67 protein-coding genes (2 of these 67 running past the window's edge) are annotated in these 54,695 nt (G+C 59.8%); 33 read left to right on the top strand and 34 right to left on the bottom strand.

Annotated features, from left to right (window positions below):
* Positions 1-567, bottom strand: the 5' end (the start) of a protein-coding gene (locus FHW77_RS23195; protein WP_044458838.1) for an ABC transporter ATP-binding protein/permease. It extends 1,377 nt beyond the left edge of the window; the window shows 567 of its 1,944 coding nt (coding positions 1-567); it begins with the start codon at positions 565-567; the stop codon falls past the left edge of the window.
* 217 nt (positions 568-784) lie between these two features.
* Here FHW77_RS23195 and FHW77_RS23190 point away from each other — a divergent pair, with 217 nt between their 5' ends.
* The 10 genes from FHW77_RS23190 (at position 785) to FHW77_RS23145 (ending at position 12,609) form a co-directional block, all read left to right on the top strand.
* On the top strand, positions 785-1,993 hold the full coding sequence (locus FHW77_RS23190) for an MFS transporter (RefSeq protein ID WP_004444425.1): 1,209 nt from the start codon (positions 785-787) through the stop codon (positions 1,991-1,993).
* A gap of 138 nt (positions 1,994-2,131) precedes the next feature.
* Positions 2,132-2,641, top strand: a complete 510-nt coding sequence (locus tag FHW77_RS23185) for a cytochrome P460 family protein (protein ID WP_182590757.1) — start codon at positions 2,132-2,134, stop codon at positions 2,639-2,641.
* Between the two features lie 181 nt (positions 2,642-2,822).
* Positions 2,823-4,601: a cytochrome c biogenesis protein DipZ gene (locus tag FHW77_RS23180; protein WP_044458840.1), complete on the top strand. Its 1,779-nt coding sequence runs from the start codon at positions 2,823-2,825 to the stop codon at positions 4,599-4,601.
* Between the two features lie 37 nt (positions 4,602-4,638).
* A complete protein-coding gene (locus tag FHW77_RS23175) occupies positions 4,639-5,397 on the top strand; it encodes an alpha/beta fold hydrolase (RefSeq protein ID WP_044458841.1) in 759 nt (252 codons plus the stop codon).
* A gap of 204 nt (positions 5,398-5,601) precedes the next feature.
* Positions 5,602-6,648 carry an alpha/beta fold hydrolase gene (locus tag FHW77_RS23170; RefSeq protein WP_044458842.1) on the top strand — a complete coding sequence of 349 codons (1,047 nt, stop codon included), beginning with the start codon at positions 5,602-5,604 and terminating at the stop codon, positions 6,646-6,648.
* A 94-nt stretch (positions 6,649-6,742) separates the two neighbouring features.
* Positions 6,743-7,483, top strand: coding sequence for a response regulator (locus FHW77_RS23165; protein ID WP_044458843.1), 741 nt, complete (start codon positions 6,743-6,745; stop codon positions 7,481-7,483).
* On the top strand, positions 7,480-8,796 hold the full coding sequence (locus FHW77_RS23160; RefSeq protein WP_182590756.1) for an ATP-binding protein: 1,317 nt from the start codon (positions 7,480-7,482) through the stop codon (positions 8,794-8,796). The genes FHW77_RS23165 and FHW77_RS23160 overlap by 4 nt, the downstream gene beginning before the upstream one ends.
* Before the next feature lie 149 nt (positions 8,797-8,945).
* Positions 8,946-9,362, top strand: coding sequence for an organic hydroperoxide resistance protein (locus FHW77_RS23155; protein WP_044458845.1), 417 nt, complete (start codon positions 8,946-8,948; stop codon positions 9,360-9,362).
* A gap of 309 nt (positions 9,363-9,671) precedes the next feature.
* Positions 9,672-11,105 carry an aldehyde dehydrogenase family protein gene (locus FHW77_RS23150; RefSeq protein WP_064264283.1) on the top strand — a complete coding sequence of 478 codons (1,434 nt, stop codon included), beginning with the start codon at positions 9,672-9,674 and terminating at the stop codon, positions 11,103-11,105.
* Between the two features lie 181 nt (positions 11,106-11,286).
* The gene (locus tag FHW77_RS23145) at positions 11,287-12,609 is read left to right on the top strand and encodes an epoxide hydrolase family protein (RefSeq protein WP_044458991.1); all 1,323 of its coding nucleotides are present in this window, start codon (positions 11,287-11,289) and stop codon (positions 12,607-12,609) included.
* Positions 12,610-12,762: 153 nt separating this feature from the next.
* Here FHW77_RS23145 and FHW77_RS23140 read toward each other — a convergent pair whose 3' ends face one another.
* The 4 genes from FHW77_RS23140 to FHW77_RS23125 all read right to left on the bottom strand — a co-directional run bounded on the left by FHW77_RS23140 (position 12,763) and on the right by FHW77_RS23125 (position 14,868).
* A complete protein-coding gene (locus FHW77_RS23140) occupies positions 12,763-12,966 on the bottom strand; it encodes a hypothetical protein (RefSeq protein WP_182590755.1) in 204 nt (67 codons plus the stop codon).
* Positions 12,967-13,117: 151 nt separating this feature from the next.
* The gene (locus FHW77_RS23135) at positions 13,118-13,288 is read right to left on the bottom strand and encodes a hypothetical protein (RefSeq protein WP_182590754.1); all 171 of its coding nucleotides are present in this window, start codon (positions 13,286-13,288) and stop codon (positions 13,118-13,120) included.
* Positions 13,289-13,353: 65 nt separating this feature from the next.
* Complete coding sequence (locus FHW77_RS23130) at positions 13,354-14,334, bottom strand: alpha/beta fold hydrolase (RefSeq protein WP_044458848.1); 981 nt, start codon at positions 14,332-14,334, stop codon at positions 13,354-13,356.
* Positions 14,335-14,349: 15 nt separating this feature from the next.
* The gene (locus tag FHW77_RS23125) at positions 14,350-14,868 is read right to left on the bottom strand and encodes a Dps family protein (RefSeq protein ID WP_044458849.1); all 519 of its coding nucleotides are present in this window, start codon (positions 14,866-14,868) and stop codon (positions 14,350-14,352) included.
* Positions 14,869-15,281: 413 nt separating this feature from the next.
* On the opposite strand from FHW77_RS23125, the gene FHW77_RS23120 reads away from it, so the two are divergent.
* The 9 genes from FHW77_RS23120 (at position 15,282) to FHW77_RS23080 (ending at position 26,416) form a co-directional block, all read left to right on the top strand.
* Positions 15,282-17,576: an FdhF/YdeP family oxidoreductase gene (locus FHW77_RS23120; RefSeq protein ID WP_044458850.1), complete on the top strand. Its 2,295-nt coding sequence runs from the start codon at positions 15,282-15,284 to the stop codon at positions 17,574-17,576.
* Between the two features lie 199 nt (positions 17,577-17,775).
* Positions 17,776-19,356 carry a PAS domain-containing sensor histidine kinase gene (locus FHW77_RS23115; RefSeq protein WP_044458851.1) on the top strand — a complete coding sequence of 527 codons (1,581 nt, stop codon included), beginning with the start codon at positions 17,776-17,778 and terminating at the stop codon, positions 19,354-19,356.
* Positions 19,349-20,005 (top strand): response regulator transcription factor, encoded by a 657-nt coding sequence (locus tag FHW77_RS23110; RefSeq protein ID WP_044458852.1) that lies wholly within the window; start codon positions 19,349-19,351, stop codon positions 20,003-20,005. The genes FHW77_RS23115 and FHW77_RS23110 overlap by 8 nt, the downstream gene beginning before the upstream one ends.
* 66 nt (positions 20,006-20,071) lie before the next feature.
* Complete coding sequence (locus FHW77_RS23105) at positions 20,072-20,446, top strand: response regulator transcription factor (RefSeq protein WP_004444449.1); 375 nt, start codon at positions 20,072-20,074, stop codon at positions 20,444-20,446.
* 274 nt (positions 20,447-20,720) lie between these two features.
* Positions 20,721-21,185 (top strand): hypothetical protein, encoded by a 465-nt coding sequence (locus FHW77_RS23100; RefSeq protein WP_044458853.1) that lies wholly within the window; start codon positions 20,721-20,723, stop codon positions 21,183-21,185.
* A 1-nt stretch (position 21,186) separates the two neighbouring features.
* A complete protein-coding gene (locus tag FHW77_RS23095; protein ID WP_044458854.1) occupies positions 21,187-22,434 on the top strand; it encodes an oxalate decarboxylase family bicupin in 1,248 nt (415 codons plus the stop codon).
* A 112-nt stretch (positions 22,435-22,546) separates the two neighbouring features.
* Positions 22,547-23,659, top strand: coding sequence for an FAD binding domain-containing protein (locus FHW77_RS23090; RefSeq protein WP_044458855.1), 1,113 nt, complete (start codon positions 22,547-22,549; stop codon positions 23,657-23,659).
* Between the two features lie 95 nt (positions 23,660-23,754).
* Entirely contained in the window at positions 23,755-24,564 is an 810-nt protein-coding gene (locus FHW77_RS23085; RefSeq protein WP_044458856.1) for a cyclase family protein, read from the top strand.
* 82 nt (positions 24,565-24,646) lie between these two features.
* Positions 24,647-26,416 (top strand): tetratricopeptide repeat protein, encoded by a 1,770-nt coding sequence (locus FHW77_RS23080; RefSeq protein ID WP_210277053.1) that lies wholly within the window; start codon positions 24,647-24,649, stop codon positions 26,414-26,416.
* Between the two features lie 47 nt (positions 26,417-26,463).
* Here the strand turns inward: FHW77_RS23080 and gst are convergent, their stop codons facing one another.
* From gst to FHW77_RS23035, 9 genes are all read right to left on the bottom strand, one after another.
* Complete coding sequence (gst, locus tag FHW77_RS23075) at positions 26,464-27,162, bottom strand: glutathione transferase, Atu5508 family (protein WP_022563940.1); 699 nt, start codon at positions 27,160-27,162, stop codon at positions 26,464-26,466.
* 65 nt (positions 27,163-27,227) lie between these two features.
* Positions 27,228-27,521, bottom strand: coding sequence for a hypothetical protein (locus tag FHW77_RS23070; protein ID WP_044458857.1), 294 nt, complete (start codon positions 27,519-27,521; stop codon positions 27,228-27,230).
* Between the two features lie 173 nt (positions 27,522-27,694).
* Positions 27,695-29,485 (bottom strand): ABC transporter ATP-binding protein, encoded by a 1,791-nt coding sequence (locus tag FHW77_RS23065; RefSeq protein ID WP_044458858.1) that lies wholly within the window; start codon positions 29,483-29,485, stop codon positions 27,695-27,697.
* Positions 29,486-29,936: 451 nt separating this feature from the next.
* Complete coding sequence (locus FHW77_RS23060; RefSeq protein ID WP_044458859.1) at positions 29,937-30,926, bottom strand: Bug family tripartite tricarboxylate transporter substrate binding protein; 990 nt, start codon at positions 30,924-30,926, stop codon at positions 29,937-29,939.
* A 100-nt stretch (positions 30,927-31,026) separates the two neighbouring features.
* Positions 31,027-31,719: a superoxide dismutase gene (locus FHW77_RS23055; protein ID WP_044458860.1), complete on the bottom strand. Its 693-nt coding sequence runs from the start codon at positions 31,717-31,719 to the stop codon at positions 31,027-31,029.
* 165 nt (positions 31,720-31,884) lie between these two features.
* Positions 31,885-32,211: a GCG_CRPN prefix-to-repeats domain-containing protein gene (locus FHW77_RS23050; protein ID WP_022563936.1), complete on the bottom strand. Its 327-nt coding sequence runs from the start codon at positions 32,209-32,211 to the stop codon at positions 31,885-31,887.
* A 127-nt stretch (positions 32,212-32,338) separates the two neighbouring features.
* Positions 32,339-32,629, bottom strand: coding sequence for a DUF3175 domain-containing protein (locus FHW77_RS23045; RefSeq protein WP_044458862.1), 291 nt, complete (start codon positions 32,627-32,629; stop codon positions 32,339-32,341).
* A gap of 21 nt (positions 32,630-32,650) precedes the next feature.
* On the bottom strand, positions 32,651-32,839 hold the full coding sequence (locus tag FHW77_RS23040) for a hypothetical protein (protein ID WP_034497806.1): 189 nt from the start codon (positions 32,837-32,839) through the stop codon (positions 32,651-32,653).
* 14 nt (positions 32,840-32,853) lie between these two features.
* Entirely contained in the window at positions 32,854-33,057 is a 204-nt protein-coding gene (locus FHW77_RS23035; protein ID WP_044458993.1) for a hypothetical protein, read from the bottom strand.
* A gap of 142 nt (positions 33,058-33,199) precedes the next feature.
* Between FHW77_RS23035 and FHW77_RS23030 the strand changes: the two genes are divergently transcribed.
* Positions 33,200-33,388 (top strand): hypothetical protein, encoded by a 189-nt coding sequence (locus tag FHW77_RS23030; protein WP_004444474.1) that lies wholly within the window; start codon positions 33,200-33,202, stop codon positions 33,386-33,388.
* Positions 33,389-33,435: 47 nt separating this feature from the next.
* Positions 33,436-33,675 (top strand): DUF6894 family protein, encoded by a 240-nt coding sequence (locus tag FHW77_RS23025; RefSeq protein WP_044458863.1) that lies wholly within the window; start codon positions 33,436-33,438, stop codon positions 33,673-33,675.
* On the opposite strand, the gene FHW77_RS23020 is transcribed toward FHW77_RS23025, so the two are convergent.
* Positions 33,631-34,404: a Crp/Fnr family transcriptional regulator gene (locus tag FHW77_RS23020; RefSeq protein ID WP_044458864.1), complete on the bottom strand. Its 774-nt coding sequence runs from the start codon at positions 34,402-34,404 to the stop codon at positions 33,631-33,633. The genes FHW77_RS23025 and FHW77_RS23020 overlap by 45 nt on opposite strands.
* Positions 34,405-34,576: 172 nt before the next feature.
* Positions 34,577-35,089: a zinc-binding dehydrogenase gene (locus FHW77_RS23015; protein ID WP_353618995.1), complete on the bottom strand. Its 513-nt coding sequence runs from the start codon at positions 35,087-35,089 to the stop codon at positions 34,577-34,579.
* Between FHW77_RS23015 and FHW77_RS26985 the strand changes: the two genes are divergently transcribed.
* From FHW77_RS26985 to FHW77_RS23000, 3 genes are all read left to right on the top strand, one after another.
* Positions 34,973-35,698: a class I SAM-dependent methyltransferase gene (locus tag FHW77_RS26985; protein WP_313076327.1), complete on the top strand. Its 726-nt coding sequence runs from the start codon at positions 34,973-34,975 to the stop codon at positions 35,696-35,698. The genes FHW77_RS23015 and FHW77_RS26985 overlap by 117 nt on opposite strands.
* Before the next feature lie 4 nt (positions 35,699-35,702).
* Complete coding sequence (locus FHW77_RS23005) at positions 35,703-36,359, top strand: UdgX family uracil-DNA binding protein (RefSeq protein ID WP_044458865.1); 657 nt, start codon at positions 35,703-35,705, stop codon at positions 36,357-36,359.
* Positions 36,360-36,441: 82 nt separating this feature from the next.
* Entirely contained in the window at positions 36,442-36,789 is a 348-nt protein-coding gene (locus FHW77_RS23000) for a hypothetical protein (protein WP_052808795.1), read from the top strand.
* Positions 36,790-36,860: 71 nt separating this feature from the next.
* Here the strand turns inward: FHW77_RS23000 and FHW77_RS22995 are convergent, their stop codons facing one another.
* The 4 genes from FHW77_RS22995 to FHW77_RS22980 all read right to left on the bottom strand — a co-directional run bounded on the left by FHW77_RS22995 (position 36,861) and on the right by FHW77_RS22980 (position 38,257).
* The gene (locus FHW77_RS22995) at positions 36,861-37,007 is read right to left on the bottom strand and encodes a hypothetical protein (RefSeq protein ID WP_004444478.1); all 147 of its coding nucleotides are present in this window, start codon (positions 37,005-37,007) and stop codon (positions 36,861-36,863) included.
* A gap of 24 nt (positions 37,008-37,031) precedes the next feature.
* Entirely contained in the window at positions 37,032-37,256 is a 225-nt protein-coding gene (locus FHW77_RS22990; RefSeq protein WP_044458866.1) for a hypothetical protein, read from the bottom strand.
* 28 nt (positions 37,257-37,284) lie between these two features.
* On the bottom strand, positions 37,285-37,665 hold the full coding sequence (locus tag FHW77_RS22985; protein WP_152625425.1) for a DUF982 domain-containing protein: 381 nt from the start codon (positions 37,663-37,665) through the stop codon (positions 37,285-37,287).
* Between the two features lie 91 nt (positions 37,666-37,756).
* Complete coding sequence (locus FHW77_RS22980; protein ID WP_004444481.1) at positions 37,757-38,257, bottom strand: YciE/YciF ferroxidase family protein; 501 nt, start codon at positions 38,255-38,257, stop codon at positions 37,757-37,759.
* Between the two features lie 243 nt (positions 38,258-38,500).
* On the opposite strand from FHW77_RS22980, the gene FHW77_RS22975 reads away from it, so the two are divergent.
* The 6 genes from FHW77_RS22975 (at position 38,501) to glgA (ending at position 42,693) form a co-directional block, all read left to right on the top strand.
* Positions 38,501-38,860 carry a hypothetical protein gene (locus tag FHW77_RS22975; RefSeq protein WP_044458867.1) on the top strand — a complete coding sequence of 120 codons (360 nt, stop codon included), beginning with the start codon at positions 38,501-38,503 and terminating at the stop codon, positions 38,858-38,860.
* A gap of 14 nt (positions 38,861-38,874) precedes the next feature.
* On the top strand, positions 38,875-39,636 hold the full coding sequence (locus tag FHW77_RS22970; RefSeq protein WP_044458868.1) for a Crp/Fnr family transcriptional regulator: 762 nt from the start codon (positions 38,875-38,877) through the stop codon (positions 39,634-39,636).
* A gap of 66 nt (positions 39,637-39,702) precedes the next feature.
* Positions 39,703-39,987 carry a hypothetical protein gene (locus tag FHW77_RS22965; protein WP_244467007.1) on the top strand — a complete coding sequence of 95 codons (285 nt, stop codon included), beginning with the start codon at positions 39,703-39,705 and terminating at the stop codon, positions 39,985-39,987.
* Positions 39,988-40,097: 110 nt separating this feature from the next.
* Positions 40,098-40,712: a cysteine hydrolase family protein gene (locus FHW77_RS22960; protein ID WP_044458869.1), complete on the top strand. Its 615-nt coding sequence runs from the start codon at positions 40,098-40,100 to the stop codon at positions 40,710-40,712.
* A 121-nt stretch (positions 40,713-40,833) separates the two neighbouring features.
* Complete coding sequence (locus FHW77_RS22955; protein WP_044458870.1) at positions 40,834-41,016, top strand: hypothetical protein; 183 nt, start codon at positions 40,834-40,836, stop codon at positions 41,014-41,016.
* Between the two features lie 162 nt (positions 41,017-41,178).
* The gene (gene glgA / locus FHW77_RS22950; RefSeq protein ID WP_044458871.1) at positions 41,179-42,693 is read left to right on the top strand and encodes a glycogen synthase GlgA; all 1,515 of its coding nucleotides are present in this window, start codon (positions 41,179-41,181) and stop codon (positions 42,691-42,693) included.
* A gap of 22 nt (positions 42,694-42,715) precedes the next feature.
* On the opposite strand, the gene FHW77_RS22945 is transcribed toward glgA, so the two are convergent.
* Entirely contained in the window at positions 42,716-42,928 is a 213-nt protein-coding gene (locus tag FHW77_RS22945; RefSeq protein WP_044458872.1) for a hypothetical protein, read from the bottom strand.
* A gap of 197 nt (positions 42,929-43,125) precedes the next feature.
* Between FHW77_RS22945 and treZ the strand changes: the two genes are divergently transcribed.
* On the top strand, positions 43,126-44,916 hold the full coding sequence (treZ, locus tag FHW77_RS22940) for a malto-oligosyltrehalose trehalohydrolase (protein WP_182590753.1): 1,791 nt from the start codon (positions 43,126-43,128) through the stop codon (positions 44,914-44,916).
* A gap of 2 nt (positions 44,917-44,918) precedes the next feature.
* Here the strand turns inward: treZ and FHW77_RS22935 are convergent, their stop codons facing one another.
* The 4 genes from FHW77_RS22935 to FHW77_RS22920 form a co-directional block, all read right to left on the bottom strand.
* Positions 44,919-45,443 carry a sigma-70 family RNA polymerase sigma factor gene (locus tag FHW77_RS22935; RefSeq protein WP_004444493.1) on the bottom strand — a complete coding sequence of 175 codons (525 nt, stop codon included), beginning with the start codon at positions 45,441-45,443 and terminating at the stop codon, positions 44,919-44,921.
* Positions 45,444-45,539: 96 nt separating this feature from the next.
* Positions 45,540-46,235: a class I SAM-dependent methyltransferase gene (locus tag FHW77_RS22930; RefSeq protein WP_022563911.1), complete on the bottom strand. Its 696-nt coding sequence runs from the start codon at positions 46,233-46,235 to the stop codon at positions 45,540-45,542.
* Positions 46,236-46,246: 11 nt separating this feature from the next.
* A complete protein-coding gene (locus tag FHW77_RS22925) occupies positions 46,247-46,504 on the bottom strand; it encodes a hypothetical protein (protein ID WP_048902941.1) in 258 nt (85 codons plus the stop codon).
* Positions 46,473-46,664, bottom strand: a complete 192-nt coding sequence (locus FHW77_RS22920) for a hypothetical protein (protein ID WP_004444502.1) — start codon at positions 46,662-46,664, stop codon at positions 46,473-46,475. Before FHW77_RS22920 ends, FHW77_RS22925 begins: the two co-directional genes overlap by 32 nt.
* 150 nt (positions 46,665-46,814) lie before the next feature.
* On the opposite strand from FHW77_RS22920, the gene FHW77_RS22915 reads away from it, so the two are divergent.
* Positions 46,815-47,045, top strand: coding sequence for a hypothetical protein (locus tag FHW77_RS22915; protein ID WP_004444504.1), 231 nt, complete (start codon positions 46,815-46,817; stop codon positions 47,043-47,045).
* Positions 47,046-47,085: 40 nt separating this feature from the next.
* On the opposite strand, the gene FHW77_RS22910 is transcribed toward FHW77_RS22915, so the two are convergent.
* A complete protein-coding gene (locus FHW77_RS22910) occupies positions 47,086-47,283 on the bottom strand; it encodes a hypothetical protein (RefSeq protein WP_022563908.1) in 198 nt (65 codons plus the stop codon).
* Positions 47,284-47,553: 270 nt separating this feature from the next.
* On the opposite strand from FHW77_RS22910, the gene FHW77_RS22905 reads away from it, so the two are divergent.
* Complete coding sequence (locus FHW77_RS22905) at positions 47,554-48,420, top strand: cytochrome c (protein WP_182590762.1); 867 nt, start codon at positions 47,554-47,556, stop codon at positions 48,418-48,420.
* Between the two features lie 4 nt (positions 48,421-48,424).
* On the opposite strand, the gene FHW77_RS22900 is transcribed toward FHW77_RS22905, so the two are convergent.
* The 8 genes in view from FHW77_RS22900 to FHW77_RS22865 are tightly spaced (at most 18 nt apart) and all read right to left on the bottom strand, a layout consistent with a single transcriptional unit that may run on beyond the window.
* Entirely contained in the window at positions 48,425-48,832 is a 408-nt protein-coding gene (locus tag FHW77_RS22900) for a c-type cytochrome (RefSeq protein WP_182590752.1), read from the bottom strand.
* Complete coding sequence (locus tag FHW77_RS22895; protein ID WP_182590751.1) at positions 48,813-49,700, bottom strand: cytochrome c oxidase assembly protein; 888 nt, start codon at positions 49,698-49,700, stop codon at positions 48,813-48,815. The genes FHW77_RS22900 and FHW77_RS22895 overlap by 20 nt, the downstream gene beginning before the upstream one ends.
* On the bottom strand, positions 49,688-49,999 hold the full coding sequence (locus FHW77_RS22890; RefSeq protein WP_182590750.1) for a hypothetical protein: 312 nt from the start codon (positions 49,997-49,999) through the stop codon (positions 49,688-49,690). The genes FHW77_RS22895 and FHW77_RS22890 overlap by 13 nt, the downstream gene beginning before the upstream one ends.
* Positions 49,996-50,598, bottom strand: coding sequence for a cytochrome c oxidase subunit 3 (locus FHW77_RS22885; protein WP_044458879.1), 603 nt, complete (start codon positions 50,596-50,598; stop codon positions 49,996-49,998). The genes FHW77_RS22890 and FHW77_RS22885 overlap by 4 nt, the downstream gene beginning before the upstream one ends.
* Positions 50,595-52,505 (bottom strand): cytochrome c oxidase subunit I, encoded by a 1,911-nt coding sequence (gene ctaD / locus FHW77_RS22880; RefSeq protein WP_182590749.1) that lies wholly within the window; start codon positions 52,503-52,505, stop codon positions 50,595-50,597. The genes FHW77_RS22885 and ctaD overlap by 4 nt, the downstream gene beginning before the upstream one ends.
* Positions 52,505-53,494 carry a cytochrome c oxidase subunit II gene (gene coxB / locus FHW77_RS22875; protein WP_182590748.1) on the bottom strand — a complete coding sequence of 330 codons (990 nt, stop codon included), beginning with the start codon at positions 53,492-53,494 and terminating at the stop codon, positions 52,505-52,507. The genes ctaD and coxB overlap by 1 nt, the downstream gene beginning before the upstream one ends.
* Positions 53,491-54,093 (bottom strand): c-type cytochrome, encoded by a 603-nt coding sequence (locus FHW77_RS22870; RefSeq protein WP_182590747.1) that lies wholly within the window; start codon positions 54,091-54,093, stop codon positions 53,491-53,493. Before FHW77_RS22870 ends, coxB begins: the two co-directional genes overlap by 4 nt.
* A gap of 18 nt (positions 54,094-54,111) precedes the next feature.
* Positions 54,112-54,695, bottom strand: partial view of an FdhF/YdeP family oxidoreductase gene (locus FHW77_RS22865; RefSeq protein WP_064264228.1) — the 3' portion only. The gene runs 1,819 nt beyond the window's last position; the window shows 584 of its 2,403 coding nt (coding positions 1,820-2,403); its start codon lies off the right edge, out of view; it ends in the stop codon at positions 54,112-54,114.

The following is a 54,695-nucleotide window of genomic DNA, read 5'->3' as shown; positions in this document are numbered from 1 at the left end:
GATCCGCATGTCCTCCGACAGCCTCGCCTCCGGATTTTGATGGTCGCCGTCAATCAGGTTAAGCTGGTAATAGCGGCCATTTGCAATCCACCGGGAGACCAGCACCTTCGTCAACCAGGACCGCCAGCGCCGCTGGATCCGCATCCTGACATAGACCTGCGACGTTACAATCAGGACGCTGCCCAGAACCAGCGGCGGGAATATGGAAGCGAGAAAATAGACCGTGGACGCGTCCCGTTTTTCAATCGCGTCGAAGATGCCACGATTCCAGACGTTGACACCGTATTGGAAAGCGACATTGATACCGATCATCACCAGCAGGCCGATGGAGAACGGCCATGCCAGCCCGTCGCCGCGGCGGCTCCAGAAGCCGCGCGCGCTGATCCAGAAGCGTTTCAGTAGATATTTTTTGCGGGCCTGTTCGGCTTCCTCGGGCGTCAGGCCCTCAGCAGGTTCGATTTCCTCCGGCGGCAGCGGCTCATCGGCTGCATTCTCGACATGTGCTTTCCCTGCACCATTCTTGCCGGTGCCATCGGCTCGTTTCGAATTTGCGTCAGCATCGGTCATGGACGGCTAAACGGATGGCGGTTTGAAAGGTTGCCCGCCCGCAAAGATTTCCCGCGGGCAGAAACGCGCACGCCCCCCGGACACATCCATGCGTCCGCGCACGCGCCGGCGTTGTGCGCCGCACAAATTTGGACAAATAGGCATGAAATTCGGACTTTTAGATACATATCATCCAGCAAAATTCCTTTAAAACTCTCCCAACTCAAGGAGAGATACCATGACCGACACCACATCAGAGTTTGACGGGACAACAATGTCCTTCGACATCGAGGAGCAACCCGCGTGGACAGCCGCCACATGGTTCGCGGTTCTTTCGATGGCGGCCACCAGCTTTGCGCTGGTATCGGCCGAGTTCCTGCCGGCGGGACTGTTGACGCCGATGGCGCGTGACCTCGGCATCACCGAAGGGACCGCCGGACAGGTCGTCACGGCCACGGCATCCGTCGGCGCAGTGACGGCGCTGTTGAGCAACGTCCTCATCGGCAGGCTGAACCGCAAGACCGTGCTAGTCGGTCTGAGTGCACTGGCGATCGGCTCAAACCTTCTTGCTTCCTTTGCAACCGATTTCTGGCTTCTGTTGCTGGGCCGGGCCGGGCTCGGGATTGCTCTCAGCGGGTTCTGGGCGCTTTCGGTTGCCGTCGTGGCAAGGCTTGTCGGCGCAAATGCGACCGGGCGCGGCATGGCCATCGTTACCCTCGGCGTTTCGCTCGCCACAATCGCCGCGCCTTCGATGGGAGCCCTCATCAGCGACTGGCTGGGATGGCGCACGGCAATGTCGATGACGGCGGGGCTCGCCGTCATTGCCATGCTGCTGCAGATCCTCAGCCTGCCGTCGCTGCCGGCAAGCACCAGCAACAGCCTTTCCGATGTTTTCCGGCTGACGCGGCGGCGCAGCGTTCAGCTGGCCATGCTCGCGATCCTCCTGCTCATGACGGGACATTTCGCCGGATCGGTTTACGTCCGTCCCTTCCTCGAGCAGGTGACGCTCCTCGGTACAACGCCGATTGCTCTCGCACTGCTTGGATTTGGCGTCGCCTCGGTGATTGGCAACGTCGCGGGTGGCCGGATGGCTGATGCCAGTATCCGTCTCGCACTCATCGTCACCGCCGCGCTGATGGCATTTGCAACGATTTCCCTGGTTCTTTGGGGCGTCCATACCGGTGCCGCATTTGCTCTCGTCGCCCTTTGGGGCCTCGCCTTCGGCATGGCGCCTGTCGTGCTGCCGACCAACCTTTCCCGGGGCGCGCCGGATGCGCTGGAGGCGGCAGGCAGCCTGATGGTCGTTTCTTTCCAGGTGGCCATCAGCATCGGTGCCGTGTTCGGCGGCTATATCGTCGATTCCTACGGCGCCACCGCGCCGCTGGCTCTGACCGCGATCCTCGCGACATCCACCGTCGCGCTCGCGCTGCTGCAGCGCGCCGATTGATATGTGTGTGCCGGCGCTTCCCTCGCCGGCACAATCGCTGCTACGATCTGATACATAAATCCCGGTTTCAGGAAACACGCCGGATACCTGCCGCGCAGATCCTCGTCTGATCGTTTTTGGGATCAGGCAGGATTTGTCATGAAGAACCATATTTTCTTTGCCGTCGCTCTTGCAGTTGCGGCAGCAGGTTTCGGAGCCGCTTATTCAAGCCTTGCTGACAGCCCGCCGGAAAACGCCTCACCCCTCTATGGCGTTACGCTTCCCGAGGGATATCGAGACTGGCGCTTCATCGCTCCCGCACAGGAAGCGCCGCCGCTCGATGAGCTTCGTGCCGTTCTGGCAAACGACATCACCGTGAACGCTTACAAGAGCGGAACCCTGCCCTTTCCTGATGGCTCGATACTGGTGAAGCTTGCCTACAAGCGGCAGCAATCCGCGGAATTTCCACCAGCCACGGTGCCGGGCGCGGCAACCACCGTGCAGGTGATGGTCAAGGACTCCAGGAAATATCCTGACAGCCATGGCTGGGGCTTCGGGCGGTTCGTCAACGGCAAACCGGTCGATACCGCACAGCACGAGACTTGCCTTTCGTGTCATGTCGGCAACGTCAAGGACCACGATTTCGTTTTCACACGATATGCGCCCTGACGAGCAAAGGGCCACGCCGCCGTTGCCATTCATGGTCGACGGTCCGTCCGCTCGCCTACACTCCCATACAAAATCACCCACACACCGACACATCAGAGATACGCGACGCCGGGAAGGTGTTGCCATTACCGGCTCACCTTCGCCGCCCGGTGCCCCTAATCCCAGCTGAAAGGAAAAGATAATGACGCTTCTGGTCGTTGCCTATCTCGGGGGCGTGCTGACAATTCTCAGCCCCTGCATCCTGCCTATTCTTCCCTTCGTCTTCGCGCGGGCCGGCCAACCGTTCCTGCGCAGCACGCTGCCGCTGCTCGCCGGAATGGCGATCACCTTTGCCGCCGTTGCGACGCTCGCTGCCATCGGCGGCAGCTGGGCGATCAACGCCAACGAATATGGCCGGCTCGCCGCCCTCTCAATGCTCTCCCTTTTCGGAATTGGGCTGATGTCACCGAAGTTCGCCTCTGTCCTGTCCCGTCCGGTCGTTGAATTCGGCAACCGACTTGCCAATGCCGCCGGCAAGCCCGATGCCGCCCCGACGGTCACTGGCTCCCTGCTGCTCGGCATCGCCACCGGGCTCCTGTGGGCGCCCTGCGCCGGCCCAATCCTTGGGATCGTGCTGACCGGTGCGGCCCTGAAGGGCGCCAATCTGGAAACCAGCCTGCTGCTTTCCGCCTATGCCGCCGGTGCTGCGACATCGCTTGCCGTCGCCGTCCTCATTGGAGGCAGGGTGTTCGCGGCGATGAAGCGTTCCCTCGGTTTCAGCGAGCGTATTCGCCAGGCAACCGGAGCAGCGGTGCTGGCAGGCGTTGCCGCCATCGCACTTGGACTGGACACCGGTTTTCTATCGCAGATTTCCTATGCAAGCACGACATCGTTCGAACAGCATGTTCTTGATCGTCTCGACGCCGCCCGAGGGCCCGAACAGAAGGTCGAAGTAGCGGAGAAAACCGCAGCCACAGCGCCGGACGGTGACGCTGCCGCCATGCGCCCGGCACTGCCGGTTGAAGGCCCCGCGCCGTCCCTCGATGGTGCTGTCGAATGGCTGAACTCCCCGCCGCTCGCCCGTGAAGACTTGCGCGGTAAGGTCGTGCTCATCGACTTCTGGACCTATTCCTGCATCAACTGCATCCGCACCCTTCCTTATGTGCGTGCCTGGGCGGAGAAGTACAGGGATCAGGGTCTCGTCGTCATTGGCGTGCACGCGCCTGAATTTGCCTTCGAAAAGAAGATCGACAATGTCAGACAGGCCGTCGCCGGCTTCAAGATCGAGTATCCGGTAGCAATCGACAATGATTACAGGATCTGGCGCGCCTTCGATAACAGCTACTGGCCAGCGCATTACCTGATCGATGCCAAAGGCCAGATCCGTTACCACCATTTCGGTGAGGGAGACTACAGGGAGACCGAAGAGGCGATACAGGATCTGCTGCGCGAGGCGGGCAGCACCAGCGCATCCGCCACTGAGACTGTGACGCCTGAGACAAAGGGGGCTGAAGCCGGCGCGGACATGAGCCACATGCTCTCCGGCGAAACCTATGTAGGCTACCGTCAGGCGCGAAGCTTTGCATCGAACGAGACAATGCGTGCAGACGCGCCCCGAGACTATTCGGTCACGGCGCCTGCCCTCAATGAATGGGGGCTCTCCGGCGAATGGACGGTTGGCGCGGAAGCGGCCACCCTTGATGCGGCCAAAGGCGGTATCACCTACCGCTTCAGCGCGCGTGACCTGCATCTGGTGCTGGGTCCGGTTGACTCCGGAAAGCCGGTCCGTTTCCAGGTGACCGTGGATGGTCATCCGCCGGGTCCTGATCATGGGGCCGATACGGATGCCAATGGCAATGGCGTCGTCACATCAACCCGCCTTTACCAGCTCGTTCGCCAGTCCGGCACCGTGACAGCAAAAACCTTCACCATCCGCTTCCTCGACCCCGGTGTGCAGGCCTACGCCTTCACCTTCGGTTGACCCGTTTTTTATCCGGCCACATGAAAGGAATAACACGATGCATCATCGTCTCATGCCAAGATTCGCGCTCGCCTTTGCAACCGCGCTGATTGCGTTTGCCGCACAGGCAGCGGAGGTAAAAAATATCGTCATCGTCCACGGGGCGCTTGCAGATGGTTCTGCCTGGCGCAAGGCAACGGACATCCTCGCAAGCCGTGGTTTCAACGTCACCATCGTCCAGGAACCCATCACCTCGCTTGCCGATGATGTGGCAGCAACAAACCGCGTGCTCGATCTCCAGCAGGGCCCCAGCCTGCTGGTCGGACACAGCTACAGCGGCATGGTGATTTCGGAAGCAGGCAATCGACCCGATGTGGCGGGGCTCGTGTATGTCGCCGCCTTCCAGCCGGAAAAGGGAGAGAGCCTTCTTGACCTCGCCACAGCAAAACCACCCGCCGGAAGCGGCATAATGCAGACGAAGGATGGCGCTTTCCTCTATCTGGATCCGGCGGTCTTTGCGCAGGATTTCGCCGCCGACCTGCCCCGCAATGAGGCTGCCTTCATGGCCAAAAGCCAGGTCTTCGCCGCCAAGGTAGCCTTCGCAGCCAAGGCGGGCGAACCAGCCTGGAAAACAAAGAAAAGCTGGTCGATCATCGCGACGCAGGACAGGTCGATCAACCCCGATCTCGAGCGTGACATGGCAAAGCGCGCCGGCAGCGCGGTGACCGAGATCGCCGGGAGCCACGCAGTCTTCGCATCCAAGCCCGAAGAGGTCGCAGACGTCATCACAGAGGCTGCCCGGCGGTCCGCGAAATAAACACGGATCTGGTGGAACGCCACCACAGCCGCTCCTGACATCGGGAGCGGCTGATCTGCATTCAGAGGGCAAGCTGAATGTAACAGTCTGTATATAGAAGGCTCGCTGCTACAAAACCATTCACATCAGGTTCGCCCGGGACACATCGGGGATACACGTACAGCGTTAACTGCCTGTCATCCAAAAAGGACAGGAGAGACGACAATGAATTCCGAGATCAATTTCCAGCGCCGCCGGTTCTTCGGCATTGCCGCAATGACTGTTGCCGCCGTAGAGTTCGGCGCGGCGGGCCTGGCCCAGGCCAAAGGCAAGGCGCCTTCAGCTACCCCGTCAGCACCAACAGGCGGAAAAACGTCCTTTGGGCCCCTGAAGCAGGTCAAAGCGGGTGTACTCGATGTCGGTTACGCCGAAGCCGGGCCCGAGGACGGTCCGGTCGCTCTGCTGCTGCACGGATGGCCTTATGACATCTACAGCTATGTTGACGTTGCGCCCATCCTCGCTTCGGCAGGATATCGCGTGCTTATTCCCTATCTGCGCGGATACGGCACCACACGTTTTCTTTCTGATGAAACGGCACGAAACGGGCAGCAGGCAGCACTCGCGGTCGACATGATCGCCTTTCTCGATGCCCTTGGCGTGAGACAGGCCGTCGTGGCGGGCTATGACTGGGGCGCTCGCACGGCCGATATCATGGCGGCACTCTGGCCCGAGCGCTGCACCGGCCTCGTGTCGGTCAGCGGCTATCTGATCGGCAGTCAGGAAATCAACAAAAAGCCACTTCCGCCCAGGGCGGAACTTTCCTGGTGGTATCAGTTCTACTTCGCGACGGAACGCGGCCGTGCGGGTTACGCCGCGAATACCCGCGACTTCGTTCGCCTGATCTGGCAAACGGCCTCCCCGACCTGGAAATTCACCGACGAAACCTTCAATCGTTCCGCTTCCGCGTTTGACAATCCCGACCACGTGGCGATCACCATCCATAATTACCGCTGGCGGCTGGCACTTGCCGAAGGCGAAGCCAAATATGACGACTACGAGCGCCGGCTTGCGAAACTTCCCCTCATCACGATCCCGACGATCACGCTGGAAGGTGACGCCAATGGCGCACCGCATCCGGACCCCTCCACTTACGCATCAAGGTTTTCGGGCAAGTACCAGCATCGCAATATCAGCGGCGGCATAGGGCACAACCTGCCGCAGGAAGCGCCCGAGGCATTCGCCAAGGCCGTTCTCGACGTCGCAAAGCTTTAGGCTTGCCGAAGCCCGCGAACCGTTGTCTTACTGCTGTTGGCAGCGGGCAATGCAGTAGCGGGCCACTGAAACGTCCCGACGATGAAGGCATCCAATGGAACATATCGATCACATTCTCGTCGTGGACGACGACAGGGAAATCCGGGAGCTGGTTTCCAGCTACCTGAAGAAGAACGGCTTGCGAACAACGGTGGCTGCCGACGGACGGCAGATGAGAAGTTTTCTGGACGGCAATACCGTCGATCTGATCGTGCTCGACGTGATGATGCCGGGCGATGACGGTCTCGTTCTCTGCCGTGAGTTGCGGGCCGGAAAGCACAAGGCCACGCCGGTTCTGATGCTGACTGCCCGCGATGACGAGATGGACCGGATCATCGGGCTCGAAATGGGCGCCGACGACTATCTTTCGAAGCCCTTCGCCGCCCGGGAGCTTCTCGCACGGATCAAGGCAATCCTGCGCCGCACCCGAATGTTGCCGCCCAATCTGCAAATCAGCGAAGCGGGGCAGCTCCTGACCTTTGGCGACTGGCGTCTTGACACGGTGGGCCGCCATCTGCTGGACAGGGACGGTACGACCGTGGCACTGAGCGGCGCTGAATACCGGCTTCTCAGGGTGTTCATCGATCATCCCCAGCGCGTCCTCAACCGCGACCAGTTGCTGAACCTCACACAGGGGCGCGATGCCGAGATCTTCGACAGATCGATCGATCTTCTCGTAAGCCGCGTGCGTCATCGGCTGGGAGATGATGCACGGGAACCCACCTACATTAAGACGGTGCGTGCGGAAGGTTATGTCTTTTCCGTTCCGGTGGAGATTTCGGAGCCAAGGGCATGACAGGCCGGCATCTGCTTGCCGGCTGGTGGCCACGCTCGTTGCGGTCCAGACTCTTTCTCATCCTGCTTGCCGGGCTTGCCATTGCCTACGGGTTGTCGTTCAGCATCCTCTTTGCCGAACGGTATATGTCTGCCAAGGCAGTCATGCTCGGGACACTGGAGCAGGACCTTGCGGTATCCATCGCCATCATAGACCGCCTGCCTGCGGAGGAGCGGGCGGGATGGGTGAACCGCCTCGGCCGCAGCAACTACCAGCTCATCCTCGGTCCGGGCCTTCCCGGCGTCGCCGATATGTCCGGGCGCGGGGCAGAAATCGCGCAGAGGATCGAAGAGGCCGCCGGCCACCGGTTTCCGGTCAGGGTGGAATCCATTCCCGGCGACGGCAAGAGGCTTCAGGCTCATCTGACGCTGTCGGACGGCTCGCCCCTGACAATCGACGTAACACCACGGGGTGTCATGCCCATCGCCGAATGGCTGCCCTACGTCTTCGCCGCACAAATGGCGCTTCTCCTCCTCTGCACCTGGTTTGCCGTGCGGCAGACGACCAGACCCCTCAGCGCGCTGGCAGCCGCGGCGGAAGCTCTCGATCCGGGGGAGAAGGGGTTGCCGATGAGTGAGAGCGGCCCGAGCGAAGTTGCCCACGCGGCTCGTGCATTCAACGCCATGCGCGATCGCGTCGCACAATATCTTGAAGAACGCGTGCAAATCCTCGCGGCGATTTCACACGACCTGCAGACGCCCATCACTCGAATGCGGCTGCGGGCCGATATGGCTGATGCTACGCCGGAAAAGGAAAAGCTGGTCAGTGACCTGCGTGAAATCGAACGTCTGGTGCAGGACGGGATCGCTTATGCGCGCAGCGCCCACGGCAACGGCGAGAAGTCCTCTCGCATCGATCTGGCATCCTTCATCGACAGCATCGCCTACGACTATCAGGATACCGGAAAGGCGGTCACGGTTTCAGGCATTGTGCACGGCACGGCGTCGACAAAACCGCACGCATTGCGACGGATACTCACGAATTTCATAGATAACGCCCTCAAATTTGCCGGCAGTGCCGAAATAAAAGTCGATCGGCGTGCTGAAGGGGCCGTTGTCATTACGGTGCTCGACAAAGGACCGGGGATTCCCGACGAGATGCTGCACAACGCCATGCAGCCATTCTTCCGGATTGAAACATCGAGAAATCGCGACACGGGCGGAACGGGCCTCGGGCTTGCGATTGCGCAGCAGCTTGCCGGAACGATCGGCGGCTCGGTGCGCCTCTATAACAGGCAGGGTGGCGGGCTGGCGGCCGAGGTCGCTTTTCCCTGAGAGGGAAACGGGTCGACGATAACCAGTGACAAAGCGCCGATACTTTTCGATACAGTTTCGCAGTTTCCGGAAACATGCCGGATACGCTGATCCATCAGAAAGCTCCTATCACGAAACGCCGCAGCAGTGGCGAATGAAAGGAGCCTCCCATGACCAAGATCGAGACTGTTCTTTATACCGGCAAGACCCACACGACCGGCGGGCGTGACGGATCGGCACAAAGCGATGATGGCGCGCTGGGCATCAAGCTCTCGCCTCCGGGCAGCGGAAAGCCGGGCACGAATCCCGAACAGCTTTTTGCGGCCGGCTGGTCGGCATGTTTTATCGGCGCCATGACAAAGGCGGCGGGGAAACGCCAGCTCCGGCTTCCCGCCGACACCGCCGTCGATGCGGAAGTCGATCTCGGCACGACTGGTGGCGAGTTCTTCCTGCAGGCACGCCTGTCGGTAAGCCTGCCCGGGATCGATCGTACCGTAGCGCAGGCCATCATCGAGGATGCGCACCAGATCTGCCCCTATTCGAAGGCAACCAGGGGGAACATCGATGTTACGCTCAAGCTCGCTTAAGCCGATTGTCTCCACCCGTGCGCTTGTCATCGCCATCGTGTTTGCGGCGATATTCGCAGCACCGTGCGTATATGATGCATCATCAGACGAGCCCTCGTCGCTCGCGGGACTTCTGAGCGCGGTCTCATCGATGTGACCACAAGGGAACGGCTCGGCGCCCGCCGCAGCCGTTTTCGCGTTTCCACTTCTTCCTGCCATCCCTCTGATCAACTCAATGAAGCCTGCTTGGCCCCATGCGGCGCGCCTCCAGCGCGTTCCGCGGCGACCAGACGAGCCGGATTTCCAACCATCTTAAACGAGGCCAGATCAATGCGATCAATTGAACACATCTATGTCGACGGTAAATTTGTGGTGCCAGACGGCAATGAACGGCTGGACCTTTTCAATCCGGCAACGGAAGAAAAAATCGGCGATGTCCGGCTTGGCAATGCCGATGATGCAAGGGCCGCAGTGGCAGCCGCGAAACGGGCTTTTCCCGCCATGGCAACATCCACCAAGGCGCAGCGTATCGATATGCTGCGCAGCCTGCGCGACGCGATCGAAGAGCGACCGGATGAGCTCACGCAGGTCATGACCGAAGAATACGGCGCGCCCGCTTATTTCACGGCTTTCTCCGTTCAAAACGCAGCGTCGATTTTTGATGTTATGGCTGAGACCGTGGCGAACTACGACTTTGACCGGGTCGTGGGCAAAAGCACGGTCAGGATGCTGCCGCGCGGCGTTCTCGCCGCCATAACGCCCTGGAACAGCAATTTCGGTTTTATCGCCACCAAGCTTGCGCATGCAATCGGTTCAGGCTCATCGCTCGTCATCAAACCGGCTGAACAGAGTGCGTTTCAGACGGATATTCTGGTGAGAAGGCTGCATCGTGCCGGCCTGCCGGCAGGGGTTTTCAACATTGTCAACGGCACCGGTCCGGTGGTCGGTGCGGCGCTGACGCAGGATCCCGACGTCGCGACCGTCAGTTTCACCGGTTCCACCCAGGCGGCAAAGATCATTCAGCGTGCGGCGATCGACGGCATGAAAAGAGTGGTTCTGGAGCTGGGCGGCAAGGCACCCACCATTATCCTGCCGGATGCGGACCTCGACAAGGCTATACCTGTCGCCCTGATGTCGGGCTTTGCAAACAGCGGCCAGGCCTGCGTCGCGGGTACCCGCATCCTGGCTCCGAGGTCCCGTCTCCCCGAGATTGCCGAGCGGTTGAGAATGGCGGCTGAAAAATTCAAAGTTGGCGATCCCCGTGATCCGGAGGTTCGGGTAGGCCCTCTCGCCAGCCTTGCCCAGTGGGAGAGGATCCAGACTTACATCCGGCTTGGTGTCGAAGAAGGAGCAACTCTGCTGACAGGCGGAACCGGACGCCCGGCCGGGATAGAAAAAGGATGGTTCGCCCGCCCGACGATCTTCGCAGATGTCACCAACGAAATGCGCATCGCCCGCGAAGAAATCTTTGGTCCCGTCCTGTGTCTTCTCGCCTATGAGGACGAAGATGAGGCCGTCAAAATTGCCAATGATAGCGACTACGGATTGCAAGCCTATGTGCTTGGATCCGACCTCAGACGTGCCGAACGCATCGCCGAGAGGCTGATGGCCGGCCGCGTCGTCATCAACGGCGCACCGCATGATCCCCGCGCGCCCTTCGGCGGTTTCAAGCAATCCGGTATCGGCAGGGAGATCGGTGCCTTCGGTCTCGACGGCATGCTCGAACCGCGAGCCGTTCTCACCCCTAACGCGAAAAGTCTGTAGCGCCGGTCCCGGCGCGCTCTCCGTTCTGCTTCAGGCCGACTTTGTATCCAGAAGTGTCAGCCGTGCGAAATCCGACGTTTGGTGACGCAACAGCAGGTCGAAAGAAATAGCCGAGATACTATCAACATCTACCTGTTCCGGACGCGAAATGGTCGCGGAACACATCGATATGGAGAGCAATATGACCGACGTCCTTCAGCCTGCAAAAGGCGGACACAACACCGCGATTGTCTTTGGGTCTGCAATGGCCGTGTTGATGGCCTTCGCTCCTGCCTTGGCAGTTGAGACGGTCACATCACCCCAATCCGAAACAGCCTCTGCCGACGACAGCATTCGGCCGTTCCAGGTTCATGTCGATCAGTCACAGATTGACGACCTCAAGGCGAGGATCAGGAATGCGCGCTGGCCGGATAAGGAAACCGTTGGCGATATTTCCCAGGGTATCCAGCTGGCGCGGGTTCAGGATCTCGTCCGATACTGGGGCAGCGACTATGACTGGCGAAACGCCGAGAAGGAACTCAACGCCTTGCCGCAGTTCATCACCAGGATCGACGGCGTCGACATCCACTTCATTCATGTCCGCTCACGCCATCCCAACGCCCTGCCTGTCATCCTCACCCACGGCTGGCCGGGTTCAATCTTCGAGTTCACAAAAGTCATTGGCCCGTTGACGGACCCGACCGCTTATGGCGGCAAAGCGGAAGACGCGTTTGACGTCATCATCCCCTCCATCCCCGGCTATGGTTTTTCAGGCCATCCGACCGATCTGGGCTGGGGACCGGACCGTGTTGCGCGGGCCTGGGACACCCTCGTCAAGCGCCTCGGCTACACGCGCTATGTTTCCCAGGGCGGCGATCATGGTTCGGTCATTTCCGATGCCCTTGCCCGGCAGGCGCCAAAGGGTCTGCTCGGCATCCATCTCAATATGCCGGCCACCGTTCCCGGCGCGCTCATGAAAGGCATCAACTCCGGTGATCCAGCCCCTGCGGACCTGTCTGCGCCAGAACGAAATGCCTATGACTCGCTCAAAGAGTTTTTCGGCAGGAACGCTGCCTATGGCGCAATGATGGTCACAAGACCGCAGACGATCGGCTATACCTTCTCGGATTCACCTGTCGGTCTTGCATCTTTCATCTACGAGAAATTCGCGCAATGGAGCGACAGCAATGGCGAGCCCGAAAGCGTGCTCTCTAGGGATGAAATGCTCAACGACATCACTCTCTACTGGTTGACCAACAGCGGCGCGTCCGGCGCGCGCTTCTATTGGGAAAACAACAACAACAACTTCAGCGCGGACGCCCAGAATACCAAGGACATCAAGATCCCCGTCGGCATCACCGTCTTCCCGAAGGAAATCTACCAAGCGCCGGAGAGCTGGAGCAGGCAAGCCTATCCATCGCTGACCTATTATCATCAGGTCGATCATGGTGGACATTTCGCCGCCTGGGAGCAGCCCGGGATTTTCTCGAGCGAGCTTCGTGACGCCTTCAGAAAACTGCGCTGAGACACGCCTTTCTGGAAGCGCGGTTCCCGGACCGCGCTTCACCACGTCCTCGTGTCGCTGTCCGATTTAAAGCTTGGGCGTTTCTGCACCCAAAAAGCCGTCGCTCGACACCAGTCGAGAAACGGCTTTTTCCGTATCTGAGGCCAGGAGATTTCAGGCCGCAACCGCGACACGTTCCGCCATCCACTGATCCAGCGCAGATCGCAGCATTGATCCGGACACGGCGTCCATGGAGGCGATCCTGATCAGGTATTTTGCGGCGTCGACGGCTATCGAGCAGCCGATCGGCAGGCGGTTCTCTGCGCAGAACTCATTCAAAACCGTGCGGATCGACAGAAGCGACACTGCGTTGGTCATCTCGGATCTCCATCATGAATAACGATATTGCGCCATTTTATGGAGAAGCACTGTGTCGAGAGTTTTCCATCGGAACTGAGAACGGTACCTCGATGTAGCCTGTCTGGTTGCTGGTACAATAAGCTACGGTCGTGGACAGCAATCACATCGATCAGTCTTGAAATTTCATTTCGTTGTTCGAATGATCCCAATTCGCATCGACGCGATTTTCCGCCTCGGCCTGCTGCGACAGAGGAAGCTCCAGTTGGATATCCTCCATCTCCGGCAGGCTGGCGATGCCGTCACGAAGGGCAGGGTCTTCATAAGATGGTTTGAACGGCATCGAAATCTCCTTCTCCGCGGAAACCGGCCGCCGCCCGCTTTCGCGGGCAGCGGCACCTTACGCGATCAGCCTTTCACAAAAGCCAGCAGATCGGGATTGATGACGTCTGCATGGGTGGTGAGCATACCATGCGGGTAACCCTTATACACCTTCAGCGTTCCGTTCTTCAGAAGCTTGACAGACAATTCGGCGGAGGCCGCAATCGGCACGACCTGATCGTCATCGCCATGAAGGACGAGCGTGGGCACCGAGATCGCCTTCAGATCTTCCGTCTGATCGGTTTCCGAGAATGCCTTCACGCCATCATAATGGGCCTTGGCGCTGCCCATCATACCCTGACGCCACCAGTTCTGGATAACACCGGGAAAGACTTTGGCATCCGCACGATTGAAGCCGTAAAACGGACCGGTCGGCACGTCGAGGAAGAACTGGGCGCGATTATCGGCGACGCCCTTGCGGAAACTGTCGAAGACTTCGATCGGCAGGCCGCCGGGATTGGACGGCGTCTTCAGCATCAGCGGCGGAACGGCGGACACGAGCACGGCCTTGGCGACGCGGCCCTGCGGTTCGCCGAATTTTGCGACATAGCGCGCAACCTCACCACCCCCTGTCGAGTGCCCGATATGAACCGCATTTCTCAGATCGAGATGTTCGACGACGGCAAAGGCATCGGCGGCGTAATGATCCATATCGTGCCCGTCGCTCACCTGCTGCGACCGGCCGTGGCCGCGGCGGTCATGCGCCACGACGCGATAACCGTTCTCTACGAAGAACAGCATCTGCGCGTCCCAGTCGTCGGATGACAACGGCCAGCCATGATGGAAGACGATCGGCTGGGCATCCTTCGGGCCCCAGTCCTTGAAAAAGATATCGACGCCGTCCTTGGTCTTTACGAATGATTCCGTCATTGGAAATGCTCCTTCGGTGGGAGTTGGGGTGGAGTTTGAAAAAGCAGTCGATGGCATGGCCATCGCCGTGGAAAGTGCCGCGCCTGCCAGCAGAAGGTGCCGTCTGGAAAGCGCGAGCTCGATGAGATTGCCGGCCATTTCCTTGTCCTGCGTTCAGCGCCCACGGCGCGTGGTTTCAAACAGGAACCATGTGCGCCGCTCGGTCTCGTCGATCCAGTTCTCGATGAGACTGGTGGTCGCGTGGTCGTTGAGGTCGGAGGTAAGGCTGTGCGTTTGCCGCAGGATGGCGGTCAGCTGTTTGTTATCCTCGCGCAGTTCGGCAAGCATATCCTCAGGCGTGACGAAGTCGGCGTCATTATCGAGGAGGCGTTGGAGGCGGGCGATATGTCCGATGGAGCGGATGGTGTTACCGCCGATCTTGCGCGCCCTTTCGGCGATGTCGTCGGTCATGGCAAAGATCTGGGCGCCCTGCTCGTCCAGCAGCGTGTGATAGTCACGGAAATGCGGACCGGAAACATGCCAGTGGAAGTTCTTGGTCTTGACGTAGAGCGTAAAGACATCCGCCAGCAGGGCGGTCAACGCCGCGGCAATGTCGCGGCTTGCCTCCGCTCCGAGATCGGTCGGGGTTGCAAGTGGAAGCTTGCGGTTTCTGGAAGCTGTTGTCGTGTCCATGATCGTTCTCCTTTGGCAATTGACCGCCCGTTGTTGAGCGTCCCTGTTGCGGCTGTCTGATCGGCCTCGAGAATAGGGAGAAGAACGGGTGAGGAGAAATCGGCTGCTGGTACAGTCTACCCGATACCTAAGTGTAGTTTCGTCTAGCGCCGGCCCGGGATAACGTTTGCCCGTCGCCCCGCCCCTCGGCGATTGGCTCACAGAAGCCAGAAGCTCCGGCGTCCCCTCCCCGGAGCCGCGGATCTCCCTCCCGATCCGCAAAAGGCCGCCCCCGCCGCAGGAGGCGGCCTTTTTCATTTCTCCCTCTGGTGAGCAGGCAACCTATGCATGAGTATGATGTTTAAGCGTGCGTACGTGGGCTAGCGTCGTGGCGCACGACAATCCCCAGGCTGCAAAATCGAAGGACATCCCACATGACAGAAGAACGCCCGGAAGGTATTGAAAAATATGATCATCCCGCCGGCGGTTGGGATGCGTTGAAAGCCGTCGCGAAAACCCTCGCCCACCAGCAGATCGTCGCCCAGGGCACCATGACGCTGCTCAAGGCAAATCAACCCGAGGGTTTCGACTGTCCCGGCTGCGCCTGGCCCGATCCCAAACACACCTCATCGTTCGAATTTTGCGAAAACGGCGCCAAGGCGATCACATGGGAATCGACTGCCAAACGATCCGGACCTGAATTTTTCGCACAGCACACGGTCTCCGAATTGTGGCAGTGGACCGACCACAAGCTCGAGGATGCCGGAAGGCTGACCCTTCCCCTGCATTACAATCCCGAGAGTGATCGCTATGAGCCGATCGCGTGGGACGATGCGTTTCGCCTGATCGCGCAGGAGCTCAACAAGCTTGGCGACCCAGACATGGCGGAATTTTACACGTCAGGCCGGGCGTCCAACGAGGCTGCTTTTCTCTATCAGCTTTTCGTGCGCGCCTTCGGGACGAATAATTTTCCCGATTGTTCCAACATGTGCCATGAGGCAACCAGCGTCGGCCTTCCGAAATCCATCGGCGTCGGCAAAGGGACAGTGACGCTGGAGGACTTCGATCATGCGGATGCGATCTTCAGCTTCGGCCACAATCCGGGCACCAATCATCCCCGCATGATGACGACGCTGCACAATGCCGCAAAACGCGGCGTGCCGATCGTCGTTTTCAATCCGCTGAAGGAACGGGCTCTGGAGCGTTTCGCCGCGCCGCAGGACCCGATCGAAATGGCGACGCTCTCTTCCACTCCGATCGCCTCCGCCTATTATCAGTTGCGCACCGGCGGCGATCTCGCCGCCCTGAAGGGCATCATGAAGGCGGTGTTTCAAATGGATGCGGAAAGCCTCGATGCAGGCGGAGCCGGCGCACTGGACCGGGCCTTCATCGAGCAACATACCTCAGGCCTCGACGTGCTGCGCAGCGATATCGACGCCACCTCATGGGATACGATCTGCTCGGTCAGCGGGCTGACGAGGGAGGCGCTAGAGAGCGCTGCCCGGGTTTACGTCAACGCCTCCAATGTCATTATCTGTTACGGCATGGGTATAACACAGCACGCCAAGGGTACGAGCAATGTCCAGCAGATTGCCAATCTATTGCTTCTGCGCGGCAATATGGGGCGCCAGGGTGCGGGGATAGCGCCCATTCGCGGCCATTCCAATGTTCAGGGTGATCGCACTGTCGGCATCACCGAAATCCCGAACAAGGCGCTGCTGGATGGAATGGAACGCGCCTTCGGTTTTCGCCCCTCCGCCGAAAAAGGCCACAATGCCATAGAAGCCGTCGAGGCAATCATCGCCGGAAAATCCCGGGCGCTCATCTGCCTTGGCGGAAACCTCGCCGTCGCCATGTCGGATACCGCCGCGACCTTCGAAGGTATGCGCAAACTCGATCTCGCTGTCCACATTGCAACGAAGCTCAATCGCTCGCATCTTCTGACGGCACGGACATCGCTGATTTTGCCCTGTTTCGGGCGAACCGATCTGGATACACAGGCCTCCGGCCCGCAGGCGGTGACCGTCGAGGATTCCATGTCGATGGTGCATGCCTCACGCGGTTTCCTCAAACCGCCAGGCGAACTTGTGCGGTCGGAGCCCGCCATCATCGCCGGCATCGCCAAGGCAACCATTGGAAACCGTCACGGCATTGACTGGGACTGGCTGATTGCCGATTACGATCGCATCCGCGACAAGATCGAAGAGGTCTTCCCTGACTTCAGGGATTTCAATAGCCGGGTCCGCGTGAAAGGCGGCTTCCGCCTTGATGTCGCAGCCTCCTTCCGCCGCTGGAACACGGAGAGCGGCAAGGCCAATTTCCTTGTCGCCACCGGGATCGAGGAAGACCCGCTGATCTCCAATCCGGACGCCCTCGTGCTGACGACCATCCGCAGCCACGACCAGTACAACACAACGATCTACGGCATGGATGACCGTTATCGCGGCGTCTTCGGCCGCAGGGACGTCATCTTCATGAATCGGCAGGACCTCGCCGAACGGGGCCTGAAGGATGGCGACCGCATCGATATTCACGGTATCGCCAAAGACAGTGAGGGGCGCCACCTCGTTCAGGGTTTCACGGCTGTTGAGTACGATATCCCGAAGGGCTCGGCAGCGGGTTATTATCCCGAGATGAATGCGGTGGTGGCGCTAGACCGTTATGATCGCCTTTCGGGAACGCCCTCCTATAAAGGCGTACCGATTACGGTGAGTGCAGCAGCTGTCTGACGAGATAAGGGCCGGTGCGCATTGCAGAAGCCATGGGTGCCTGTGGACGACAGGTCCTGGATGCATATTTTTGCATATGGCCCCGCACCCATTTCCCGCTATCTTTGACGTTAAGATGGCGATGGCAACCAAGACCTATGTATAGGTCAGGTTGTGCTGAAAAAACCGTATTGTCGGCAAAAATCGCATCGGGGGAACAATGTCGATTGCGTCAATGATGTTTCGCGCGAGAGAGCCGGAGGATGGAGCCCACCATCTGTTTTTTGGAGTTGGCGCGCTGGTGCTGGCAGCAGGTGTATTTTACGTCGACACCTATACCGACATAGAAGGCGCGATCGCCGTTCTTTACGTCATCACGGTTCTTCTGGCCGCGCAGGCCGTGAGCTGGTCAGGACTCATCGCGATCTCCTGCACCTGCGCCATTCTATCGCTGCTGTCCTATGCGGCGACCCATGCGCAGGACGCCGACTTCCAGTCTGCCCTTCGATTGGTGGTCGCCCTTGCGGCACTCGCCGTTACCACCATGCTGCTGCTGAAAACCGAAACCGCGCGGCTGGCGATGCTGTCCGTCAACGCGGCGCTCAAAGAAAGCGAGGAGCGCTATCGCTCCATTTTCGACCGCACGCGCGTGGCGCTCTGGGAGCGGGACTATTCGAAGCTTCACGCCCTGTTGATGGGCCTCAAGCAACAGGGCGTCACCGATATGCGCGCCCACGCACGCGCCAATCCGGGTTTTACGCAGCAATGTATCGACCTCATCACGGTCGTTGCGTCGAATGAGGCCGGAAAGGAAATGCTCGGTTACGACTCCTCTCTGCGCGGAACCCTTCAGCGGTCGATCGTTTCGTCTTCCGGAAAATTCGTCGATGTCCTGCAGGCGATCATCGATAACCGGCGTGTTTTTGAAGACAAGGTGGTGGTGCGCACGGAAAGCGGTGAAGACAAGCTGGTGCTTCTTTCCATCAGCTTTCCGGCCGAGGCGGCCGCCTTCAATCGCGTGGTGGTGAGCATGGTGGATATCACCCAGCGCGAAATGGCGCTGAAGGCGCTGGCCGAAGCGCAGGCAGAGCTGACGAAGGCTTCAAAGGCCGCGGCGGTGGGCGCCATGTCAGCATCGCTCTCCCACGAATTGAACCAGCCGCTTGGGGCCATCATCGTCAATGCACAGACATTGCTGCGGTGGCTCGACCGCGATCCGCCGGATCTCGCCGCGGCCCGCCGTTCGGCCGAACGCATGATCCGTGACGGCCAGCGCGCCAGCGACATCATCCAGAACACACGCAGTCAGCTCGCCCATACCAGCGGCAAGACGGAAACCTTCGATCTCGATGAGTTCATTGACGAAACGCTCAGCCTTCTCGAACACGAGCTCGAGCGCAGCGGCACCGCCGTCCACGTGGACAAACAGGCCACTCCGCCAATAACGGCCGTCAGGATCGAATTGCAGCAGGTCCTCATCAACCTTCTCACAAATGCCATTCAGGCGATGGAAGAGGCAGGCAGCACCAATCGCACCATCACGGTGCGGAAAGAACGTGAAGACGGTCACAATATCCATATTGCCGTTCACGACAACGGACCGGGTTTCCCCGCGCAGATGAAGGAAAAGCTGTTTTCACCATTCTACACGACAAAGGAGACAGGGATGGGCATGGGGCTATCGATCTGCCGCACCACTCTGGAAGCGCGCGGCGGCAGGCTGACCGGTGACAATCACCCCCTCGGCGGGGCGGTCTTTACCATTTCCATGCCGATCAGCCAGGAGATGGACCATGCCTGACCCACGCAAGCAGGCGAAGGAGCCACCCCAACCCGTCGTTTTCATCGTCGACGACGACGTGTCGATGCGTGAGGCGCTGACCGATCTGTTTCGCTCCATGAAGTTTGACGCCGAAGCTTTCGACAGCACCACCGCCTTCCTCGAAAAAGCCAATCTGAACCGGCCGGGTTGCCTGCTGCTCGATGTGCGGCTTCCGGGCATCAGCGGCCTCGACTTCCAGATACAGCTGGAACGCATCGGCAACAGGATGCCGATCATTTTCATGACCGGCTTCGGCGATATCCCGATGAGCGTGCGGGCGATGAAAGCAGGCGCCGTGGATTTCCTGACAAAGCCCTTCAAGGAACAGGACATCCTGGACGCCGTCGCGGCAGCAATGGAACGGGATGCATCGCGACGCCGCGAAAGCGCCCAGAACGAGGCCGTCACCTCCCTTTTCGAACAACTGACGCCGAGGGAACGCGAGGTCATGAGCGCCGTCGTTCGCGGTCTGATGAACAAGCAGATCGCCTATGAGCTAGGCATCAGCGAGGTCACGGTAAAACTGCACCGCGGCAATGTGATGCGCAAGATGGAAGCGAGATCGGTCGCCGATCTCGTTCGCAAGGCGGAACTGATCGGCGAGAAGATGCGCCCACCTGTATCTTAGTATGGTATCTTTGAGGGCGGCATGGGCGCATAGAGGAAGAAAGAAAAACAGAAAAGGTCGCTTTCATTGCCCCCCGTTCCCGTCATTGCCGTCGTTGACGACGACCCTGCCATCCGTGAAGCCATGGACGATCTCATCATGTCCTTCGGTTACCAATGCCGCCTGTTTGCTTCTGCCGAACAGTTTCTGGACGCGCAGCAGCAGGCGGACATCGACTGCATCGTTGTGGATGTGAAGATGCCCGGCCTCTCCGGCATCGAATTGCAGAGTGAGTTGAACCGGCGCGGCGAGCATGCGCCGATGATTTTCGTGACCTCCTACGAGGATGACCGCACCCGCAACGCCGCCCTGAGCGGCGGCGCCCTCGCCTTTCTGCGCAAGCCGGTCAATATCGGCAAACTGATGGGATGCCTGGAATCGGTTCTCGGACCGCAGCCCTGACTTTCGGTTGACGCCTGGCGAAGACAGCCTTTCATCACGCTAAGCCTCTTCCTTCGAGCCCTGTTTTTTATGCCCCGGCCCTGTGCCGCCAGGGCACGCATTGCCGTTGACGGAATTCCTCCCGGCGTTTGCCATTCCGCCACGACCTTCCGCCATACCAACTAGACCTCTGTATAGGTGCCCGCAGCGCTGACCCGCCGTAGCCTTGTCCCAGTCAAACGCCTCCCTCCCGGACGGTCCTGACGACACGATCATCCATTTTGAGGAGCAGGGCATGACCTCCATCAGTCAGAAGACAGACGAGCGCAAACCTCGACATCTCAAGCTCGCAACGGTGCTGGCATTGGGCGCGACCGCAGTGCTCGCCGGCAACGCTCTCCTGATCAGGAATACCGAGCCGGCGCTTGCCGCCTCTGAAAACGTTGCATCGGCCAGCGCCTTCCGCATCCTCACGCCGCAGGCGATCGACAGGCTGGCCGGACTTTCGGGTCCTGTTGCTCCAGGGGAGGATGCGGCAACAGGCGTGTCAGCTCCGGCAAATGACGAAACGTCCTGCATCGCCATCCGCGCCGCCCGAAAAACGGACCGGTACGAGGCGCTCGAGCCAAAAGCCTTCTGTCAACTGCAGCACCGTCTCTTCAATGCCGAGCTGATTGATCGCATTGCCGCGCTCCAGCTCGCATCACAACCCGACGATACCGGTACCTCGTCGCAATTCGCCATGAACAAGGAGTTCTGAAATGGAAGCTTTGACCAGACGCGCAGTCCTCGCAATCGGCGCCGTCGGCGGCACCGCGCTTGCCGCCAGCACCGCCGGTGCTGCATCTTTCGGCAATCCTGATCAGCCTGCGGAGGGAGCAATCAACGCCAATGCCGCGGGGCTCAGCGATCCAGGCCCGAAGAACCCTGTTATCAACGACCAGTTCCCCTCCTTCCAGAGCCCGCCCGCGACGGATGTCGGCGACATGCAGCTCTTCTGGGGTTCGTTCAACAATGCCGCCAAGCGTATCCAGAACGGCGGCTGGGCACGTCAGGTGACCAAATCCGATTTCGCGATTTCGGATGCCGTGTCCGGGGTCAACATGCGACTGGGACCTGGCGGCATTCGCGAGATGCACTGGCACCGCGCTGCAGAATGGGCGATCATGACCAATGGACGCTGCCGTATCACCGTGCTCGATACCAAAGGCCGTGCTTATGTCCAGGACGTCGAGGCCGGCGATCTCTGGTATTTTCCGGCCGGTTATCCCCATTCGCTGCAGGGACTTGGTCCCGACGGGTGCGAGTTCGTCATTGTGTTCGACGAAGGCGACCAGTCCGAATACGGCACCCTGCTACTGACGGACTGGCTGGCACATACCTCACCTGAACTGCTGGCGAAGAATTTCGGCGTCGAGCAGGATGTGTTCCGCAATATTCCACTGCAGAACCTCTGGATTTTTCAGGGCAAGGAGCCCGGACCTCTCTCCAGGGATCAGGAAGCCGTTGCCGGTGCAGGACTTCCCCCTTACCCCTTTACTTACAAGCTCGCGGCCTCCAAACCGCTGAAGGAGAACGCTGCTGGCGTCATTCGCCTTGCCGACAGCAGCGCCTTTACCGTGTCCAAAACCATCGCCGCCGCCATCGAAACGATCAAGCCCGGCGGGGTGCGCGAAATGCACTGGCACCCCAACGCGGACGAATGGCAGTACTGGATCAAGGGTGAAGGCCGGATGACCGTGTTCGACGCCGGTCCGCGCAGCCAGACCGCCGATTTCCGCGCCGGCGACATTGGCTACGTGAAACGGAGCCAAGGCCACATCATCGAGAATACCGGCAAGACCGACCTGCAGTTCGTCGCGGTCTTCAAGACGGCAGAGTATCAGGAAGTCAGCCTCTCTTCCTGGCTCACGCATACCCCGCCGGCGCTCGTTGCCCAGCACCTGAATGTCAGCATCGAGGATGTCGCCAGGTTTCCCGCAAACCAGCCGGCAATCATGCCAGGCTGAACATCCTCTCCTTCCGTAGGGGCCGGCGTCTCGGCATATCCGATCAGCCGGCCTTCTCCCGTAAAGACAGAACGAACAATTGCCAGATCGATATCGAAAGGCAGGTACGGCCATGAAACCACTGAAAATCCGCATCGCTGGCGGCTCGCTTGCCGGGCTTTTCACCGCGATACTGCTTCAGCAGGACGAACACGATGTAAAGGTCTACGAACGCTCGTCATCCGGGCTTGCCGGGCGCGGGGCGGGACTGGTGCCTCAAAAGGACCTGTTCGACGTTCTGAGGGAAATCGGCTGCGAAGACGTTGCCAAGATCGGTGTGGTTGCGAAGGAGCGCATCTACCTCGATGCCGGCGGGCACATTGCCCAGCGCCAGCAAACGCCGCAGATGCAGGTCTCATGGGACTACCTCTTTGAGAGCGTATCCTCACGCCTCCTCTCCGATACCTATCGTCTCGGCCATCACGTCAACGACGTTCGCGAAGATCCGCAGGGAGTGACGCTCTCCTTTGCCGATGGCATGGAGGAACGTGCTGACCTCGTTATCGGCGCGGATGGTTTGGGTTCGGCCATCCGCAGCGCCGTCAACCAGCATTCGGAAAACGCCTATGCGGGCTACGTCGCCTGGCGCGGGCTGATCCCCGAAACAAGACTGCCTGCCGACGCCGCCCTGCTGCTGGACCGTTTCGCCTTCTACATCACGTCCGGAATTCATGTTCTGGGTTATCTCGTGCCGGGATCGCGCGGCGAGACACGGCAGGGACAGCGTCGCTATAACTGGGTCTGGTATCGTCCAACGCCTGCCGAAGATCTTGCCCGAACCTTCACGGGCCGGGACGGCAGGCATTTTGAGCATTCCCTCCCCCGCGGCGAGCTCCCCAGCAGCCGGAGGGCGCAACTGCGCGAAGAGGCCTTTTTCCTTCTGCCGCCGCAAATGGCGCTTGCCGTGGACGTAGAGGAGACGCCATCGATCCAGGGGATTTTTGATTTCGAGGCGGAACACATGGTCTCCCAGCGTATCGCCCTGGTCGGAGATGCCGCCTTCGTCGTTCGTCCTCACACGGCAATGGGTGTTTCAAAGGCGGCAGGCGATGCAATGGCGCTGCGCGACGCCCTGCGGCAAACGGACGACCTTCCTGCCGCCCTTGCGCGGTATCAGAACACCCGCCTGCCAGTGGGCAAGGCAATCGCCGCCTATGGACGCCGACTTGGCGAAACCGCGATGTGAATACGGGTGAAAAATCGGCCACGCTCCCGCCTTGCGCCCCTGCGTGTTTGCGTTACGCTTGCAACCGGGGAATTTCTCATTGGAGGGAATAAGGCATGTGCAATAGCTGCGTGATCGAGAACGTCAAACAGAACATGCTGTCACGGCGTCTGCTGTTCAAGGGTGCCGTGGCGGGTGTAACGGCGATGGCGGCGGGAAGCCTCGCGGCCCCGGTTCTGGCGCAATCGCCCAGACAGGTCGTCGATCTCACCCATACCTACGATTCCACGTTTCCGACGTTCGACGGAAAACCCGGCATTGAGATGGAGTGGGCAGCAGATATCGCCAAAAGCGGCTATCAACTCCATAAGCTGACCATCTTCGAACACACCGGAACGCATATCGATGCGCCTTTCCACTTTAGCGCAGACGGCGCCAGCGTCGATCAACTCGAGCCGCAAAAGCTCCTCGCCCCTCTGGTCATCATCGACATTACGGATCGCGCGAGGGAGGACGCCAATTCCACGGTCGAGGCAGGCGACATTGAACGCTGGATATCGGAAAATGGCGACATTCCGGCAGGCGCAATCGTGGCTTTGCGCTCCGGCTGGGCAACGAAAGTGAAAAGCCCGGCCTTCCGTAATGACGACGCCGGAAAATTTGCCTTCCCCGGCTTCGGCAAGTCGGCCACCGACCTCCTGCTCAAGCTGGATACAGTCGCCATCGGCGTCGACACACTCTCGCTGGATCCGGGCAATTCTGCAGACTTCGCTGTCCATAATTCCTGGCTACCCGCTGGGCGCTACGGGATCGAGGGGCTGAACAATCTGGAAGCACTGCCGGCGAAGGGGGCGACCATCATCGTCGGCGCGCCTGCCCACCGAGGCGGAACAGGCGGACCAGCCCGTATTTTGGCTCTGGTCTGACGCCGGTAGAGTTTGCCGCAAACCCGAAATCCGAAACGGATACCATCCGCTTGCCATCGCAGGTACAAAAAGGGATTCTAAAATGAAAGGCCTTCGGAAGACCCTCGTTTTGCTCCTTTCGCCATGCCTGTTGAGCGGGGTTCAAGCTCTTGCCGCCGACAGCGTGGTCGTTCCCGGCTACGCCCCGGAAACGGGGGCGGAATATCTCTACCGTTCCCATAAAACCACCTCCACCGACATGTCGTTGTGGTTCGACAGGCCGGCAGCGATCATGCGCGGAGATTTTCGGCAGCGCATGACGGTCCTGTCGCGGGATGCGGAGGGTATGCGCGTGCGCTGGTCCCTCAGCGCAGATTTGCCACAGGACGCCGAAGGCGCTGCAGACACTTACGCAATGAACGCTCTCTATCGGAACACTCTGTCGGCCTATGGCGTCCGGCAGGTGGAATATGAAGCGGGACTTAACGGCTTTCCTGGCAAACTCGTCGGATTGGATGCGATCCTCGGCAACCTGCACAGCACCTCGGTTGTCGGACCGGATGGCAGCGTTGCGAACCAGCCAGCGGGTTTGCGCGATATTGTCGAGGGCATCAAAAGCAATCCAATCCTGGTTATTCATAATCTCGCACCGGAGGCAGAGCTTCTTTCCACAATACAGGAGCAGGAAAGTTCCACATACGAGATCGGCCAGTCAGGTACGGCGTCGGTGGTGGAATATGCGCGGGAAACGCCCATTCCCGTCGCCATCGAATGGACGCTCGAGACCGCAGATATCTCCGGACAAACAGCCACCTTCAGCCTCCAAAAAACCTACGACCACGTTGCGCTCCAGCAATCACAGGCTTCTGCGGTGGAAGGAGTGATCTCAAGCTTCGGTGAAAAGGCCAAACAGCTTGGCGACGAGCAACTGGCGGCCGCCAGAAACGCAAGCAAAAACGTGCAGATGACTGTCGTCATGTCACTGCGCGATGGATCGACCCTCGAAGCGACGGAAACCGTTTTGGCGGAAAGCGGCGGCATTAAAATCAGGACCCAAACCCACGTGTGGCGTGAGGACCTGCCGCGAAATCTGCCAGACCTGCCGGACTGGATCACTCACACCGTATCTGCAGCATCCCTTGATCCGTTGCCGGAACGTGGCGCCAATGCTCCGGCCCTCACGTCAGGACTTACCGCGCCAACGGCACTTGAAGAAGGACAGGCGGCCTATGACAGCGGCAATTATGGCGCCGCCCTGCGCTCGTGGAAACCGCTCGCCGATGGGGGAAGCCCGGCCGCGCAATATAAGGTTGCCGTTCTTTACCAGGCGGGTCTGGGCGTCGACCGTGATACGGCACTCGCCGCCGCATACATCCGCAAAGCGGCGGATCAGGGCTGGGCGGAAGCGCAAAGCAGCCTTAGCGATCTCTATGCGGTCGGCCAGGATGTTCCGCAGGACCTGGAACTCGCCGTGTCCTGGGGCCGCAAAGCAGCAGAACAAGGGCTGGCTGTCGCCCAGTACAATCTGGGGTACAGCTACGAAAGCGGCCAGGGTATCGCTCAGGATTATGCACAGGCGTTGATCTGGTATCGCCGTGCCGCCGATCAGGGTTTTGCAACCGCTCAGTACGCTGTCGGCCTGCTCTACGATCAGGGTCTCGGCGTTACCCGCGACTATGGTGAAGCAGTCAGCTGGTATAAAAAAGCCGCCGATCAGGGGCTTGCCGTCGCCCAGGGCAATCTAGGGAACATGTATGGAATGGGACATGGCGTTGCGCAGGATCGGGCCGAGGCCATCACATGGTTCCGCAAAGCCGCCGATCAAGGACTTGCGACTGCGCAGGAATCGCTGAAAAGGCTGGAGCAACCCTAGCTGTGGCCGGATCGCTTTCTGACCGGGGGCCGATGATGCCCCGGTCCTCAGCCAGCTACTTTCCGCAGCGATTTTTCAATCTGCCCTCCGCAATAAGCGTCGCCATAGTCGTCAAAGGCGCGGCGGCTCAGGGCGGCCAGCGGGGCCGTCTCTTTCATTCGGCTGGAATAGGCCCAGATGACGGGCGACGTATCCTCAATTATGCGCCTGATGACTGGAAAGCGGTCTGCAACTGTCGTCCAGAGAATTGCCGTGACGACATCTGCGACGCCGGGTGTCTCCGTTCCCAGCATGAACCCCGAATCGCCGGTCAGACCGTGTCTCGCTCCCGTGTCCTCGAAAATGCGGATCCACTCCTGCAACCGGGGAACGAACGCCTCCCATTTTTCAGGGGTCCACATCTCGCGCCCACCGTCGAGCGTCAGTTCATCGATCACATCGTTGGCATCGTTTACGATCTTGGCAGTGAGCGCGCGGCCCTCGGCGCCCGGCGGCAGAAGCTGCAACCGCTCGCCGAGATAGAGGGCGATTGCGGGCATCTGCGAGAGAGCGAAATTGCGCTCTCGATCGATCAGCACCGGCGGTCCCATGAACGCTATGGGCTGCTTGCCGGCATCACGGCCCATGATCTCCTCGATTGCACCGGCATCGTGTTCGTCCCAGGTACACCCGCCATGCGCTAAAAGTCCGCGAATGAACTGGCCTCGGAACGGGACCGGCCAGTAATAAAGTTCGAAGTTGCTCATTGCTGGCTCCTTATTGCGGTGCGCGGCGCGGGCGGCTGGTACGTAAGCGCCTCACGGTTTTGGCATCACCGGTGTGAAACGCGGATCGCACCGGCGTCACCGAGGCTGCGCTGGACAGTCGCAATCCGGCTGGATGCAATATCGGCGGACACCTCGATCTCGCCCTCATGCGGCGCATCGCTGCGAGGCAGGTCACCACGTGAAGATTGGGTGCCGGTCGTATTCTGCTCTGATGTGGACTGGATGAAGATATCCGGACGGGAGATCCCGTGCTGCTGGACCAGATGCTCGACGGCGATATCGGCTGCCTCGCGTGTTTCGAAAATGGCGCAAATGGTGACGGTGGCATCGTCGGCCATGGCTGTTCTCCCTTCAGGCTTAACTCAAACACCCAAACGCCCGGAGAGGCTGGTGGTTTCCGGGCTCCGTCAGTTTTTGCTCGGAGATACGCGTCCTTAGCGGAAAAGTCGTGCGCGGATCGACGATGCGGCACGGCAACGCCGGAGCATCACTTGCTCCGGCGTTGCTTTTGTCATGCAACCAAGCCCTTGGTAAGTTCCAGAGCCTGCCGCTCGAACAACCGGCGATAAATGCCGTCATTGAGCCGGATCAGCGCCTGATGGTCGCCCTCTTCAACGATCCTGCCCCTGTCGAATACGAGCAGACGGTCCAGAGCCCTGACGGTCGAAAGCCGGTGGGCGATGACCAGCGTGGTGCGCCCTTCCATCAGGCGTTCCATAGCCCGCTGGATCTGCACCTCGCTTTCGCTGTCGAGGCTTGAGGTTGCCTCATCAAGGATCAGCACCGGCGCATCCGCCAGGAAGGCGCGGGCGATCGCGACCCGCTGGCGCTCCCCGCCTGACAGCTTGACGCCACGTTCGCCCACCATGGTCTCATAGCCCTTGGGCAGGGACATGATGAAGTCATGGGCGCTGGCCTGTTTCGCCGCCTGCTCGATTTCGCGCCGCGACGCGTCCGGCCGGCCATAGGCGATGTTTTCCGCCAGTGTGCGATGAAACAGGATCGGCTCCTGCTGCACGATGGCAATCTGCCCTCGCAGGCTCGCCTGGGTGACATCGGCAATGTTCTGCCCATCGATGCGGATCGCACCGGACCTGATATCGTAGAGGCGCTGGATGAGCTTGACGAAGGTCGTCTTGCCAGAGCCGGAGTGGCCGACCAGTCCCACACGCTCACCGGGTTTTATGGTGACTGAGAAGTCATCATAAAGCGGCGTGGCGTGCGCGCCATACTGGAAGGTGACGTGATCGAAAACGATCTCGCCTTTTCCAATATGAATCGGTTTCGCATCCGGCCGGTCCTCGACGCCAAGCGGCATCTTGGAAAGCAGCACCAGCTCTTCCATATCGTTGACGGCGCGCTGCAGGTTGCGGATATCCTGCCCCACGTCCCGCAGATATCCCTGCAGCACGAAGAACATGGCCAGCACGAAGGTGATGTCGCCCGGCGTCGCGAGCCCCTGTCGCCACATGATGAGGCCGGTGCCGAGAATGCCGGCCTGCATGGAAACCATCATGAAGCTCTGGATCGTGCCGTTTATCGTGCCGCGTTTCCATGTCCTGCGCGTGCGGTTATCCCACTTCACCAGCACCTGGCCGAGCCGTGTTTCTTCACGCGGTTCCGCGCCAAAGGCCTTCACGACCGAATTGCAGCTGATGGCATCCGCCAGCGCGCCGCCAAGCCTCGTATCCCAGGCATTGGCAAGCCGTGCGGCCGGCGAAACATATCCCATGGAAAGCCCCACCGTCACACCGACATAGATCAGCGAGCCGAGACCGACGATGAGGCCCATGACGGGCCAGTAACTGCCGAGAACGATGGTGGCGCCCACCAGCATGACGAGCGATGGCAGAAGCGCGATGAGCAGGAGGTCATTGAGCGAATCGAGCGCCCACATGCCACGCGTGATCTTGCGCACCGTGGAGCCGGCAAAGCTGTTCGCGTGCCAGTCCGTGGAGAAACGCTGCACCTTGTGAAAACCGTTATTGGTAACATCCGCCATGGTTTTCAACGTCAGCCGGATGATGCCGTTGAAGATGAACCAGCGCAGCGCGACGCTGGTCAGCCCCAGCGCCACCACGATGATGAAGGCGCGCAGCGCCTGATCCGCCGCATCGCCGCCGGCGATGGCATCGACGATCCGCCCGGAGAAGACCGGCACCATGACTTCGGCCAATGTGCTGGCGATGACCAGAACGATGATGAAACCCACCAGCGCCGGCCGGTGGCGCCAGTGGTGAAAGACAAAGCCGAGCACATGACGATAGGCATCGGCGCGGAAATCGAGCTTCTTGCGAGACATTTTTACCAGCACGGCGCCATTCTGCTCGGCGACCGGTCCTTGAAATGGAAGTTGGAAGGCACAGCCCGGGCGGGAGACAAAATGATCCCGTCAGATCAATCGGACTGTGAAGGAAAACAAAACCGCATGTCGGGCGCGCAAAAGGCGGGCCGCGAATGGATATGACCTAGTGTCTGGTCATTCCCTGCGGGAGGGTTTCGATGAATGCTGGTGTCATGCAACGCCTCCCTTGGTTCGATCTGATGCGGTAAAGAAATTTCTAGCTGAACCTGGCAGACTTGCAAAGCCGGTTTTTGCAACCTTGTGGCAAGTGATGCGAAAACGCCACATTGGCGCTTGGCGACTATATCCGTGGCCGATGCGGCCCGGCCACGGCCTTATGATGCCAGAAGCCCCGCCGCGCCCCTCTGGGGACGCAGCGGAAATCGGAAGATCGGTCTATCGAGCCCGATCAATCCATCTGGACATTTGCCGCCTTGACGACGGGTTCCCACTTGGCGATTTCAGCCGAGACATGGGTTTTCAGCTCCTCTGGCGTGGAGGCGACGATTTTGGCGCTGAAATCCGCCATGCGGGCGGCGACGGCCGGATCGGCAAGCGCTTTCTTGGCGGCGGCATTCAGCTTGTCGACCACCTCGGCCGGCGTTTCGGCTGGTGCAAAGAGCGCGTTCCAGGTATAGGTCTCATAACCCGGTACGGTTTCGGCGATCGTCGGCAAATCCGGGAAGGATGAAGCGCGCTCGCTGGTGGTGACGCCAAGTGCCCGCAAGGTGCCGGATTTCATGTGGCCCGACGAAGACGGCAGATTGTCGAACATGATGGAAATCTGGTTGCCGAGAAGATCGTTGAGCGCCGGGCCGGAACCCTTGTAGGGCACGTGCTGCATGCTGACGCCAGCCATGCTCTTGAACAGCTCGCCGGAAAGATGAAGCGGTGTTCCGTTCCCGGAAGACGCATAGGCGTGTTTGTCCGGCTCGGCTTTCAGCAGCGCGATCAGTTCCTCGACGCTGTTGACGTTGAGCTTCGGGTTAACGACCAGCACGTTCGGCACCACCACCAGCAATGAAACCGGAGCAAAGTCCTTTTCGGGATCATAGGGCTTGGTCTTGAGGATGAGCGGGTTAAGAGCGTGGGTCGCCACCGTGCCCATCAGGATAGTATAGCCATCCGGTTCCGCGCGGGCAACGCGGTCGGCGCCGAGATTGCCGCCTGCGCCTGCGACATTTTCAACAACGATCTGCTGGCCGAGTTCGTCGCCCATCTTCTGAGCGATGACGCGGGCGACCACATCGGTGGAGCCGCCGGCCGCAAAGGGAACCACCAGCGTTATCGTCCGATCCGGAAAGCCCTGCGCGCTCGCCGTCATTCCCAACATGCCGAAAGAAACTGCCGCCGCGGCAAGTTTCAACACCATGCGCCGTTTAGAAAACCGGTAATTCATGAACCCTCCTGTAACATGGCCTCCCCGCCATGGCGGCATAGTAGCTCAAATGCACCTGAGGGCAAGCCGCCGGGAAACATGGCCCGGCGGCGAAACGCGGCTAGGCTTTCATGCGCTCCTCCACGACCCGCCAGTTGATCAGCTTGTCGAGCACGGCGCGGATGTGTTCGGCCTTGCGGTTTTCATAATCGACGTAATAGGCATGTTCCCAGATATCGATGCCGAGATAAGCCGGCCGTCCGACGGCGACCGGGTTGTTGCCATCCTCATAGCCGATCAGCGCAAGCCCGCTGTCGTCACGCGTCAGCCACACCCAGCCGGTGCCGAACACGGTGTCCGAGACATCGACGGCGCGTTTGACGAAGCCGTCATAACCGCCAAAGGCATTATCGATTGAAGCCGCGAGATCGCCCTGCGGCCGGTTGGGGCCGCCCGGAACGAACTGATCCCAGTAGGCAACGTGGTTCCAGGCCTGGGCCGCATTGTTGAAGATCTTGACGTCCGCAGCCTCCTTCGACCGGGCGGATTCGACGACGATGCGATCGAGCTCCATATCGGCATAACGGGTGCCGGCGGCCAGCGTATTGAGCTTGTCGTAATAGGCTTTGTGATGCTTGCCATAATGCAGCCCCACCGTCTTTGCCGAAATCACCGGCGCCAGATCCGCCTCGGCGAACGGAAGTGCCGGCTGGCTGAGGGGAAGCGCCGCCCGCGCCACGTGCGGACGGGGAAAGATGGCTGCGGCAGCGGTTGCCGCGCCGGCGGCGAGAATCGTGCGTCTGGTAATCTCCATGATGGTCCTCCTTGTCAGTGACGATTAAGGCAAACCCTGAAGGACGCCGGAGGTTGCCTGGATTTCCCCGAATTGTCCGGGCGGATATCCCCGGTCAGAAACCCCGGGGCCATTTCGCAAAGAAGGAAAAGCAAAAAGGCCCTCCGGATGGAGGGCCTCGTCTGCTCAGTAGCGGTAATAATCGCGACGGTCTCGCCAGTCACGATACTCCCGCCGGTCACGCCACTCGCGCCATTCGCGCCGTGCCTGACGTTCGCGCCATTCGCGGCGACCCTCCCAGCGATCGCGCCGGTCCCAGCCACGCTCGTAGCGCGGTCCGTTCGGGCGGCAATAGCCGCGGGGTGTCAGATGAAAGCCGCGGCCGCAGGCATAGTCCACATTCTGAATGTGGGATGCCGAAGGTGCGGATGGTTGACCGACGGGCATGGCGTTCGCGCCAGTGCCCAACAGGGCGCCGAGAATTACTCCAGCGGTTAAAATCATCTTACGCATCGCATCTCCCTCCTTATGGGATAGAGCGATTTAGCGCCTCGCCGGGTGAACTGTGGCTGAATGAATCTGGGTGTTTTCGTGGCAATTCGGCGGCAGCACCGACTGATGAATTCCCGGAAAAACCGCCCTATCCCGACTTGCCGAATTCCTTTCTCAGCTTGTCCTTTGCCTCCTCCAGAACCTCCTTACGCTCCTTCGGAAGCTTGCCACCTGCCCGATTGATATAGAAAACCAGCATCGACATTGCAGAGCGGAACGGGTTGGCCTTGCGCCGTGTCGAGTGTTCCGCCGAGGCTTTCAGCGACCGGGCGATGCCGGTGGGATCCTTTTTCGTGAAAACATCCTTCTCGATATCAAGCGCATCGCTTTCGCTGGTTACCTTCTGCGACCACTTCTTTTTCTTCTTGCCCTTTTTCATCGGTCTTCTCCCGACCCGGCGTCATTTTCGCTTCGGATCATGCGTGTGATGGCTGTCGCGCTCGCCGCCACCGCCGGAGACCTTGCTTTGGGAGCGCCTGTCGCTGTCTGCCGGCGGCTTTTTGATGTCCAGCGGTGCCTTGGCGTTTTCATGGGACGCGCCGGGGCCGCCCTGGCGGATGCTTGCCGGTGTCTTTGTCGAGGTCGACATCGTTTCCTCCTGTCCTATTGGTCGTCCTTGGTCTTCATCGCGTCGGAGACGCTTTTTTTCCTTGGATCGCGCAGATTTTCGCCCACGGCGTCCCTCTCACGTTCTGGATCGTCCTTGGGCTTCAGGTAGCCGCGCGGCCTGTTTTCTTCCGGCCCCTCCCAGCGCGGCGATTGGTCGGTGGTGCCAGGCGCACCGTCGCTTGGCGAATTATTACCCATTTTTGCCTCCTCAGTCGTTTCGCTGATCCCGAACCACTCAGCCCGGGCAATGTTCCCGGCCCGGCGACCGGGGCGAATTTTTCGAAACCATTCCGCCGGGTCGAAGTTAGGCGGTTTTGACACAAACTGGTGGAGCACGATGATGACGGACAAACCCCATGAGCCCGATCGCATCTCCCGGATCGTGTATGAGCAGCAGCAGGACTTCCTGAGGCGGTCGTCGCTGCAGTTCCTTGAATGCGCAATCCATCTCTGTGCGACGAACATGAGCATTTCCGAGCTTGCCGGGCGGCTGGAAAAGCAGGCGCAAATTTTGCGGGAATTCGGTTAGCGGCGGCGGAAACCCGCCGGAAGCCGCCAGGTTCTTGGGACACATCAATGCCAAGGTTTTTCTTCAGCATCGTCAGTGGCCAGCATATTCTCGATGATGACGAGGGAAGTGATCTCGCCTCGCTCGATCAGGCCATAGAGGAAGCCCACAAGGACGCCCGCGAACTGATGAGCGAGGCGATCCTTCAGGGACGCGACATCTCGGAAGGATGCGTCGTGATCCGCGATTCGGCCCGCGAGCTCTTAAAAGTGGTTCCCTTCGCCGATGCCCTCGACAGGAAGCCCTGAGGGGATGGGAATCTCTGCCCGCCATTGCGCCATTAGGCTTTCATATTCCTTTTCGGGGACACCATAGGTCACCCCCGCTGTCTCCTCGAGCACCTTGCGATCGATGATTCGCACATTGCCGCGTGTTGCCCGAATGGCCCGCATGCCCTCGAGGATATGCAGCTCATTGGTGATTCCCGGCCGTCGCACCCCCAATACACTAGACATGAACTCATGCGTAATGGGCAGATCATCGGTGTCCAGCCGGTCGTGGCACATCAGCAGCCAGCGGGACAGCCTTTCACGCAGGGCATATTGTCCGTTTGCGAGGACAAGCTGACCCACCTGAAGCAGACAGATATTGATATATCCCAGCAACAGGTCGCGAAGGCGTGCGTCCCGTTCCATCTCGCGCCTGAGATCGGCTGCAGCGATGACGAATCCCTCGCCCGCGACGCCCATCGTCGTCTCGTCGGGCGTTGTCCGCGCGCCCAGCAGAACAGGCCATCCGGTCATGCCCTCACGGCCGACAAGCATGTTCTCCATGCTTTTGCCGCCTTCCGTCCGGGCCACGGACGAAGCAATACCGCTCTCAATGAAACACACTCGCGAGATGGGCGTATTGGCGCCGACCAGTTGATAGCCCACGGGCAGATTGATCATCTCCATCCGGGCGACCAGCCGCGAAAACCCCTCTTCACCCAACGCCCTCAGCAATCGGTTGCGCGCAAAAATACTCGATCCAGGCATAACCGTTACCCGCTTCCCCCTCGCTCGACGACACCAAACGCGCGGCAACTTAGCAGCTTGAAATTGCAAGGAAATGCCATGTACGTTTCCGTACCCTTGGGCACCATCGCGGCCTTGCGATCGAACCGGGCAAAACCAGAATCCCATCAATGCAGGCGACCTCACGGTTCGCTTATGGGTAAGTTATCAGCGCTTTGAGAAAACTCTCGGGACGATCCCTGGTATCGTTCAACGCCCGGTCCAGATCATTCAGAGTATACCGGTGAGTATATAATGTCGACGGATCGAGCTCGCCCGCGGCAACCGCTGCCACGGCCTTCCTCATTCCGCTGATATAGATGGCCGGATCTCTTTCATGCGCATTGATGACATCAAGCCCGCGCCAGTTCCACAATTGCATATTGATCTGGCGCGGCCCGTCCTGGTGATAGCCGGCGATGATCAACCGGCCGCGTTCGGCCGTCAGTTCGCCTGCGAGATCAAGCGGCCACTGTTTGCCCACCGCTTCGATGACACGATCGCAGAAGCGCCCGTCAGTCAACTGCCTGACACATTCAATGATGCGCCAGTGATCATCCATCTCGACAAGCTCAGTCGCGCCCATCCGGTGCGCTACTTCCAGCGAAAAAGGCCGCCGCGATATGGCAATGACCCGTGCCCCGCGGCGGGCGGCAAGCTGCGTCAACAACGCGCCGATGAAGCCGATACCGATGATGGCGACCGTCTGCCCTGCCTCAATCCCGCTGCGTTCGAAGATGTTCATGGCGCAGCCGAGGGGCTCGCCCGGAAATGGATGACCATCCAGCTCGGACGGCAGGCGCACCACGAGGCCGGCATCGGCAATATCATGGATGGACTCGACATAGAGTTCCGGCAATTGTCGGTTTATGACGTGGCCAAGCTTGAAGAGCGTTTCGACCTCGTGATCTTCATGGGCGTATTTTACCATCTGCGGCATCCGCTGCTGGCGCTCGATCTCATCCACGAACATGTCGCAGCCGACATGATGCTCTTCCAGTCGCTCCAGCGGGGTGACGGGAGAATACCCGACCTCGAAGAAGATTACCCGTTTTCAGAATGGGCCATGTTCGAGGATCCCGCTTATCCCAAACTGTTTTTCGTGGAGGAACGGTATGCGGCCGATCCGACGAACTGGTTCATACCCAACAGGGCCGCGGTGGAGGCAATGCTTCGCAGCGCCGGCTTCATCATAGAGCGACATCCAGAACGAGAGGTTTATCTATGCCGGCGCGGGGCACGCCACTATGCGGCAGAGCCGCCGCCGGGAGAATAGACCCGTGCCGACCGCAGCCCGCAAGAACCGCCCCCCACCGGCCTTTCAGCCCGATCATGCCGATGCGCCTTCACTCGCTGCATTGCACAGGCAGGCCGAAGGCTGCGAACGTTGCGATCTTTACAAGAATGCCACCCAGCTGGTTTTTGGCGAGGGCAGAAACGATGCGAGCGTCGTGCTTGTCGGCGAACAGCCCGGCAATGACGAAGACCTGAAGGCCCATCCATTTGTCGGCCCCGCCAGCCGGCTGCTCGACGCGTGCCTGCAGGAAGCAGACGTCGATCGCTCGCAATGTTATGTCACCAATGCCGTCAAGCATTTCAAGTTTGAACAAAGAGGCAAACGGCGGCTCCATGCGCGCCCCAACAGCGGGGAAGTGCAGCGCTGCGCGTGGTGGCTGGGAGCGGAACTGCGGTTACTCAAACCAGAGCTCATGGTCGCCATGAGCGCGACGGCTTTCTATTCGCTCACCGGCCGTACCAGCGGAGTGACCGCGCAGCGGGGGCATCTCTCCACCACCCCTGGCGGAACACGCCTTCTCGTGACCATTCACCCTTCCTACCTGCTGCGCCTTCGCGACCGCGACGAGGCGCGATTACAACGGCAGGCCTTCGTCGCCGATCTACGCAAGATAAGGAAATTTCTGGCGGCGGCAGAATAAGCGGTCTGCTGGCAGCAATCATTTCCAGCCGCGGGAACAAGCTTCTTCAAGCGTGGTTAGGCACTGCCGAAAGGGAGGATTGATGGCAATGAAGAAGAAGATCGAATGTGAGATCATGGCACATGAAAATGGCTGGGCCGTTCTGGTCGGCAGTGTCATGGAGGCTGTTTACCCAAGCCGTTATCTCGCGGTAACATCGGCGAAGGCGCGGCACATGGACTTCATCCTTGTGGACGAAGCCATGCCACTGCGTCACTCGACGACGGACGTCATGGCGACCGACCGGGCGGTATCGCGCCGAAACGGTGAAGCGTTCCGGCTGACAGTCGCCGCGCCTTACCAGGTGGACATTCCCTTAAAACGCAGGCGCGGGGAAATAAACACGCCGGTCTCGATTGAAGGCCGGGACTTGGTCACTGGAAAATTTTAAGGGATAAGGTATGGATGCCGTCCGAAAAAGATGCCGGACGGCATCGCTCCATCTATCCGCCAGGCGCCGGTTCAGCCGGCCAGCAGCCAGACGAGAAAGCCGCCGATAAGGATGAAGACCAGGATGACGCCAAGCAATCGCGCCAGCCCCTCATTGGTATTGGTGTCGGCGCCGACAATCGTCCAATAGATCGATTTTTCGTCTGTCCGTTCGCTCATCTGCCTCTCCTCGCGGGATACTTGTCAGGATACGCGGCCAGGCTGCGTACCGACAAGGAAAGATAATGCAATCACGATAGCCAGTGCGAAGATAACCAAAGCATAGATCATCATCCTCTTCCATGTTCGCTTCCGTCCGCGAAAGGCACCGTCATCGACGCCGACGGGCGAATATTTGGAATCGAACTCCTCACTGACAGGGCGATTGAGGTCCTCTTCCGGTTTTATGCGGTCGCGTGGCTCGGCCATCTTGTCCTCGTGCTTTCTGTTCCGGGTCTCAGCGGCGGGGCGCGGCCGCCAAACTCCCTTTGCCGCCAGCTTTCGCCCCCGGAAAGAGCGGCAGCTGAGTATTTTTGATACCTGACGATGGGCCAAGCTGAATACCGGCCTCAAGACATGCCGCAATCAAATGCTCCCTCGCAGCCGCCGGAGACCCGTTTCTCAACATGGCCAGACGGCAACTCCTCAAAGCCCGAGCGTAATGGACGCCTGCCTTTTCAGGCCATTCCTCCTCCAGCAAACGAACCGCCTCATCCACGCCAGAAACATTGAAGCAGCGGCCGCCCAGGAAAATTTCAAGCGGATATGCGCCGAGCAGCGGAATTGTCGTCATCTTTTTCTCCATCGCCGTGGCATCTGCCACGCGGTCATGGACCATGAACGGTTCGGGCGCGGAAACAGCCCGCGCCGTCACTTACGGGTCGACTTTCGCATCCGAAATGCGGAAGACGGACCCAGCGCTATTTCCGTCAGGCGGCTTTCTGGCTTTTCGGGTTGGCAACCGTCGCGGCGAGTTTCGTCAGTTTTTTGTCGGTTGCGCCTTCTTCGTCGAGGTTTGCCTGAAGCAGCGGAACGCCTTCATCGATGCCCAGCTGGCCCGCCCACGCCACCAGAGTGCCATAACGGGCAATCTCGTAATGTTCGACGGCCTGCGCGGAGGCAATCAGGCCCGCATCGAGCGCCGGCGAATCCTTGAAGGATTCGATGATTTCCTCGGCTTCCGCAATAATGCCCTGAATGGCCTCGCACGTCTTGCCGCGCGCATTCTTGCCGATGATTTCGAACACGCGCTCCAGACGCTCGATCTGGCCTTGCGTCTCATCCCGGTGCTGCAGGAAACCCTGTTTCGCCTCTTCGAGCTGCGCGGCGCGCGCCATTTTCGGCAAGGCCTTGAGTATCTGTTTTTCCGCATAATAGATGTCCTTCAGGCCATCCAGAAACAGATCATCGAGCGTTTTTTGACTAGCCATTTACGTCTCCTTGAGTGAACGACGCCCCGAACCCCGCGTGCCCACAATTGTTCCGCTCTGGCTGAAAAGACCTGAAAAAAGCGCTTCCGGATGTACCGCGTTCATCGCCGGTGCATGTTCAGAACTACACAGTAGTGCCGTCTCGCATATATTTGATGAAATCGAATGAGCCGACTACGGTTAGTTAGTCATTATAGTATTGAATGGACATACGCATTGCCGGTGGCATGCGAGGAGCAAGGCATGCAGACTATCAAGCGTCTCCCTATAATGGTCATCGGCGCGGCCGACACAGTCACACCGGAAATAGCAGAAGCCTGGTCCCGAGCGCAGGTCGGTTTGATAGGGCCCTACTCGGCCGACGTTATGGAAAATGACGATACGCTGCTGTTTTCCGCCGCTATCATCGATGTCCGCTACGAGGCTGATATCATGCTTCGTCTGACCGATCAGCTTGAAGAGAAGGCCGTTCCCTACCTGTTTTTCGTGCCCCGACCGGTCTTCGAGAGCGAACCGGGACCTTTTGTGCTCTCCGCACGTTCAGAGGACATAGACAACATTGTCTCCGCCTTGACGGCGCAGGGAGGAGGCATAAGACACTAGCGAGGCAAAGCGTTATGCTGGAGCGGAGCAATGGGCGAGAAGAAACGGGTTTCCTCCTTTCCCTTCTTGATGCGGAAATCCGGAGCGAGGTGCTGAAGGCGTCGACATCGTTGACACTTTCGCTTGGCGACAAACTTTTCTCAGCCGGTCAGCGCATCGATCGCGTGCTTTTTCTCGCCTCGGGCATAGCATCCATCGTTGTAGTTTCCAGATCAGGACGGAAAACCGAGAGCGGCATCGTCGGACATGAAGGTTTCATACCCAGCGGTGCACTCGCCGGCGCGGAGGAGAACTTAACTGAGATCGTCGTTCAGGCGCCGGGCAAGGCGGTGGCTATGGACGTGGAGGTGTTCCGCAGCCTGATGGCGAAACATCAAATGTTCTCGGACATCGTGATCTGCGCCTCGCACGTCGCGAGGACGCAGGTGGAATGCACGGCCGCCGCCAACGCCACAGGCACGGTCAGCCAGCGCCTGGCGCGTTGGCTCCTGATGTGTCACGACCGCGTGCGTGGCGACCAGCTACAGTTGACCCACGATTTCCTGTCGATGATGCTGGCGGTGAGGCGCCCGAGCGTGACGGACGCGCTGCACGTCCTCGAAAGCGAACGCCTGATCCGCGCCGAGAGAGCAAAAATCACCATAAGGGACCGGCAAGCGCTGGAAACATATGCGCAGGAATATTACGGGCTGGCAGAGGAGGAAAGCGCGCGGGTATTCGCGCGCTTTCATGCGCAGATATCCGAAGTGGCCGGAAGACATAATCTCGCATTATAGGCAGATCGGCGCCTTCGGTACGGTCACGACCATTTACCTCCACTCTTTTCCGTATAAGATAGACAGGTGATCCCTTTTTCGGCCTCGCAAAACGCAGCCGCCAAGGAGGTGAAATTGTCCGCCTATCGCGCCTATCAGAGTTCGGGTATCTTCCTGAATGACGATATCAATACGGTCAAGTCGGCTTATGACAGCGTCCTGGCCGGAGAGCACGATCCCAGCCTTTGCTTGGAGGACGTCGCCCGTTACGTCCTCAAAATGTATAATCGCGGCATTGTCGATCCCGCCAAGCTCCATGAAATGTCGGCGCTTTATTTCAGAATGAGGCGCACCGGCCAACGCCGGGCGTAGGCCGTTGGGTCGTCGATGCGGCCGGGCCAAGGCGCCCGTGTGGGCGGAACTTTCGGCGGACCGGATTGTTAGCTGACCGTAGCTGACCCACAAATCATTCGGACATTCCCATGAATTCTGAAGAGGGCCTCTTTCCCCGGTGGTGTCATCTTTGCATCGACATGCAGCGCATGTTTGCGGAAGAGACGCCATGGCACGTGGACTGGATGCCGCGCATCATCGACAATGTAGGGCGGGTGGTTGAGAACTCGCCGCACACGACCATTTTCACCCGCTTCATCCCACCGCCGGATGCCGACGCCGCCTCGGGGCGGTGGGGGCGTTATTATGAGAAATGGTGGATGATGACCGGCGAGTACCTTCGCCCCGAAATGACCCATATCGTCCGCGAGTTCGCGGGCTACGTTCCACCTGCGGAAGAATTCCTGAAAACCACCTATTCCCCCTGGACGGACGGTCGCCTGCACCGAAAACTCGTAGGCCAAGGGGTCGGCACGCTTGTCATATCCGGTGGGGAAACGGATGTCTGCGTACTCGCAACCGTGCTGGGGGCGGTGGATCTGGGGTATCGCATCTTCCTGCTTGAGGACGCCGTCTGCAGCGCACGCGATGCAACGCATGATGCCTCGCTGACGGTTTTGAGGGGCCGTTTCGCGGCACAATTGACCCTCGTCAGCACGCAGGACTGGCTTCAGGCCAAAGAGGAATTCCTGCGCAGCGACTAGCCCCGAAAACGCCGCGCGAAAAATTAGCGACCGCGACGAAACGGACGGGAACAATCGCTCGGAAGCAGGGTTCGACTCGTTCGATCGAAACGATTAGCACCACATGCAAACGAGGTTCAAAATGACCAGAAAAACGCTCCCCATTCCGAAAGACAACCAAACGGACAAGGGCCCGGGCGACAATGAGCGCCTCAATGCGGAGGAAGCCTCTTCTGCGACGGAGAAGAACGCCTCCACCCGCACGGGACGACAGGCCAACATAAAAATCAACACCACCCATCAGGGACATCAGCAGGATCGATAGCGTTCCGCGGCGCCAAGGCAGAACTGCGGACCGGCCGCCCTTCTGAGCGCCGCCGCCTGCCCCTGTGACACGGCACACCCACTAAAGCGGCGAGAGGCTTTGCAAACAATAGAAGCCCCGCGTCTCCTCACGATGACAGATCGACGAAATGCGGAGGCATTCATGCAGATTCTTGCCGTCACGGCCGAGATGTTCCCTTTCATCAAAACCGGCGGGCTGGCCGATACGACGGGAGCATTGCCGGACGCGCTTGCCAAACTCGGTGCGGAGGTGCGCACGCTGCTGCCGCTCTATCGCAAACTGCGTCCCCTCATCCGCGGGCAACAACCCTGCTTCTCCGGGAGCGTGCTGGGACAGGATGTTACGGTATATTCGCTCGTTGCCGACCAGAAGAATTTGCTGCTGCTCGATGCGCCAGACCTCTTTGACCGGGATGGGCATCCTTACGGCGAAAAGGACCATCCGTTTCCGGACAACGACCTCCGGTTCGCCGTCCTGTCCAAGACCGCGGCGGACATTGCCCTTGGATCAATGCCGGGTTGGAGGCCGGATATCGTCCACGTTCACGACTGGCACGCCGCCTTGACCTGTGTCTATCTCGCCGACGCGGCGCCGGGCGAGGTGCCGACCGTCCTGACCATTCACAACCTCTCATTCCAGGGTCAATATCCTTTTTCGCGCGCAAGGGTTCTGGGGCTTCCGGACGAGCTCTGCACGGTGGAATGCCTCGAATATTACGGTGACATCTCTTTTCTGAAGGGCGGCCTGACGACCGCATCGGCCGTTACCACGGTCAGTCCAACCTATGCGCGCGAAATCCTGACGCCGGAAGCCGGCATGGGCATGCATGGCGTGTTCGGCACGCGAAGCGAAAGTGTGCGCGGCATCGTCAACGGCGTCGATCAAGATGTTTGGAATCCCGCGACCGATCCCTTCATTCTCGCGAATTTCATGTCGGCCACCGTGGCAAGGCGGAGCCTGAACAAATATGCGCTGCTTCAGGCTCTGGGCCTTGCCCACACACAGGGCCCGGTATTTGGTGTGGTGAGCCGCCTCACCTGGCAAAAGGGCGTTGATCTCTTGCTCGATGTTGTTCCCCTCATCATCGCGCGGAAAGGCAGGCTGATCGTTCACGGAGAAGGAGACGGGCAACTAGAAGATGGCCTGCGTGAGCTGTCGAAAAGATATCCGGAAATGGTCTGTGCCCATATTGGTTATGACGAACGTCTGGCCCACATGATCCATGCGGGGTCGGATTTCATCATCCAGCCTTCGCGCTTCGAACCATGCGGCCTGACCCAGCTTTACGCATTGCGATATGGCGCCTTACCCATCGTCAGCCGCACCGGAGGTTTGGCCGAGACGATCATCGACGCCAACGACGCCGCCATAGATGCGGGGGTTGCTACCGGCTTTCAGTTCGAACCGGCAAATATCGACGACCTGCGGGCGGCGCTGGAGCGCGCCATCGCTGCGTTCAACAACAGGGAACTCTTCAAGCGCCTCCAGGCCCAGGCCATGCGTGCCAACTTTTCCTGGGAAAAGAGTGCGGCGCAATATCTGGCGCTTTTTGAAGGGCTCGTCAGCAATGAGCCGCAGGAGTCACTTTCGTTTCCCGACATATTGCCGGACGCGTTTGCGAGAATGCGCATCGAGCGGCGGCAGGCCAGACAATAAGGCAAACGCCGACTTTACCGCATCAGAGGAGCCGGTCCTGTTTCCAGCGGACATAGGGAGCGAGCGACTGGCCAGGAAACCGGTTTTCGATCTCCGTGGCCGTCAAATCCACCAGTGCTTCCACTTCCTCAAGCCCCTCCTTCTCGCTCTTCGCTTCGAGTTCGCGCATCTTGTGGAATAATTCGTCGTCCGTTGCCACGCGGAGAAAGTCGGCAAGGTCGGTTTCCTGTGTCATGTCACCGTCTCTTTCTGTCTTCAGGTCAGCGATCGGGCGGCAAGCTGATGCCCGCCGAGCCGTCGTTTTGGCTGTCCAACGGCGAACGACGGCCAAACCCGTTTGTTCCTTTCATCGGCATATTCGCGGTGCGGAGGCAGGAACCGACCGACGCCGATACGGTTAGGACCAAACGAGGCTGACTGGAGGTTCCGTGAATGTTCAACGCAATGAAATATCGTAAATGGGGCGTGCAATTCGATGCTGCAGGAGATGCGCGCTTTCGCATCTGGGCGCCCGGTTCTGATGCGCCGAGGCTCGTTATAAGCGGCGCGGAATACGAAATGCGGTCTGAGGGGAACGGCTGGTACGAAGCCATTGCAGCGGATGTGAGTGGCGGCGCCACCTATCACTTTGTTCTGCCGGACGGGCGTGAAATCCCCGATCCGGCCTCACATTGGCAGGAAGGCGGCCTGGACGGCCCGTCAACCATCATCGATCACGACTTTGCGTGGCAGCATGAGAACTGGACCGGTAGGCCGTGGCACGAGGCTGTGATCTACGAGGTTCACATCGGCACGTTCACGGAAGAAGGGACTTTCCGGGCAGCCGAAAAGAAGCTGGAACGACTGGCTGAACTCGGCATCACCGTCATTGAGGTGATGCCGCTCGCGAGTTTTCAGGGAGATCGCGGCTGGGGCTACGACGGCGTTCTGCAATTTGCGCCGCAGCGGGATTATGGATCGCCGGACGACCTCAAAGCCTTCATAGACGCGGCCCATGGCCTGGGGATGATGGTTTTGCTGGATGTGGTTTACAATCATTTCGGGCCGGAGGGGAACTTCCTTCAAACTTATGCGCCCGACTTTTTTCAGAAAAACGAAACGCCCTGGGGCCCTGCTCCCGATTTCGACAGCGTGGATGTGCGATCATATTTTCTGCAAAACGCTCTTTACTGGCTTCAGACCTACCGTTTTGACGGGTTGCGGATCGATGCCGCCGATCATCTGGCCGGCGGCGGCGGCGAGGTGGATTTCCTGACAGAGCTTGCCCAGACGATCAGGCACAAGGTGACGGGCAGGCATGTGTATCTTGTCATAGAGGATGCAAGAAACACGGCAAAGCCGATGACGCCCGAAGAAGATGCTCCACCGCTGGTAGACGCCCAGTGGAACGACGACTTTCATCACGTCGTCCACGTCATGACGACTGGCGAAGATGGCGGTCTTTATCAGGATTTCGTTTCGAACCCGGAGAGCCTGCTTCGTCGGTCGCTTGCGACCGGCTTCGTTTATCAGGGCGATCCGCGCCCTTCCCGAGACTTTGCGGGGAGCGGCGAACGCAGCGATCATCTATCCCCGCAAACCTTCGTGAATTTCCTTCACAATCACGATCAGGCCGGAAACCGGCTTTGCGGCGAAAGACTGCGTGCCCTGCTCGAACCAGCTCTTTTCAATATACTAGAGTGCATTCTCCTGCTCTCCCCACAAACGCCGCTGATGTTCATGGGTGACGACCACGCATCGACGCAGCCCTTCTACTTCTTTTCCGACCACCCGCAACACGATCGGGAAGCCGCGATAAAAGGGCGGTTGCGGCAGGCTGAAATGTTTCAGGGAGCTCTTCCCGGAAACGCGCGCGATCTTGTCCAAGACCCCAATGACGTGCGCACGCGGCTCCTCTCTACCTTGAACTGGCGTCAGGCCGATGAGGAAGATGGGAGACGGGCAAGCGAGATCCTTGCGGGATTGCTTGCAAAGCGCCGGCAGTATGTCTGGCCCCTGCTCGCTTCGGAATTCGGAGGCGGGACGGCACTCGGTTCGCCTGCGCGAACGCTTGCCATAGACTGGGCGTTTGCGGCCGGCCGGTTGCAGCTCAGGGCAAATTTATCCGATGCTCAGGCGGATCTGCCACCGGTGGAAGGGGAAATCTTCCACCGGCTTGGCGACATCGACGGGCAAACGGGGAAATCCTGCAGCTACAGTGTGCTGTTTGCAGTGGCCCGCTGATGTCAGGCGAGATTGCGCCGCAGGGATTCGCGGGCGCGGTTGACGCGGCTCTTGATGGTGCCCACCCTGCAGCCGCAGATGGAGGCTGCATCGGCGTAGCTCGTTCCTCCGGCAACGAGCAGCAGCGCCTTCTTTTGATCCGCATCCAGATCGCGGATCGCGCGCATGACTTCATCGTGCTCCATCCGCCATTCCTGACTGGCGGGGACCGACATCGTTTGCTCTATTCCCGCCGGCAGCCCGACGCATTCGCGCCTTGCAACCTTGTATCGGGTACAGAAGGTGTTCCGCAAAATGGTGAACAGCCACGATTTCAGGGCTGTTCCGGGGGTGAAGCGGTGCAGGGAACGAAGCCCCCGCATCATGGTTTCCTGAACGAGATCGTTGACATCCTCGTCATTTCTGACGAAACGACGCGCAAACGCCGTCAGCGCTGGCGCGAGATCGGCAATTCCGATACGCAAGGTCTCAAGTTGCGCTTCGCTTAGTGCGGGGCCGGACTCTTCATTTATAGCGTGTTTGGCCATGGTCCTTCCTTTCACATAGAAGGGAAATGGCCCATCTACCGCTTGGTTGCCGTACGCCAACGTACAATGCGTATTTTTTCGGCGGTGCCAGAGGTCCTAGTGACCCGAAGGGGACGCGGCCTTCTCAGACGTCTCCGGCGACGAGCGGGAAAGACGCAGCAGACGAAAATACCCGGTTGGAGGGATCGTCCTGTTTTCCGCCAGATGGAAAGACGGGTTGCGGCGCAACCAGTCCTCAATCCCGTCCAGACGAAATGCCGAACTGAGCCCGATGTTATGGGCCACAGGCGAGACCATTTGTTCTATGCGGCGAACTGCGCCGCTGCTGTCGGTGATCTTGCTGACGATGACGATCTCGCCACGCGGCTTCAGCACTCGGGCGCATTCGGAAAGCAGCCGGCCGGTATCGGGAATAAGCGTGATGACAAAGGGCAGCGAAATCACGTCGAAGGACGCATCCGGAAACGTGGTTTCGCAGGCATCCATCACATGCAGTGCTTTCACATGCGGCAGCGAACCGCCTGCCACCTTTGTTTTGGCCTTCCGAAGCATGTCCGCTGAAATGTCGATCCCGGTCACGTTGCTGGCCGGAGGATAAAGCGGAAGGACCAGCCCCGTGCCGACGCCGATTTCGAGAATGTCGCGACCGGCACCCCCCACACATCTGGCCAACTCCATCTGCGCCCGCTTGAGAAAGAAGCCGTAGACACGGTCATAAACCGGGGCCCAGAACCGATATGCCTTTTGCTGCTGTGCCCGGTTCGGGATGCTCGATACCGTTTCGTCGCTCACTCGCCTCTCCCTCAGCGTGAAATGAACTTGTTGAAGCGGCTCTCGCCGCCCGACGTTCTGTCCTGATAAAGGAATGCCAGCTTCCTGTCCTCGAAGATTTCAAAAAACTCGTCCCATGATATGGCCTTCAGCGCATCCTCCGGCTCACCGAAATCGATCCTGAGGATCCCTCCATCGCCCGAGACGTCCACTTTGGCAGGGTGGCCATCGCGCTGCTCCGCCCATTTCCGTATCGTGTCATGATCGGTGGTTGTTGCGGATTCCGTCATCGTTGTTCTCCTTGTCTTCGTCGCGTCCATACCGCGAGCGCCTTTCGCGTTCGGCGTTTTCTGTCGCCTTTTCACGGTCTTTGCGGCTTTCATCGCTTTCAGTCGAGCGTGCGTCGTCGGTGCCGGGTTCGGGCCTGACATCGTCCTGTGATCGGGTCATCGCGGAAGCCCCTTTTTTTAAAACATCCTGCAGCGCAGACCCTGCGGTCCGCTCTCTCCTTCTAACCCCGGGAGCAAAAAGCGGTTCCGCACTGATGGTTCGAGGGAACAGGATCGGCGTAAAAAGGTTAGGGACAGACAGGAGGATGCCATGACGAAGAAAGACAAGCTCGAGCAGATTCACAAGGACAGCGCGCCCCAGTTTGCTCCCGGCAAAAAGACCTCGACCAATAACGGCGTTGCGAGCGCGAAGCCGAGGGTCATCACCGGGTCGGACGACGCAACCGCCAACAAGCTACCACCAGGCACAAAAAAGCCGGAAAAAGACTGGGACATCAATTACGACGAGCGGGAAAGCAACGAGGGCGACTTTCGCGGCTAGAGGCGCGGCGCCCTTGCCGCGCCGAGTGTTCGCGAAGCGGCTACCGAGCCAGGTCCTCGACAACCAGTTCGATGGATTGCGGTTCGGCGCCCTCCTTCGTCTGCACGCTCAGAACACTTCCGGTGTTCAGCACGCCTTCGAGGAGCGTTCGACCGTCGATGGTGATTTTGACCACCTTGGGGGTTGCGGCCTCTATGTTCAGGCTGTTGCAGGTCTCGTGATCAGTTTCCGGGTCCACGTGCCGACCTCCATTGGGATTGAACATGCCGGCCTAACCACGGTCGGCTCCGGTTGTTCCCGAACGGCGGCCATGACTGGCGACATGATCGCGCTGGAACTACAAACGGCATGCGAAGTTCGATAGCGGCGGATCAGCCGTGCGGCCGGAACCCGGCGCAATCATAAAAGTATGCTCTGACGATGGACCTTTCCGATGATGGTTCGCGAGACTCCCGGTTTTCATCTGTCGGTTCAGGCAGGCCGGCTGTTGATATGGTGTCTCGCAGCGATGGCCTGTCTGGGAGTCTGGCTTCTGACCACGCCGAAGCCGGTCTTCGGACCGAACGACATGGGATCATCGCCCGGCGATCCGCAGCTGGGAAGACTTGTATTTCTGGCATCAAGCTGCGGGTCCTGCCATGCCACGCCGGGACAGCCGGACTCGCTCGTGCTCGGAGGCGGATTGGCGCTTTCCTCCTCCTTCGGCGTTTTCCGTCCGCCGAATATATCCCCCGACATTGCCGACGGGATCGGATCCTGGACCGTTGAAGATTTCGCAAATGCGCTGGTCGCCGGCATATCGCCTGACGGCCGCCATTATTATCCGGCCTTTCCCTATACGAGCTATACGGGAATGAAGATCGAGGACATAAAAAACCTTTACGCCTATCTGCGGACCCTGCCGCCTGTTTCCGGCAAAGCGCCGCCGCATGATCTGTGGCCGCCCTTCAGGTTGCGACGTGCCGTTGGCGTCTGGAAGCTTTTGTTCTTTGACGAGGTCGGCAAGCCGCAGGCCGTCACCGGCGATCCCGTTCTTGATCGCGGCTCCTATCTGACGGAAACGCTTGCCCACTGTGCCGAATGCCATTCCAGCCGTAATATCTTCGCCGCCATCCGCCCGGAAACCCGTTTCGCTGGTGGTCCCGACGCGGAAGGCACGGGCTTTGTGCCAAACATCACGCCGGCACGTCTCAGCAGGTGGACGCAGACAGACATCTCTACCATGCTCGCAACAGGCCAGACGCCACAGGACGGACATGTCGGGTCCGCAATGGTGGACGTGGTCGCCAATCTTTCGCAGTTGCCACAGGAAGATCGCGACGCGATTGCCCGCTACATCAAGGCCCTGCCGGCAAGGCAAACCCCGCATCCGTGACCCGTCAGTGATCATAAAGATAGGCCGCGACATGGCGCGCTTCGGCCTCGGTGATACCGGTTTCGGGCATGGCGCTCTGCCGCGAAAAATGCGTCGGCGAGACGATCCAGCGAATGAGGTTGTCCGGTGTGTTGTTGAGGCCGTCACCGATATAGACCCGCTGGCGAAGTGAACGTAGTTCGCCCCCCACCTTCCCGTCCGCACCGGCAACGCCGGGGATCGCGTGGCAGCCCGTACAGCCGTAGCGCCGGAAAATCCCGGGCGCCAGGCGCGCATCACCGCCCGTCATTGCCGTGGCAACGGCGCCGCGCTTTGACACGTTCTTGACGATTGCGACCGCAATGCCCGTGGCAAGCGCCGCCGAAAGCACCGCAACGAGTATAAGGCCGGTTCTAGAGAAGAGACGCGCCATATCGGTCCTCCCTGCCCGACCGGGAAATCCACATCGCCAGCATCGCGAGCGCCGCCCCGGCATAGATGACACCACCGGGCACCCACATCAGGAGACCGGCAAGCTGCTGGTCCTCGAAGGGCGTCAGGCCCCATGCCGGCGCGTCTCGGGTCTGGGCCACGTAAATCACCTGTGGCGCCAGCGCGATCAGGGCGCCGAGAATGCTGGTATGCATCATCGTGACAAACAGGTGCCAGGCCGCAAGCCCCCGATCCGCGCGCCAGAAAACTGCCCACCAGAACAGGATCGCGGTCAGAAAGAAAAAGAGATGCTGTATCCGGTGCAGTGGCACGTTGCTCACCGTCGCATCGAAGAGCGCAGGCGCATGCCAGCCCCAGATGGCAAGCCCGTGCAGAGATGTTGCCACAGCCCCGCCGGCAAGAACATTCCAGCTGGCCCGCACGCGCCTGTCTGTCATCACCGCAGCCAGACGACGACGAACCATGCGCGGCATGCTCCAGAGAAGGATACCGACGGGGCGCGCCAGCACGATCAGCGGCGCGGCAACCGCCATTACCATCTCGTGCTCTATCATGTGGAACGTAAACAGATGCTCGCCCATGGAATGGATCGGAGAGACAAGTGCAGCAACCAGAACAAGCCAGCCGCCGGAAAAGGCGAAGGCGGACCTCGCAATCCACCGGCGGGTGCCCGACCGTCTCCGCAGCCGAAAAAAACCTATACTGAAAAGGCCGGCTGCGACAAGCAGCGGTCCGATGATCCAGCCATCGAAAGTCCATATCATCGCCGTCGGATGCGCCTCCCCCTCATGGGCCGAGAGCGGCCCGGCGCTGACCAGCAACAGGAAGATCAGTGTCAGCGCGCGCATGGGTTCAGCAGCAATGTCGCTGCCCCCTGAAGAAGGAGTGCGAAGGCAAAAACCAGCGCGACGAGGACGCCCAACGACATCAGGAACATCGCCATCCGCGATGCCGTGGAACTCCGGCCCCTTTCCGAAAGAACGCCGCAGGTAACCGCAATCCCGGCAGAGAGGAAGGCGGCGATAGCTGTAAAGCCCGTCCGGCTGCCGCAATCGACCGCCGGCAAGATCTGGCCGAGCTGCGTGTTGAACGCCCAGATCAGGGGAGCGCCGAACAGTCCGGCAATATCGCGGGTTTTCAGGGTCATAGCCGTGGTATCCAGTAAAGGCAGGCGTAAAGCGGAAGCCAGGTCACGACGACGAAATTCCAGTAGAGCGCGTTGTCCTCTACATCGCCGTAACGGCGGGCGCTGTCGCCATGCCGGGTAAACATCAGGCAGGTCAGGACGATGGTATCGATGAGGTCGGTCAGAATATGGGTCGTGTGCAGTCCGAGGATCGTCCACACGATCGATCCGTAGGCATTGTCATCCCACTTCACCTGGAGGGCTGGGAACTCAAAGGCGCGCACCGCCAGCAGGACAAACCCGATTGCGGACATGACGACTAAACCGAAACGGACGTGAACAAGCCGCCTCTGCCTGGCCCAGCGACTGACGAGGACATTCGGAACGACGCTGACGACAAGCAGCGCTGTCAGCACCGTGCCGGCTGAAAGATCCGGCGGCGGGGCGTCGATCGGCCATCGTGGTGCCAGGCTCATCAGGTAGAAATAAACGGCGACCGCCAGCGCGAAGCCCGTTCCTTCGATCAGCATGAAGGCGCAGGTTCCCCACCATGTGGGGCTGGCGGTGCCGTTGCCGGACATCGGCAGCTTGGAGACATCGAGCGCGACACGTTCCTTCATGCTTCCTCCTCCGCCATTCCTTTCGGCCAGAACCAGCCGATCAGCGCTACAGCAATCGGGATCGATCCCCAGACGACTGCCCAGGGGGAGAACATAGACCAGATGAGCATGATGGACGTTGCGATGGCCGCCCAGAACGGCCACACGGAGTCCGTCGGGGACGCCTCGCGGGCTTCGGGCAGCGCCGCGACGACGCTGGTGACCAGAACTTCACGGCGATCCACCCGCATCCCAGCGACAACAGGCAGTTCTCCGGTGTTCTCCCACAGTGGATCGCGGCTTCCCACCACGGGTATGGAGCGGAAATTAAAGGGCGGCGGCGGAGAGGCGGTTGCCCATTCCAGCGTGGCGGCGCCCCATGGATTGTCCCCGGCGGGACGGCCTTTGGCGAAGCTTCGGACGACATCGATGAAAAAGACGAGAAAACCTGTCGCCAGCACGACGGCGCTGAGGCTCACGAAGAGGTTGAGGCCCGCCCATGGCATCTCCGGCTGATAGGTATAGATGCGTCGCGGCATTCCCTGCAAACCGAGAATATGCATTGGAAAAAACGTCAGGTGGAAGCCGACGAAGATCAGCCAGAAGCTGATGCGGCCGAGCGTTTCGCTCATCATCCGGCCCGTCATTTTTGGAAACCAGTAATAGACGGCTCCGATCAGGGGAAAAACGGCGCCCCCGATCAGGACGTAGTGAAAATGCGCGACCACGAAATAGGTGTCGTGAACCTGTGTGTCGAAGGGCACGGACGCCACCATGACGCCCGTCAGACCGCCGATTACAAAGGTGACGATGAAGCCGATGATGAAAAGAAGCGGGGTCTTGAAAACCGGCCGCCCGGCCCACAATGTTGCCAGCCAGCAGAATATCTGCACGCCGGCCGGCACGGAAATCGCCATGCTGGAGGCAGTGAAGAAACTTTCTCCGAGTTTCGGCAGGCCAGCCACAAACATGTGATGCACCCAGAGGCCGAAAGACAGGACACCGGTTGCGACAAGCGCCATGACCATGGGCATGTAACCGAATATCGGCCGGCCGACAAAGGCGGGCAGGATGGTGGAGACCATGCCCACAGCCGGCAGGAAGATGATGTAGACCTCCGGATGTCCGAAAAACCAGAAGACATGCTGCCACAGGAGCACGTCCCCTCCTTCGGCCGGATTGTAGAAATGGGTGCCGACGAGACGATCCATGATCATCGTGGAACTGGCGAACATGATCGCGGGCATGGCGATGATGACGAGAAAGGCCATGACCACCATTGCCCAGACGAGAAGCGGAATTCGATCGAGCGACATGCCGGGAGCGCGCTGCTTGAAAACCGTCACCACGATTTCCACCGCAATGGAGAGCGCGGAAAGCTCCGTAAAGGTTATCATCTGAGCCCATATGTCGGCGCGTTTGCCGGCGCCATATTCCGGACCCGCGAGCGGCACGTAGGCGAACCAGCCGACATCAGGCGCGCTGTCCAGCACGAACGAGACCCAGAGAAGCAGCCCGCCCACAAGGAATACCCAGTAGGAATAGGCGTTCAGCCGGGGAAAGGCGATGTTGCGCGTCCCGACCATCAATGGCACGAAATAAACTGCCATCGCCTCCATGACCGGCACGGCGAAGAGGAACATCATGTTCGCGCCATGCATGGTGAATATCTGATTGTACCGGTCCGGGTCGATAAAACGCGCTTCGGGCGTTGCCAGCTGCAGGCGCATGACGAGAGCAAGCAGGCCGCCAAGTATCAGGAACACGAAGGCCGTGACAATATATCGCCGGGCTACCACCTTGTGGTCGACAGTACCAATCGCGCCCCAGAAACCGCGGCTCGACCCCCATGTTGTTTCGAGCGCGCTCTCCATGCCGGGAACCGGCAGATCGGTATCCATGAGGATGGAGGCCTGTTTTCCCGCCATCAGTCGAGCCCCTCCATATAGGCGGAAACCTGCCGCAACTCTTCCCCGGTGAGCGGCACCAGCGGCATGTTGTTGCCCGGTTTCAACGTCTGTGGATCGGCGATCCATGCCGCAAGCGAGCCGCGTGTGGTCTCCAGCAGGCCTGCGCCGATCGTCCGGCGGCTACCGACATGGGTAAGATCAGGCCCCGTGGTGCCGGCGGCCGGCGTTCCCCTGACGGTGTGGCAGGCGGCGCATTGCTTGCGCAGGAACACGGCCTTCCCGGCCAGAGCATCTGCGTCTTGCGGCATGGCGGCCACCGCCTTCTGCTTATTGGCCCACCGGCGATAGGACGCCTCGTCATCGGCCATGACCATGAAAGCCATGTGGCTGTGCTGAAGGCCGCAGAACTCCGCGCATTGGCCCCGGTAAACACCCGGCCTGTCAGCGCGAAACACAAGCGTATTCTCCCGTCCCGGAACGAGGTCCATCTTGCCGGCAAGGCTGGGCACCCAGAAGGAATGAATTACATCCGGGCTTTCGAGCAAGACCCGGACATTCCGCCCAACCGGGATGTGCATTTCGTTGGCGGTCTGAAAACCGCCATCCGGTGTGGCATCTTCGTATATGAACTGCCACCACCATTGCTGGGCGCGAACACGTATCGTCAAGTCTGCCTCGCCGGTGAAGCTGATGGCCCGCGTTGCAAGAAAGCTCGCAAGCGTCAGGCCGGCGACAATGAAAACCGTCATCATCACCGCGCCCGTGACGAAAAGCTGCAATCGCTTGCCACTTGCCGTCTCGTCCTGCGCCACCCGCCGGCTTCTGACGAGAGACAGGATCAGGATCGCGATCACTGCCAGCCACACGACGAGGCTCACCGCCACGATGAAGAGGATCAGATTCTTCAACATCGACGCTGACGGCCCTGCAGCGTTCAGCGCCGACTGAACGTCGCCGCACCCCGAAAGCAGGGTAAGGATAGCAAGGAGAGCGGCGACGATCTTCAAGGCACCGGCTCCTCCTTTCTTTTCCACGCCGACCCTTCGTTGAAGAGGATGGCAGCAGGCGCCCGGTTCTCAGCCGGACGGGTCTGACGGTCGTCATTGCGGGCCGGGGCCGCCACCGATGGCGAATAGGCCCCGATGGTTCTCACATATCCCGCAAGCTGCCAGATCTCTTCAGTCGTCATCCTGGCGCGGAAAGGCGGCATGCCGTGCGGCCGGCCATCCCTGATCGACGCCGCGACAGAGACCATGGATGGTCCATAAATCCATTGACCGTCGAGAAACGATGGACCTTTGCCGCCTTCGCCTTCACCGTGGCAAGCCGGGCATCCGAACCATGAATAGAGGCGTTTTCCCTGGGAAAGATCATAAGCACCGTTTTCGAACGGCCTGCCGAGAGCAAAATAAACTTCCGGCGGCGCGCCGGCCACAGGAACGGGCATGAAGCGCAATCGCTCAAGCGCTGCCGTTACGGGAGGGTCGCTGCGGAATGTTCGCGGTTCACGCCAGTAACCCATGATCGCCGCTGCCCCGATCAAAGAACCGCATAGAGCGGACCATAGAAGTGTCCCTGAACGATTGGCCTTTTCCCTCCTCCACATCCCGCACCTCGAGTATCCTCAGTTGGAAGGAACCGTGGTTGACGGCGTCAATCGGACGGGCAGCAGCTTGTATGATGGCGTCTTTGCTTTCGGACTATGATGGCTCAGCGGAAACAACGGGTTGGTTTCCGGAAAATAGCCAGCACAACAGCCATGGGGAATATCATAGGCAACGATCCTGAACCCGCGGACCGCCCTTGGCGTCTGCGGCTCGATTGCCGTAACGATATCGACGATATCGCCGTCGGCAAACCCAAGCAGGGCGATGTCATCGACATTCATGAACAGAACCTGCCGCGTTCCTTCCACGCCGCGAAAACGGTCGCTATAGCCGTAGACGGTCGTATTGAACTGGTCGTTGGATCGCAACGTTGACAGGTGCAGGACGTGAGGACCCGACGCCTCTGGCGGAAATTCGGGGAACAGGCGGTCGGGCGTCAGGAAATTCGCCTTGCCGCTTGAGGTTACCCATTTTCGTTCCCTTGCGGGCAATGGGCGCGGGATGCCGCCGGGTTTAAAAAGCCGGTCGTTGAAGTTCCTGAAGGTTTCCGGATAGGTTTGCTCTATGGCGTCGCGAATGCGCGAATAATCGTGAACCCATT

This window comes from Agrobacterium sp. RC10-4-1, assembly GCF_014138475.1.
Lineage (GTDB): Bacteria > Pseudomonadota > Alphaproteobacteria > Rhizobiales > Rhizobiaceae > Agrobacterium > Agrobacterium pusense.
This window is presented reverse-complemented; position numbering and strand designations above follow the sequence as displayed.

Coding starts and splice junctions, on each gene's coding strand:
- FHW77_RS23115 (WP_044458851.1), top strand. CDS start 17,776: ATGTCGATTGCGTCAATGATGTTTCGCGCGAGAGAGCCGGAGGATGGA.
- FHW77_RS23030 (WP_004444474.1), top strand. CDS start 33,200: ATGACGGACAAACCCCATGAGCCCGATCGCATCTCCCGGATCGTGTAT.
- FHW77_RS23035 (WP_044458993.1), bottom strand. CDS start 33,057: ATGGGTAATAATTCGCCAAGCGACGGTGCGCCTGGCACCACCGACCAA.
- FHW77_RS23060 (WP_044458859.1), bottom strand. CDS start 30,926: ATGAATTACCGGTTTTCTAAACGGCGCATGGTGTTGAAACTTGCCGCG.
- ctaD (WP_182590749.1), bottom strand. CDS start 52,505: ATGGCGGGAAAACAGGCCTCCATCCTCATGGATACCGATCTGCCGGTT.
- FHW77_RS23055 (WP_044458860.1), bottom strand. CDS start 31,719: ATGGAGATTACCAGACGCACGATTCTCGCCGCCGGCGCGGCAACCGCT.
- FHW77_RS23095 (WP_044458854.1), top strand. CDS start 21,187: ATGGAAGCTTTGACCAGACGCGCAGTCCTCGCAATCGGCGCCGTCGGC.
- FHW77_RS22905 (WP_182590762.1), top strand. CDS start 47,554: ATGGCCTGTCTGGGAGTCTGGCTTCTGACCACGCCGAAGCCGGTCTTC.
- FHW77_RS22985 (WP_152625425.1), bottom strand. CDS start 37,665: ATGGTCCATGACCGCGTGGCAGATGCCACGGCGATGGAGAAAAAGATG.
- FHW77_RS23100 (WP_044458853.1), top strand. CDS start 20,721: ATGACCTCCATCAGTCAGAAGACAGACGAGCGCAAACCTCGACATCTC.
- FHW77_RS22970 (WP_044458868.1), top strand. CDS start 38,875: ATGCTGGAGCGGAGCAATGGGCGAGAAGAAACGGGTTTCCTCCTTTCC.
- FHW77_RS23040 (WP_034497806.1), bottom strand. CDS start 32,839: ATGTCGACCTCGACAAAGACACCGGCAAGCATCCGCCAGGGCGGCCCC.
- FHW77_RS22890 (WP_182590750.1), bottom strand. CDS start 49,999: ATGACCCTGAAAACCCGCGATATTGCCGGACTGTTCGGCGCTCCCCTG.
- gst (WP_022563940.1), bottom strand. CDS start 27,162: ATGAGCAACTTCGAACTTTATTACTGGCCGGTCCCGTTCCGAGGCCAG.
- FHW77_RS22900 (WP_182590752.1), bottom strand. CDS start 48,832: ATGGCGCGTCTCTTCTCTAGAACCGGCCTTATACTCGTTGCGGTGCTT.
- FHW77_RS22960 (WP_044458869.1), top strand. CDS start 40,098: ATGAATTCTGAAGAGGGCCTCTTTCCCCGGTGGTGTCATCTTTGCATC.
- FHW77_RS23050 (WP_022563936.1), bottom strand. CDS start 32,211: ATGCGTAAGATGATTTTAACCGCTGGAGTAATTCTCGGCGCCCTGTTG.
- FHW77_RS22975 (WP_044458867.1), top strand. CDS start 38,501: ATGCAGACTATCAAGCGTCTCCCTATAATGGTCATCGGCGCGGCCGAC.
- FHW77_RS23145 (WP_044458991.1), top strand. CDS start 11,287: ATGACCGACGTCCTTCAGCCTGCAAAAGGCGGACACAACACCGCGATT.
- FHW77_RS23185 (WP_182590757.1), top strand. CDS start 2,132: ATGAAGAACCATATTTTCTTTGCCGTCGCTCTTGCAGTTGCGGCAGCA.
- glgA (WP_044458871.1), top strand. CDS start 41,179: ATGCAGATTCTTGCCGTCACGGCCGAGATGTTCCCTTTCATCAAAACC.
- FHW77_RS22955 (WP_044458870.1), top strand. CDS start 40,834: ATGACCAGAAAAACGCTCCCCATTCCGAAAGACAACCAAACGGACAAG.
- FHW77_RS23110 (WP_044458852.1), top strand. CDS start 19,349: ATGCCTGACCCACGCAAGCAGGCGAAGGAGCCACCCCAACCCGTCGTT.
- FHW77_RS23180 (WP_044458840.1), top strand. CDS start 2,823: ATGACGCTTCTGGTCGTTGCCTATCTCGGGGGCGTGCTGACAATTCTC.
- FHW77_RS23020 (WP_044458864.1), bottom strand. CDS start 34,404: ATGCCTGGATCGAGTATTTTTGCGCGCAACCGATTGCTGAGGGCGTTG.
- FHW77_RS23165 (WP_044458843.1), top strand. CDS start 6,743: ATGGAACATATCGATCACATTCTCGTCGTGGACGACGACAGGGAAATC.
- FHW77_RS22935 (WP_004444493.1), bottom strand. CDS start 45,443: ATGGCCAAACACGCTATAAATGAAGAGTCCGGCCCCGCACTAAGCGAA.
- FHW77_RS23085 (WP_044458856.1), top strand. CDS start 23,755: ATGTGCAATAGCTGCGTGATCGAGAACGTCAAACAGAACATGCTGTCA.
- FHW77_RS23125 (WP_044458849.1), bottom strand. CDS start 14,868: ATGGACACGACAACAGCTTCCAGAAACCGCAAGCTTCCACTTGCAACC.
- FHW77_RS23170 (WP_044458842.1), top strand. CDS start 5,602: ATGAATTCCGAGATCAATTTCCAGCGCCGCCGGTTCTTCGGCATTGCC.
- FHW77_RS23025 (WP_044458863.1), top strand. CDS start 33,436: ATGCCAAGGTTTTTCTTCAGCATCGTCAGTGGCCAGCATATTCTCGAT.
- FHW77_RS23070 (WP_044458857.1), bottom strand. CDS start 27,521: ATGGCCGACGATGCCACCGTCACCATTTGCGCCATTTTCGAAACACGC.
- FHW77_RS22980 (WP_004444481.1), bottom strand. CDS start 38,257: ATGGCTAGTCAAAAAACGCTCGATGATCTGTTTCTGGATGGCCTGAAG.
- FHW77_RS23045 (WP_044458862.1), bottom strand. CDS start 32,629: ATGAAAAAGGGCAAGAAGAAAAAGAAGTGGTCGCAGAAGGTAACCAGC.
- treZ (WP_182590753.1), top strand. CDS start 43,126: ATGTTCAACGCAATGAAATATCGTAAATGGGGCGTGCAATTCGATGCT.
- FHW77_RS23140 (WP_182590755.1), bottom strand. CDS start 12,966: ATGACCAACGCAGTGTCGCTTCTGTCGATCCGCACGGTTTTGAATGAG.
- FHW77_RS23000 (WP_052808795.1), top strand. CDS start 36,442: ATGGCAATGAAGAAGAAGATCGAATGTGAGATCATGGCACATGAAAAT.
- FHW77_RS22885 (WP_044458879.1), bottom strand. CDS start 50,598: ATGAAGGAACGTGTCGCGCTCGATGTCTCCAAGCTGCCGATGTCCGGC.
- FHW77_RS22915 (WP_004444504.1), top strand. CDS start 46,815: ATGACGAAGAAAGACAAGCTCGAGCAGATTCACAAGGACAGCGCGCCC.
- FHW77_RS22945 (WP_044458872.1), bottom strand. CDS start 42,928: ATGACACAGGAAACCGACCTTGCCGACTTTCTCCGCGTGGCAACGGAC.
- FHW77_RS23160 (WP_182590756.1), top strand. CDS start 7,480: ATGACAGGCCGGCATCTGCTTGCCGGCTGGTGGCCACGCTCGTTGCGG.
- FHW77_RS22895 (WP_182590751.1), bottom strand. CDS start 49,700: ATGCGCGCGCTGACACTGATCTTCCTGTTGCTGGTCAGCGCCGGGCCG.
- FHW77_RS22990 (WP_044458866.1), bottom strand. CDS start 37,256: ATGGCCGAGCCACGCGACCGCATAAAACCGGAAGAGGACCTCAATCGC.
- FHW77_RS23130 (WP_044458848.1), bottom strand. CDS start 14,334: ATGGCCGGCAATCTCATCGAGCTCGCGCTTTCCAGACGGCACCTTCTG.
- FHW77_RS23175 (WP_044458841.1), top strand. CDS start 4,639: ATGCATCATCGTCTCATGCCAAGATTCGCGCTCGCCTTTGCAACCGCG.
- FHW77_RS22870 (WP_182590747.1), bottom strand. CDS start 54,093: ATGTGGAGGAGGGAAAAGGCCAATCGTTCAGGGACACTTCTATGGTCC.
- FHW77_RS23065 (WP_044458858.1), bottom strand. CDS start 29,485: ATGTCTCGCAAGAAGCTCGATTTCCGCGCCGATGCCTATCGTCATGTG.
- FHW77_RS23090 (WP_044458855.1), top strand. CDS start 22,547: ATGAAACCACTGAAAATCCGCATCGCTGGCGGCTCGCTTGCCGGGCTT.
- FHW77_RS23120 (WP_044458850.1), top strand. CDS start 15,282: ATGACAGAAGAACGCCCGGAAGGTATTGAAAAATATGATCATCCCGCC.
- FHW77_RS23150 (WP_064264283.1), top strand. CDS start 9,672: ATGCGATCAATTGAACACATCTATGTCGACGGTAAATTTGTGGTGCCA.
- FHW77_RS23080 (WP_210277053.1), top strand. CDS start 24,647: ATGAAAGGCCTTCGGAAGACCCTCGTTTTGCTCCTTTCGCCATGCCTG.
- FHW77_RS22925 (WP_048902941.1), bottom strand. CDS start 46,504: ATGACGGAATCCGCAACAACCACCGATCATGACACGATACGGAAATGG.
- FHW77_RS22995 (WP_004444478.1), bottom strand. CDS start 37,007: ATGAGCGAACGGACAGACGAAAAATCGATCTATTGGACGATTGTCGGC.
- FHW77_RS23155 (WP_044458845.1), top strand. CDS start 8,946: ATGACCAAGATCGAGACTGTTCTTTATACCGGCAAGACCCACACGACC.
- FHW77_RS23190 (WP_004444425.1), top strand. CDS start 785: ATGACCGACACCACATCAGAGTTTGACGGGACAACAATGTCCTTCGAC.
- FHW77_RS23135 (WP_182590754.1), bottom strand. CDS start 13,288: ATGCCGTTCAAACCATCTTATGAAGACCCTGCCCTTCGTGACGGCATC.
- FHW77_RS22920 (WP_004444502.1), bottom strand. CDS start 46,664: ATGACCCGATCACAGGACGATGTCAGGCCCGAACCCGGCACCGACGAC.